Genomic DNA, 55,159 nt, shown 5'->3' with positions numbered 1-55,159 from the left:
GCGCCGATCGCCGGGAGGGCTACGCCGGGCAGCTTGGTGCCCGCGTCGGCCCTGGCCATCAGGGCGTTGGTGTCGGGCAGCTTCGGCAGCGAGTGGTCCGGGGCGGCGAAGTCGAAGCAGCTGGTGAGGTCGCCGCAGACGGACCGGCGCCAGGCCGAGATGTTGGGCTCGGCCACGCCGGTGACCAGCTCCATGAAGCGCAGCACCGAGGTGTGGTCGAACACCTGGGAGTTGACCCAGCCGCCGCGCGACCAGGGCGAGACCACCCAGAGCGGGACGCGGTTGCCGAGGCCGATGGCGCGCCCCTGGGTGAACTCCTCGGGGGTGCCGGGCTCGGGGGTGGGCGGGACCATGTGGTCGAAGTAGCCGTCGTTCTCGTCGTACATGACCAGGAAGACGGTGTGCCGCCAGACCTCCGGGTTGGACATCAGCGACTGCAGCGCCTGGTCGACCCAGTGCGCGCCGTAGGCCGGGCCGGCCTCCGGGTGCTCGGAGAACAGGTAGGGCGCGACCAGCCAGGAGACGGTCGGCAGGGTGCCGTCCTTGCAGTGTCGGTCGAAGTCGGTGGGGTCGAACTTGGTCATCGCGTTGATGTAACGCGGGTCGTCGTGCGGGAAGTTGTGGAACTGCTTGAAGTAGGAGAGGGCGTTGTCGTCGTAGTCGCCGGTGCGGTCGTCCTTGCTGGGGTTGTGGTAGACCCGCCAGCTGACGCCGGCCGCCTCCAGTCGCTCGGCGTAGGTGGTCCAGTCGGCGACGGGGTTGTCGGTGACCGGGGTGTTGTCGATCCAGGGGCCGGTGGTGCCGTCGCGGCCGGGGCCGGCGGTGCCGGTCCACAGGTAGAGCCGGTTGGGGTCGGTGGGGCCGGCCAGCGAGGTGAAGTAGGCATCGCAGATGGTGAACGCGTCGGCCAGGGCGTACTGGTAGGGGATGTCGTCCCGGGTGAAGTAGCCCATGGTGCGCTCGCCCTTGGCGGCGATCCACTTGTTCATCGCGCCGTTGTTGATGGCCTGGTGGCCCGTCGCCCAGTCGTGGGCGAGGCCGCCGGCGTTCTGCGCGTTGTACTTGGCGGTGTCCATCCGGTACGGCAGCATCGCCCCGCCGTCGCTGCGGCGACTGTCGGGCTGGCGGAACACGTCGGTGCCGTCCGGGAATTGGAGCGCCTGCTTGTCGCCGAAGCCGCGCACGCCGCCCAGCGTGCCGAAGTAGTGGTCAAAGCTGCGGTTCTCCTGCATCAGGACGACGACGTGCTTGACGTCCTTGATGGTGCCGGTGAGAGCGGCGCTGGTCCGCGCGTCGGCGGCGGGGGCGGCCTCGGCCTGGGCGGCGGACAGGCCGGTCAGGGCGGTGGCGCCGACGGCCGCGGTGGCGCCGACGAAGGTGCGGCGGGAGAGCTCGGGCATCACGAACTGGCCTCTCAGAGCTGGAAGGTGGCGACGGCGGCGGCGGTGTCGGAGGGCCACTCGTTGGCGGCGGCGTTCGGCTCGGGCTGCGGCCAGTCGGCGACGAGAGTGTGCGCCTCGACCAGCTTCAGCGGGCCGGCGTACTGGACGTAGTCGATGCGGTCCTGCGGCTCGGACCGGTCACCGCGCCGCTTGCGGGTGGGCGACCAGGTGGTGCCCGGGTTCTTGACCGGGTCGCGGCTCTCCTCGCGGAAGCTGTCGGTCAGCCCCGCGGCCTGCAGGGCGGCGGTGACCGGCCAGTCGAGCTCGCCGACGCCGTTGTGGGCGGCGGCGGTGGCGGCCGTCCAGTCCAGGTGGGAGGGCGAGGAGAGCGCGCCGGCCAGCACCACCGGAAGGTGCCGGGCGAGGTCCGCGCGCACGGCCTCGGCCAGCGCCTTGGCCTGCCTGAGGCGCGGCGAGGCGTTCTCGGCGGCCGTCACCTGGGCGGCGGTTCCGCCGTCCTGCACGGCGTACGGGCCGTAGCCCGCCTCGTCGAGGTGCGCGGCCCAGAAGCGGACGCTGCGGCCGCCGGGCAGCTGGACGGTGGCGGCGACGGCGGGCAACTCGGCGGTGGCCGGGGTGAGGTCGGTGAGCGGGTGGCGGCTGAGGATGCCGACGCTGCCCGGGCTCTGATGGGCGTACCAGCCGAGCGCGTCGGCCAGGGTCTTGGCCCGCTCGCCGGCCGTCTCCTGCAGGGCGAGCACGTCCAGACCCTGGGCGAGGACGACACGCAGCTGCTTCTCCAGCGCGTCGGTGTAGCCGGCACCGGCGTCGTGCAGGTTCCAGCTGGCGGCCTTGAGCCGGGGCGGGGCGGCCGGGTCCGCGACCGGGACCAGCACGGTGAGGGTGTCGGTGGCGCCGGTGCTGTCCTTGACGCCGACCACGACCAGCTCGGGGTTCCGGCCGGGGCTGGCGGGTGCGGTGCCGGTGAGCGTGCCGTCGGCACCGACCGAGGCCCAGGCCGCGCCGCCGAGCTTGCGGTAGGCGGCGGAGCCGGGGGCGTTGCCGGCCGGACGGGACCAGAGGCCGCCGAGCTTGATCCGCACGGCCGCGCCCGGGGCGACGGGGGTGGCCGTGAACGAGTCGACGGCGGCGTGCGGGCGGACCACGGCGGGCTTGGGGCGGAAGCTGAACGGGGCGGTCTGGGCGAGGATGCCGTAGCCGTCCTTGGCGAGCAGGTAGGCGGTGTACGGGCCGCCGGTCAGCGCGGAGGTGTCGAGCTGGACGTCGCCCGAGGTCCCGGGGGTGTACTTCCACAGCAGCGAGGAGCCGGTGCCGGGCTGGCGGCTGCCGTCGTAGATGCCGATCCAGTTCTTGGCGTCGGGGGCGTCGGTGGTCCAGTGGAAGCCGAGCCGGTCGCCTTCGGCGGGGCTGCTGGATGAGGTCAGGGTCAGGGCGCTGCCTGCGGCCATGGTTGTCCTGTCCGCCGCCAGCGGGCCCGGTCCGCCGGGGGACGGTGCCGGGGCCGCACGCGGCTGGTCACGGAGGCTGGGAGGGAGAACGCTCACAGTTGGCTGTACAACTGCGGGCGGGCTCATTCACCCGAAGACCGGCGACCAGGGCGTGAACGCCGCGTGACGCAGCGTCGGGCGGTTCGGGAACTCCGTGGCGAAACCATCGTCAGGACATCACCAGGACATGCGGAGGGGCCGCGACGGACGATCCGTCGCGGCCCCTCCGGGCTGTCGGCTGTCCCGCCGGCCGGAACTCGGACCGGCTCAGGCCAGGGCGAGGAACAGCTTCTCCAGCTCGGCCTCGCTCATCGGCGGGGCGCCCCCGTCGGCGGCGGCCATGCACTGGCGCATCCCGCTCGCGACGATCTTGAAACCCGCCCGGTCGAGGGCGCGCGAGACGGCGGCGAGCTGGGTGACCACGTCCTTGCAGTCCCGACCCGCCTCGATCATCGCGATCACCCCGGCCAACTGACCCTGGGCGCGACGCAGTCGGTTCAGGACCGCGCCGACCGCCTCCTCGTCCACCTGCATGTCCGGGCCGCCTTTCATCGACTGTCGATTGACAAGTGTACCCGGTGGGGTATTCATTCCCAGGCGACCGAGGAGGCCGCTGCCCAGCTCGGCGACGGGCGCGGCGAAGGACTCTGCGGCAGGCGCCTGCGACGGGCCAGGCGCCGGGCTCAGCGACGGGCCAGGCGCCGGGCTCAGCGACGGGCCAGGCGGCGTTCGCCTCCGGCGCCGGTAGCGTACGGCAGCTCGTAGTAGGCGAACACCTCGGGTTCGTCGGTGGCCGGCAGGATGTCGTCGGTGCCGATCGCGGGAGCCTGTCTGACCTTGTTCCTCGGGAACGGCACCCGCAGGTAGCCCGGCCCCGCCACCGCGCCCTCCAGCGGGACGAAGGCCAGACGGCGCCGGCCCATCATGCCGACCGTGACGGTGGCGAAGAACGGCTCGTCGGTGGACGTCTCGACGTAGACCGACTCCAGCGTGCCGATCCGGTGGCCCTTCTCGTCGACCACGGCATGGCCGCGCCACTCCCGGATGTCTGCCATCGCGATCCCCACGGCCTCGGACCTCCCGTGTCGCGGCTGCCACCGGCTGCACAGCCCGGAGCTTCCATCCTGCGCCGCAACGGGCCCGGCGGCGCGACGAATGGGACATACGGGGGTGACCCGACCACCCGGCGGCAAGGCGCTGACCTGGGCTTCAGTCTGTCCACCAGCCGGCCCGGCGGCGGGGTCTCGACCAGGCGGAGCCGGGCTGACTCCAGGAGGCGGACGGCGATGGGCGGGCGCTCGGTCACGGCGCCATGGTGGCAGCGCCGGGCGATGGGTGGTGGTCGATCGGGATTGGCATGATCGGACGACAAGCCCACGAATCATCAACCGGAAAAGGCCAGTTGGCGTCCGAATTCGCAGTGCCTCGCGGGGCGGATCGGAAACCCGGGTGGGAATCGCCGCTCCGGGCACGCACCTCGGCGGGCGCACCAGGAGCGGCGTACCCGAAGCTCAGAGGCCGGTCTGGACCTCGACGCGGTGGCGGATGTACTCGTCCGGGTGCGACCGGGCGATCGCCACGGCCGCCTCGACCAGGGCGTGCAGTTCCACCGGGTAGGCGCGCGGCACCAGCGGGAGGCCGGGGAGGATGCAGCGGCGGACGTCGATGTCCTCGTTGGCGACGAACTCCCGCAGCGCGGCCTCGTTCCAGCTGTCCCGGACGGTCGCGCCCTCGTCGGCGGTCGCGTTGCGGCCGCCGCCGACCGACAGGGCCGTCCAGTACCAGGCCCGGGCGGCACCGGCGCGCTCCGGGTCGGTGCCGGTCTGCAGGTAGCCGAGCAGGGCCAGGCGGACCCGGCGCTGGCCGAAGGCGATCAGGGCGGGCTCGACGAAACGGCGGTTGAAGCTCGGGTTGGGGTCGTGGACCGCGGCCTCCATCAGCGCCTCGAAGTACTCCTCGGGCAGCTCGGACCGCCCGGCGAGCGCCTTGTGGACCTCCCAACGGGCCGCGCCCGGATAGTCCGCTCCCGGCGCGACCTCGGCCCCGAGCAGGAGGAGTAGTCGCGCGAGCCGCAGCTCGAACGCCTGCGATCCGTCGTCCGCGCGCCCGGGCAACGACTGGAGAATCCGCACCTCACCGGCCGTGTCCTTGGTTTCCACCAACGTCCTCCTCATTCTGAGTCATCGGCAGACTACTCGCTGATACACCCGTTCGGAGGTCGTTTCAGGACAGGTGGAATCTTGAACTGCTTCCCGGGTGTGCGTTTTGACGAATGTTCAGGGTGTGACGTCGGCGAATGGCCGGAGTCATAACCCATGGTGATCGTCCGTCAGGACGGGTGTCCGGGCGGGACCAGCCCGGACTGGTAGGCGATCGCGACGAGTTGAGCACGGTCGCGGGCGTCGAGCTTGGACATCGCCCGGTGAACATGAGTACGGACGGTGAACGGACTAACGAACATCCGCTCGGCGATCTCCTCGTTGGTGAGCCCGGTGGCGGCCATGGACATCACCTCGCGCTCGCGGGCGGTCAGCACGGCGAGCCGTTCGGCGGGGGCGACGGCGGCCGGGCCGGGCTGGGCGAGGAGCTGGTCGATCACGGCCCGGGTGGCGGCGGGCGAGAGCAGGGCGTCACCGGCCGCGACGGTCCGGACGGCGGCGAGCAGTTCCTTCGGGTCGGCGCCCTTGCCGAGGAAGCCCCCGGCGCCCGCGCGCAGCGCCTGGGCCACGTACTCGTCGATCTCGAAGGTGGTGAGGATGAGCACCCTGGTGCCGGACAGCTCCTCGTCGCCGCAGATCTCAGCGGTGGCGCCGAGGCCGTCGGCGCCGGGCATCCGGATGTCCATCAGGACGATGTCGGGCTTGGTGGCCCGGGCGAGTTCCACCGCCTCCCGGCCGTCGGCGGCCTCGCCGACCACCTCCATGTCCTCCTCGGCGTCGATCAGCACCCGGAAGGCCCCGCGCAGCAGGGCCTGGTCATCGGCGAGCAGCACACGGATGGTCATGCGCGGTCCTTGTCCTTTCGGGTGGCGCGATCCTGTCGTGGGGCGCGGTCGGGTCGGGCGGAGCCGTCGGGTCGGTCGGCGCGGTCCGGACGGCCTGCGCGGTCGGCTCGTACGGAGCAGTCCCAGCGGGCGGCGGGGGCGGGTCGGGCCGGGTCTCCGGGTCGGGCGCCGTCTCCGGGTCGGGCCGGGCCATCGGGCCGGACGCCGTCGCCGGGCCGGACGGCGTCCTCCGCCCGTGCGGCGCCGTCGTCGCGGGCGCCGGTGCGCAGCGGCAGCTCGGCGAGGACGAGGAAGCCGCCGTCGGGCCGCCGGTCGGCGGTGAGCCGGCCGCCGACCGCGCCGGCCCGTTCGCGCATGCCGATCAGGCCGAAGCCGCTCTCGCCCGGCGCGGGCTGGGGTAGTAGGACGGTGCGGCGGCGGCCGGTGGCCGGCGGGCGGCCGTTGGCGACGCTGACGGCGACCCGGCTGCCGCTGTAGGAGAGGGTGACCTCGGCGTCGGCGCCGTGGGCGTGCTTGGCGACGTTGGTCAGCGACTCCTGGACGATCCGGAAGGCGGTGAGGTCGACGCCGGGCGACAGCGGCCGGGCTTCGCCCTCGACGGCGAGCCGGACCGGCAGGCCGGCCCGCTCGAAGGTGTTGATCAGCTCGGGCAGCCGGTCCAGCCCGGGAGTGGGTTCCAGCGGGGCCGGTTCCTCGGCGCGGCGCAGCAGACCGACGGTGGCGCGCAGCTCCTGAAGGGCGGAGCCGGTGGCGTCGGTGATGTGGCTGAGCACCTCGCGGGCCTGGACGGGGTGGGTGTCCATGAGGTGGACGGCGATGCCGGCCTGGGCGTTGGCGAGGGCGATGTGGTGGGCGACGACGTCGTGCAGGTCGCGGGCGATCCGGATCCGCTCGTCGGCGACCCGGCGGCGGGCCTCCTCCTCGCGGGTGCGCTCGGCGCGTTCGGCGCGCTGCTCGATCTCGGCGAGCTGGGCGCGGCGGTTGCGGATGGAGTCGCCGAGGGCGCCGGGCAGCAGGGCCCAGGCGAGGACGCTGATCCTCTCGCCGATCGGGCCGCCGGGGCCGAATGTCAGCGATATCCCGGTGAGCAGGACGGCGGTGGCGATCGAGGCGCGCAGGGCGGTGGCCCGGTCGGTGCGGACGGCGAGGAAGTAGAGCGCGAGCAGGAGGGGGGTGGCCAGCATCGGGGTGAGCCGGGGGCTGGTCCAGGTGAGCAGCATGGTGCAGAGCAGCGTGACGACAACCACCGCGCGCGGGTGGCGGCGCTGGAAGAACACGGCGGCGGCGGCGATTGAGGCGAGGACGCCGGTCGCCGGGTCGAGCCGGGTGAAGTGGCCGGTGGTCTGGTCGACGGTGGCGCCGAGGGCAGTGACCGTGATCAGGGCCACTCCCCCGGCGGCGTCGAGCAGCCGGGGGTGGTCGCGGCGCAGCCGCTGCCAGGTGTCGCTCATGGTCGTGCTCTCCGGGTCGGGGTGCCCTGGCCGAACCCTCGCCGGGTTCCGCCAGGTCGTACCGCGCCGCGCCCCGGGTGGGGCGCGGCGCGCCGGTGGGGGCCGCCGCGCCGGCGGCGGCCTCAGACAGCAACGGTAACGGTTGGGGCTCGAACCGGCGGGCGAGCCGACCTCTGCCGGACCAAGCCCCACCGTGGGGCGGGGCCTGGTCCGGACCGTGCCGGACGGCGCCGGGTTCCGGGCGCCGCCCGAACCGGCCGGACCTAGACGGTGGCCGACTCGCGGACCGGAGCTGGTTCGGGGGCGACGGTGTGCAGCTTGCTGCCCTCGACGTCGACGTCCGGTATCAGGCGGTCGAGCCGGCGCGGCAGCCACCAGGCGCGGCGGCCGAGCAGGGCGAGGACGGCCGGGACGATGGTCATCCGGACCACGAAGGCGTCGAAGGCGACGGCCGCGGCGAGCCCCAGGCCCATCATCTTGATCATCGGCTCGCTCATCCCGATGAAGCCCGCGAAGACGGAGATCATGATGAAGGCGGCGGCGGTGACCACCCGGGCGTTGTGCCGGAAGCCGGTGACGATGGCCTCACCGGGCTGCTCCCCGTGCACGAAGGCCTCGCGGATCCGGGTGACCAGGAACACCTCGTAGTCCATGGCCAGGCCGAAGACCACACCGATCATGAAGATCGGCATCATGCTCATCACCGGGCCGGTCTGCTCCACGCCGATCAGGTCGGCCAGCCAGCCCCACTGGAAGACCGCGACCACGGCGCCGAGCGCGGCGGCCACCGAGAGCAGGAAGCCGAGCGCGGCCTTGAGCGGGACGAGGACGGAGCGGAAGACCACCAGCAGCAGCAGGACGGCCAGGCCGACGACCACGGCGAGGTAGGGCAGCAGCGCGTCGGTGAGCTTCTGCGAGACGTCGATGTTCATCGCCGTCGTACCGCTGACCAGGACCGTCGCTCCGGTGGAGGCCTTCAGGCCGGCCGCGTGGCCGCGGATGGTGTGGACCAGGTCCTTGGTGGCCGCCTCGGCCGGGCCGGTGGCCGGGATGGCGTTCAGCAGGGCGGTGTCCCCCGCCTTGTTGAACATCGGCGGCGTCACCGTGACCACGCCGGGCAGGCCGGAGACGGTCTTGGCGACCTCACCCGCGGCGGCCTTCGGGTCCGCGGCGCCCTTGACGTCCACCAGGACCGTCAGCGGGCCGTTGAAGCCGGGACCGAAGCCCTCGGACAGCAGGTCGTAGGCGCGGCGCTGGGTGGTGGAGGTGGGCTTGGCCTCGTCGCCGGGCAGGCCGAGCCGCAGGTCGAGCGCGGGGGCCGCGAGCGCGCCGAGGCCGATCACGCCGAGCACCAGCACCGCGAGCGGGCGGCGCAGCACGAAGCGGGCCCAGCGGGCGCCGCCGTTCTCCCTCGCCCCGGCCGGCTGGGCACCGTCCCCGGCCTTCTCGGCCTTCTCGGCTTTGCGGACCTTGCGGGGCAGCACCTTGCGGCCGAGGAAGCCGAGCAGCGCGGGCACCAGGGTGAGCGCGACCAGCACGGCGATGACGACGGTGCCGGCGGCGGCCAGGCCCATCTTGGCGAGGATCGGGATGCCGACCACGGAGAGCCCGGCGAGGGCGATCACCACGGTGAGGCCGGCGAAGACCACCGCGGAGCCGGCGGTGCCGACGGCCCGGCCGGCCGCCTCCTGCGGCGTCCGGCCCTCGGAGAGCTCGGCCCGGTAGCGGGAGACGATGAAGACCGCGTAGTCGATGCCGACCGCGAGGCCGAGCATCATCGCCAGCGTGCCGGTGGTCGAGGAGAGGCCCAGCGTGCTGCCGAGCGCGGCGATCAGGGACATCCCGAGGCCGACGCCGATCACGGCGGTGAGCAGCGGCAGGCCGGCAGCGACCAGCGAGCCGAAGGTGATCACCAGGACGACGGCGGACAGCGCCATGCCGATCGCCTCGCTGCTGCCGCCCGCCTCGGGCTTGGCCATCAGCGCGTTGCCGCCGATCTCGACCTTGAGCCCGGCGTCCCGGCCGTGCTGGGCGGCCTGCTGGAGGGCGTCGGTGGCGCCCTTGGACAGCTCGCCCGCCTTGGCGGAGTAACTGACCGTCGCGTACGCCGTGGTGCCGTCCTTGGAGACGGCGCCCTGCATCTTGAACGGGTCGACCGCGCCGGTGACCTGCTCGGCGTGGGCGAGCTCGGCGACCGTCTTCTCCACGGTCTGCTGGTTGGGCTGCGCGGTGATCTTCTGGCCGGAGGGCGCGACGAACACCAGGCGGGCCGAGGCTCCGTCGGCGTGGCCGCCGGGGAAGCGCTGGTTCATCAGGTCGAAGGCCTTCTGCGCTTCCGTGCCGGGCATCGCGAAGCCGTCGTCGGGTGCGGCGGGCGCCTTGGCCGCCAGGACTCCGCAGACCGCCAGCACGGCGACCCACAGGAGGGTCACCAGCCGGCGGCGGACGAAGGCCCATCGGCCCAGGCGGTAGAGGAACGTGGCCACGGGAGAGCGGACTCCTTCGGATTCGGGTTCGGGTTTCGGGGGACGGGTTCACGAGGGCGGACCTGGTCCGCCCGCAGCATGACCAATCCTTGATCGCGACCCCCCGCTCCGTCGTCGTCTCTGCGCAGGCAGTTTGCGTACTGCGGACGCAGTACGGCCCTCCCCCGTACGGAGGAGCGCACGCCCCGCGCCGGGAGTATCCGGAAGCGCGCCCGGAGGCAGCCGGGGAGCAGGGCGGTGGCCTGCGGCGGGAGCAGGCGGGAGCAGGCGGGAGCAGGCGGGGGTCACCCGGGCGGGCGGCGGCGACGGGCCGGGGCCGCCCGGGCGAAGTAGCGTGATGTGCCTGGCCCGACCGTTTCCGTATGGTTCGGGCCGATCCATCCCGATCGGTGCTGACCCCAGCCCGCCGCCGGAGGTGCCCCATGGGCGTTCCAGCCGCCCGCATCGTGTTCGACGAGAAGGACCGCGCGGCCGTCGCCGACGCCGTGACCGAGATGCTCACCACCGGTGCGCTCACCCTCGGCCCGTGGACCGAGCGCTTCGAGCAGGCCTTCGCCGCCGAGCACGGCGCCTCGCACGCCGTCGCGGTGAGCAGCGGAACCGCGGCGCTGGAGGTGATCCTGCGCACGGTCGACGTCCGGGGCCGCGACGTGGTCGTCCCCGCCGTCACCTTCTACGCCACGGCCGGAGCGGTGGTCCACGCGGGCGGTCGCCCGGTCTTCGCGGACGTCGACCCGGCCACCCTCGCGCTCTCCCCCGAGACCCTGGCCGCCGCCATCACCCCGGATACCGCGGCCGTCGTACTCGTCCACATCGGCGGGCTGGTCACCCCGCAGGTCGACGCCCTGCGCGCGCTCTGCGACCAGCACGGAATCCCGCTGATCGAGGACGCCGCGCACGCCCACGGCAGCAGCCTGGGCGGCCGCGCCGCCGGGACCTTCGGCCTGGCCGGGGCCTTCTCCTTCTACCCGACCAAGGTCACCACCAGCGGCGAGGGCGGCATGATCCTCACCGAGTCGCCGGAGCTGCGCGACGAGGCCAGGATCTACCGCGACCAGGGCAAGGGCTCCTTCGCCACCAACCACCACGTGCTGCTCGGCTACTCCTGGCGGATGAGCGAGCTGCACGCCGCCGTCGGCGCGGTGCACCTGCGCCGCCTCAAGGAGTTCATCGAGAACCGCCGCGCCGTCGCCCGCCGCTACGACGCGGCGCTGACCGGCGTGGACGGGCTGGAGCCGGTGCTCGAACCGCCCGACTGCCGCGGCAACTACTACAAGTACGTGGCGCTGCTGGCGCCCGGCGTCGACCGCGCCGCGTTCAAGCGGGCGGTGGCCGAGGAGTACGGCGTGCGGCTGTCCGGCGAGGTGTACGACCTCCCGCTGCACCTGCAGCCGGTGCTCGCCCCCTACCGGGGCGGGCCGCTTCCGGTGGCCGAGGACGTCTGCGCGCGGCAGATCTGCCTGCCGGTGCACTCCGACATGAGCGAGGACGAGGCGCAGCTGGTGATCGAGGCCGTCTCGGCGGTGCACCGGCGGATGGCCGGGTAGCCGGAGCGAAGGGAGCAAGACCGTGCGGATAGCCGTCACCGGTGGCTGCGGGTTCATCGGCTCACACGTCGTGGACCATCTCATCGCGGCCGGCCACGAGGTCCTCGCCGTGGACACCACCGACAAGTACCTCAACCCCGACGCCGAGCACGCCCGGATCGACGTCCTCGACCTGCCGGCCCTGACCTCCGTGCTGGCCGGCAGCGAGGTGGTCTACCACCTCGCCGCGATGGCCGACGTCGAGCAGGTCTACGCCGACCCGGTCCGGGCCGTGCGCACCAACATCGACGGCACCGAGGCCGTCCTGGAGGCCGCCCGGCGCAGCGGCCTGAGCCGCACCGTCCTGGCGAGCACCGTGTGGGTCTACGGCGCCGCCCTCACCGACGGGCAACTCGGCGGCGAGGAAGAGGAGTTGGACGAGCACGTGCCGATCGAGCTGGAGCACAGCGGGCACCTGTACGTGGCCACCAAGCTCGCCGCCGAGATGCTGGTGCACAGCTACCGCGAGCTGTACGGGCAGCACTTCACCATCCTGCGTTTCGGCATCCCGTACGGCCCGAGGATGCGTGACGAGCTGGTCGTCGCCCGGTTCGTCCAGGCGGCGCTGACCGGGCGGCCGATCACCATCGCCGGGGACGGCCGGCAGAGCCGCAACTTCGTCTACGTCGAGGACCTCGCCGACGCCCACGTCCGGGCGCTCTCCCCCGCCGCCGAGGACCAGACCTTCGCCCTGGAGGGCTCGACCGCCGTCTCGGTGCGCGACATCGCCGACACCGTCGACCGGTTGCTGGGACCGGTCACCATCGAGCACATCGAGGGCCGCAAGGCCGACTACACGGGGCGGCGGATCTCCTCCGCGCAGGCCAAGCGGCTGCTCGGCTGGTCGCCGCGGACCAACTTCGCCGACGGCGTTCGCCGGTACGCCGACTGGTACCGCACCTCCGCCGCCGCGTCCGCCGCCGGCTGACCGGGGCCGCCCGATGCCGCACGCCCTGCTGGTCTCCGGCTCGCTCGGCCAGGGCCACGACGTGATGGCCCAGGCCTGCGCGGACACCCTGCGGGAACGCGGCTGGACCACCCGCACGGTGGACGCGATGGCCCTGCTCGGGCAACGCTCCGGCGCGGCCGGGGAGGCCGTCTTCCGGCGCCTGCTCGACCTGCCCGGGGCCTACGACGCCTTCCACTTCTCGGCGCTGCGCCCGGGTGCGCGGCTCGCCCTGCTCGCCGACGCGGCGGCCCGCGCCCGGTTGGTCCCGGCGCTGCGGGAGCTGATCGCGGCTCAACGGCCGCAGCTGGTGGTCTCGGTGTTCGCCACCGCCACCTCGGCCGTCAACCGGCTGCCGCACCGGGACTTCCGGCACCTCGTGTTCTGCACGGACGTCACGCCGCACCGGCTCTGGGTGCAGAAGGGCACCGATCTCTTCCTGGTCACCTCCGAGGTCGCCGCCTGCGCGGTGCGCCGCTACCGGCCGGACGCCGACATCGCCGTGCTGCCCGCACCGCTGCGGCAGTCGTTCTACCGGCCGCCGGACCGGGCCGGGGCGCGGGCCGAGCTGGGCGTGCCGCCGCGGGCCCAGTGCGTGCTGCTGATGTCCGGTTCCTGGGGGCTCGGGCCGATCGCCCGCACCGCCGCCTCGCTCGCCGCCGCCGGGCCGCACGTGCTCGCGGTGGCCGGGCGCAACCAGGAGCTGGAGCGGCGGCTGCGAGTAGCCGCCCGCAGCCGGCCCCGGCTGCACGCCTTCGGCTACACCGACCGGATCCCCGCGCTGATGGCGGCCGCGGACCTGGTGGTCACCAGCTCCGGTGACACCTGCAGCGAGGCCCGGGCGCTCGGGCGGCGGCTGCTGCTGCTCGACGTGGTGCAGGGCCACGGGCGGGACAACCTCCAGCACGAACTGGAGCTCGGCCACGCCGATGTCGCCACCGCCCGCCCGGCCGAGGTGGTCCGCAACGCGCTCGCGGCGCTGGGCAGGCCGGAGCCCCAGCCGTCGGCCGGGGCCTCGCCGGACGGGTGGCGCAAGGGGTTCGGGGCGGCGCTGGACCGGGTGGGCTTGGGGTAGCCGGAGATCGGGGACGATCGCGCCGGGTCAGGGCGCCCGCCCCGGTGGTGGGCGCGGCTCGCCGATCGTCCCGACTAGCCCTGGCGGGAGGCAAGAGGCGGGACGGCGTGGTCGCGCAGCGGGCCGAGGGTGAGGGCGCGGTCACGGCAGTGGGCGGCGATCAGCGGGAGGGCGGCGAGGGTGGCGCGCCAGGAATCGGGGGCGGAGGTGCAGTCGGAATCGTGCAGCAGGAGGGTCGCTCCGCCGCTGAGACCGGCGCGGGCGGTGGCGTAGACGGAGGTGCCGGTGGCCCCGGCCGTCCAGTCGCGGCCCCAGGCCGTCCACAGCACGCTGCGCAGGCCGAGGCGGCGGGCCGCCAGGGCCGGGCCGGCGGTCAGCACGCCGTACGGCGGGCGGTACCAGGTCGGCCGGGCGCCGCACAGGTCGGTCACCGCTTCGGTGGCGCGGCGCAGTTCGCGCAGGTCGCGGGCCGGGGCCGGGTACCACTGCGGCCGGTGGTGCCAGCCGTGCACGGCGACCTCGTGGCCGCGCAGCACCAGTTCGCGGCCGAGCCCGGGGGCGCGGTCCAGCATCGCGCCGAGCAGGAAGAAGGTGGCGCGGGCGCCGAGTTCGTCCAACGCGTCGAGGACGTGCGGGGTGCTCCGCGGGTCGGGTCCGTCGTCAAAGGTCAGGGCCAGGTGGCCCGGGTCGGTGCCGTATCCGGCGGTGCGCCGGGCCAGGGTGCGGCGCACCACCGGGAGGCGGACCGCCGCCGGTGCGAGGTGCAGGAACTCCAGGCCCACCGCGGTGGCGAGGGCCGCGGTCACCCGGGGGCTCATCCGAAGCGGGAGGCCATCCGCCGGAACACGCCGGGTGCGACGCCGTGGATCCAGGCCGGGAAGCCGAGCCAGTGCGGGACGTAGAGGCGGTCGCGCTCGGTGGTGATGGTGGCGACCACGGTGTCCGCGACCCGCTCCGCCGAGACGGGGCGCGGCCGCTCGCGCTGGTACGGAGTGCCGCGCCGGTCGAAGAACGGGGTGTCCACCGCCCCCGGCAGCACCAGACGCACTCCGACCCCGGTGCCGCGCAGTTCGTACCAGAGGCTCTCGGCGAACATCGCCAGCCCGCCCTTGGTCGCGGCGTAGCCCGATTCGTCACGCACACCGACCTGGCCGGCCATCGAGCCGAGCAGCACGATCCGGCCGCGGCGGCGCTCCAGCATGCCGGGCAGCAGCAGGCGGACCAGTCGCAGCGGGGCGGCGAGGTTGACCTCGATCATCCGGTCCAGGGTGTCGGAGGGGGTCTCGGCGAAGGGCCCGCGCCAGCCGAGGCCGGCGCTGGCGACCAGCGCGTCCACCCGGCCGGTCTCGGCGAGCGCGGCCTCGGCGAGGCGGGCCGGGCCGTCCGGTTTGCCGAGGTCCTCGGGCAGGGCGCGCCCGCCGGTGCGCTCGGCGAGCGCGTCGAGGCGGGTGCGGTCGGTGCCGGAGAGCAGGGTCTGCCATCCGGCGTCGGCCAGATGGGTGGCGGTGGCGAGTCCGATGCCGGAGGAGGCCCCGGTGATCAGCGCGACGGGCCGCTCGGTCGGGGTCGACCGTCGGGCTCGGGACTGGGCTTCCTCCGCCATCGCGCACCTGCCGCTCCGTGGATGTTTTCGCCGTCCGATTTGTCCGGCAAGTCACCTTCGCATGACAGAGCCGTCCGGGCTACCGGGGCGGGACGGCGGGCTCCGCCTCGGCGCCCGTCCGCTGGGTGGACACTTCGGCCGACTCGCCCTCCAGCTCGCCGAACCGAGAGAGCAGGAACGTTCCGCCGACCGCCACCGCGAAGCCCGTCAGCGCGCACCAGGCGAAGCCCGGACGCGCGGCATCCCCCAGCGAGAGCACCCCGACCAGGGCCGGGCCGAAGGTCTCGGCCACCGTCCCGGCGGCGGTCGCGGCCGTCACGGTGCCGCGCTGCAGGGCGAGCGCGTACGCGAGGTAGCCGCCGAGGCCGCCGACGACCAGGGCGTAGGCGGCCGGGTCGGTCAGCACGCCGACCAGGCCGGAGGTGTCCAGGACGCGCACGGCCAGACTGGTGACCCCGAAGCCCACGCCCGCCAGCAGGCCGAGCCCGGCCGCCGCCGCGGTGCCCACCCGACGGACCAGAACCAGGGTGGCCAGCAGCATGACGGCGGTGGTGGCCAGCAGCGCCCAGTGGAAGGCCGCCGGGGCGTACTCGCGGCCCTCCTTGCCGGAACCGAGGGCCAGCAGGGTGAGGCCGATGACCACCGCGAGGATGCCCGCGACGTCGCCGCGGCACAGTCGGGCGCCCAGCAGCCAGACGGCGGCCAGGGCGGTGACGGCCAGGCTGGCGTTGGTGACCGCCTGGACGAGGAAGAGCGGGAGGCTGCGCAGGGCGACGATGCTCAGCGCGAAGCCGAGGATGTCGAGCAGGGTGCCGACGACGAACTGCCAGGACCGCAGCAGCGCGGCCAGCAGCCCCGCCCACACCCGGTCCGCCCGTGGCGCCGAGCGCGCCCCGCGCGCCTGGAACACCGCCCCGAAGCCGAAGCAGACGGTGGCGACCAACGCGGTGGTGAGTCCCAGCAGCATGCCTCTCCCAGCCTCGCGGGCAGCATCGGTTCACCACCAGTCTGGGCCTGGGGTGGCGGGGGTGCACGGGTGAGGCGAGCGTGCGCCGCCGCGGGATCAGCCGAGCACGGCGGCGAGCAGTGCGGCCGTCCTGGCGACCGTCGGTTCGTCCATTCGGGCGGCCTGGCCGGAGGGCTTGGTGGTCAGGACGGCGAGCACGACCGGCTGGCCGGCCGGGGCCAGGCGATGCCGACGTCGTTGGTGGTGCCGTAGCCGCCGGTCTTGTCCCCGACGGTCCAGTCCTGCGGCAGGCCCTCGCGGAGGCGACGGGTGCCCGTCGTGTTGCCGCGCAGCCAGGTGACCAGGCGCTCGCGCTGCCGGGGCGGGCGGGTTCAGGGCCGCAGCGCCACGCCCGCGTACCCGGACGCGTCCGAGGCCGAGACGGCCGGGTCGTCGGCCGTGGGCCGCCAGTGCGGAGCGGGAACGATGCCCGGGGGCAGTAGGGTCCAGCCGTCGAAGAAGCGGGCGAACTCGACGCGGGTGCGGGCCTGGAGGGCGGTGCCGGCGGCCTGGTAGATGCCGACGACCCGCCCCATCTCCTCGGGGGCGAACTCCAGGGTGAGGTGGGTCATCACCAGCGCGCTACCCGGGGCGAGGGCGGACTTGAGGTGTTCGACCAGCTCGTATGCGCCGTGGGCGTCGGGGACGAAGTGGAGCAGGGCGTTGAGGGAGAGCGCGACCGGGCGACTGAAGTCGATGGTGTCGCGCAGGCCCGGGGCGGCGAGCAGGCCGGCCGGATCGGTGACGTCCGCCTCGATGTAGGCGGTGCGGCCCTCGGGGGTGCCGGCCAGCAGGGCCTGGGCGTGGGTGAGCACGATCGGGTCGTTGTCGGCGTAGACGACCCGGGCGCGCGGTTCGACGCCCTGGGCGACCTCGTGCAGATTGGGTGAAGTGGGGATGCCGGTGCCGATGTCGAGGAACTGGTCGATGCCGGCCAGGGCGAGGGCACGGGTCGAGCGGTGCACGAAGGAGCGGTTGGCCCGGGCGGCGTCGCGCACCCAGGGCGCGATCGCCAGGACGTGACCGGCGGCCTCGCGGTCGGCGGCGAAGTTGGTGAAGCCACCGAGGTAGTAGTCGTACATCCGGGCCGAATGCGGCACGTTCAACCGCAGGTCGACCCCGTCGTAGAGACTCATCGCGCTCCCCCTCGGCATCGCGGACAACATCCGAATTGCTGCCCACCGTATCCGGGGGCCAATCGTCTTCTGCCATGGCTCAACCTCTCGGCAGATCCCATGAGATGACAATCTGTATTCGGTTTGCATCCTGGAGTGACAGGCCTGATGGAATGAGGATGGGCGCAGACAGCCCGACCTTCGGGTGGCACGGCGAGCAGCCGACGGCCACGGAAAGCAGGCGCGATGACGATCGACAGGGGCGCCCCCGTGCGCGGGCACCGAGGCGGGACGGCGGTGGACCGCACCGACGGGACCGAAGCGGAACTCGGCCTGCGCCTGGACCTCACCTATGCCGCCTTCTGCGAGACCCATCAACCCGCTTGGCACGCCCTCGCGTTGACCCGGATAGGCAGCCAGGCCGACGCCGCACTGGTGATCGAGGCGGTCAAGGCCGACCTGGCCCGCTGCTGGCCGCAGGTGCTGCGGTTCGAGGAACCGGCGGCGTACGCCTGGAGGTTGGCCACCCGGCACGTCGCGGACTGGGTGGCCGCCGAGGAGCCGGTGGAGGTGGAGGCGGTCACCTTCGCGGCCGTGATCGGGGCGTTCAAGCGGGTCGCCGACGGGCTGCTGCACAGCGAGGCGGACGAGGTCCGGTTGTACGCGGCGATCCTCGAACTGCCCGACCGGCAACGGGATGTGGTGATCCTTCGCTATCTGCTGGGCCTGCACACCAAGGTGATCGCCGCATACCTGGGACGGCCGGTGGCGACGGTGCACTCCAACCTCCGGCACGCCCGGGAGCGGCTGGCACGCCGGCTCGGGGTGCGTGAACTGCCCGACCGAGGAGCCGAACTGTGACCACCGACCGCGAGGAACGGACGACGGGTGGGGCGTGCACCGCCGGCGGAGGGCGCGCGGTCTTCCACGTGCCCCGAGCCGAACGCGCCAACGCCGAGCGGATCGCCGCTCTCCGGCAGGCCCGACTGACAGCCGCCCCGGTCCACCTGCCCTCGGAGCACGAGCAGGCCGCCTTCGAACTCGGCCTGGTGGTCGCCCTGGTGCTGGGCGCGCCGTGCGCCTCCCAGGGGTTGGACCTGCTGGTCAACGCGCGCCGCATCCAGCCGGAGGGGGCGGAGGTGTTCGGCGCGCTGCTGTACGCCACCGGCAAGGAGGAGGGCGCCGAGTTCTGGTGGCGGTTCGCGGCCGGTTCGGGCAGCGGAACGGCCGCGTACTGCCTGCATCTGCACCACCTCAAGCTCGGCGAGACCGACGACGCGGACTACTGGCGGGCCTGGTCGGACCAGCTGTCGACGGCCGAACGCCAGCCCGCGACACGACCGTTGCGAATGAGAAGGCCGCTGCTACCGGAGCACGTGCGACGCGACATCCTCTCCCGGGTGCACCGGGGGCTGGCGCCGCAGCTGCCGCCCGCGCTGGTCGCGGTGATCGACCGGCTGCCGTTGCAGGGCGGGGAGGGCGAGGGCGAGGAGGAGGTGCCGAACCCGTGGGGGCTCACCTCGGGGGCGACCTCGGCGTGTTCGTGGGAGCTGCCGTGGGGGCTCGACGAGAAGACCGAGGGCCCGTTGGGGTGAGTCCACTCGCGGCCACCCGCGCTCCCTCGTTCAGGTGAGCACGGCCGGCCGGGCGACGACCCGCGGGCCCCGACCGGCGGCGGGCTCAGCGGGGGTGTTGCGGGGACGCTGTCAGCGGTCGGCGGGATTGGTCCAGCCCGACCGAGCCGGTCCTCGCCGGGCGGGCGCTCGAAGCAGAGGACGACCGGGACCGCGGGGTCGGCGAGCATGGTGTCCATCAGGCCCAGGCGCAGCACCCGGCCGTCGGCGCGGTCCGCTCGGACGGTCCGGGACCGGCGCAGCTGCGGCCAGATGCTCATGGGTTCCCCAGGCTCGATGTGCGGGCACGCCGAACGGTGGTGCTACGCCACGACAGCGCTGTGCCGCGGCAGTGGTCCAGTCCAATGCCGCCCTCCGGAAAGGCAGTTCACGGGCACCGACGATAGAATGCACACCATGGGAGAGCGCCCTGGCGCGCCCACCGCGCCGCCCCTCATGCTGGTCACCGACCGCGGCTCCCAGCTGATCGACCCGGCTCGGGCCTACCACCTTGGCCGCGATCCGACCAGCGAGATCGTGCTGGACGACCCCCGGGTCTCCTGGCACCACGCGGTGCTGCGCACCGCCGAGGGCCACTGGCTGCTGGAGGACGTCGGCAGCACCAACGGCACCTACGACCAGGGCCAGCGGATCAGCCGCGAGGACGTCGGCCCGGGCACCCGGCTGCGCTTCGGCGATCCGGCCACCGGCCCGTCCGCGACCTTCGCCGGCCTGCCCGGCCCCGCCCCGGGCGATCACACCGTCCTGCTCACCCCGCGGTCCTCCGGCGTCTTCCGCAGCCCGAGCGCCGTCCTCCAACTGCCCGGCCACACCGTACGGATCGGGCGCTCGGACGACAACGGCCTGGTGCTGGACGACCTGGTGGTCTCCCGGCACCACGCCGAGCTGCGCGAACTGCCGGACGGCGGCCACGAGATCGTCGACCTGGACAGCCACAACGGCACCTACCTCAACGGCCGTCCGGTCAGGCGCGCCCCGGTCGGCCCGGCCGACATCGTCGGCATCGGCCACTCCGCGCTCTGCCTGGTCGACGGCCGGCTGGTCGAGTACACCGACACCGGCGAGATCTCGCTCGACGTCCAGCACCTGGTCGTACGGGTCGGCCCGGACCACAAAGTGCTGCTGGACGACGTCGGCTTCCCGCTCGCGGAGAAGGCGCTGCTCGCGGTGGCCGGCCCGAGCGGCGCGGGCAAGTCCACCCTGCTCAACGCGCTCACCGGGCTGCGCCCCGCCGACCAGGGCACCGTGCTGTACGACGGGCGCGACCTGTACCACGACTACGCCGAGCTGCGCCGAAGGATCGGTCTCGTCCCGCAGGACGACATCCTGCACACCCAGCTGACCGTCCGTCGCGCCCTGTCCTACGCCGCCGAGCTGCGCTTCCCCGACGACACCGCGAAGGACGAGCGGGAGGCCCGGGTTTCCGAGGTGATCCACGAACTGGGCCTGGACGACCGGGTCGAGCAGGTGATCGCCAGCCTCTCCGGCGGCCAGCGCAAGCGGGTCAGCATCGCGCTGGAGCTGCTCACCAAGCCCTCGCTGCTCTTCCTCGACGAGCCGACCTCCGGCCTGGACCCGGGCATGGAGCGCTCGGTGATGCACATGCTGCGCGGACTGGCCGATGACGGCCGTACGGTCGTCGTGGTGACGCACAGCGTGCTGAGCCTCAACGTGTGCGACCGCCTGCTGGTGCTCGCCCCCGGCGGCCGGACCGCCTACTACGGGCCGCCGGCCGAGGCGCTGGCGTACTTCGGCTACGAGGAGTGGCCGGAGGCCTTCGAGGCGTTCGAGAGCGACTCCGGGGGTGTCTGCCAGCAGCGTTTCCGCGCCTCGCCGCAGTACCGGCGGTACGTGACGGCCGAAGCGGCGCACCTGCCGCACCCACCCATGGCATCCGCTCCGACCATCGGCCGCGAGAAACCGCAGAGCTGGCTCTCCCAGCTGAACACCCTGGTGCGCCGGTACGCCGCGGTGCTCGCCGCCGACCAGCTGTTCCTCACCGTGATGATCGCGCTGCCGTTCATCATCGGCCTGATGTGCCGGGTGATGGCCGGTTCACGGCTCACCGATGAGAACGCCATCAACTGCCTGCTCACGCTCTGCCTCGGCGGCGTGCTCACCGGCTCGGCCAACTCGGTGCGCGAGGTGGTCAAGGAGCGCGCGATCTACCGGCGGGAACGCGTGGTCGGGCTGTCCAGGTCGGCGTACCTGGCCTCGAAGGTGGTGGTGCTCGGCGCGATCACGGTCGCTCAGGCCGCGGTACTGACCGTGGTCGGCCTGGCCGGGGTCACGCTCTCCGCGCAGGCGCGGCCGAACGCCCCGCCGCCGGTGACCACCGGCGTGCTGATGCCCCAGCTGCCCGAGCTGATCATCGCGGTCGCGCTGCTCGCGTTCACGGCGATGACGCTCGGGCTGGTGGTCTCCGCACTCGTCGGCAAGGAGGAGACCACGATGCCGCTGCTGGTGCTCCTCGCCATCATCCAGATCGTCTTCAGCGGCCTGATGCTCAAGCTGCACGGCGTGCCCGGTCTGGAGCAGTTCGCCTGGTTGTGGCCGTCCCGGTGGGGCCTGTCGGCCATGGCCCGCACGGTCGACCTGAGCCGGCTCACCGTCGCGACCCCGATCACCGCGGACCCGATGTTCCGCCACGAGCGCGCCGGGTGGGTGGTCAGCATGGTCGCGTTGCCCGTCCTCGCGGCGGCGTACGGGCTGGTGGTGCTCGCCCTGCTGCGGCGACACGAGCCGGCGATCATGCGCAAGTAGCCGCCCCGGCCTCCGCCGGTAGAGTGGAAACGACCTGTGGTGCGAAGTGCCGCGCGCAGCCCCTGCCCCGGCTCCGGCTCGCGCGGCGGAGGAAATGCAGCCGTCCATGGACGAGTACGCGTTCAGCCCCACCCACGTCGCCCCTCCGAGCGGGATGGCGACCTGGGCAGCCCCGGACCCGGCGCGGCCCTCCGCCCGGCTGGACCCGCTGCTCCCGCTGCGGCTGATCGCGAACCAGGGTGACTGGGCGCAGGTGCTCTGCTCCAACGGCTGGACCACCTGGGTGGACGCCCGTCTGCTGGTCGCCCTCCCGCAACCGCCGCCCGCCGTCGGCGGCCCGCCCTCGCGGACCGCCGACCCGCGCCCGGCGCTCGCCGAGGCCGAGACGGCGCTGGCCCGCTACCGGGCCCTGCTGGAGGACCTCGCGGCGGGCGCTCTGGACCTGGAGTCCTTCCGGGAGCATACCCGCGGGCTGCGGCTTGGCCTGGTGGCGGACGGCGAGGCGCTCTGGGTGTTCGACCCGGTGCACGACCGCTGGTGCTACTGCGACGGGCTGCAGCTGCAGACGTACGCGGCCACCGACCGGCCCGCGCCGCAGCCCGCGCCTGCGCCCGCGCCGACGCCCGCGCCGACGCCCGGGCAGACGCCCGCGCCGGTGCGCAGCCCGTACGCGCCCACCCGGACCGGTGAGCCGTGATCCCCGCCGACCGGACCTCCGCGCCCAGCCTGCCCGCGGGCCTGGTCGGGCGGAAGGTCGCGGGCTACCGGCTGGAGGGCGAGATCGGGCGCGGCGGGATGGCCGTGGTCTACCGGGCCAAGGACCTGCGGCTGGGCCGGACCGTCGCGGTCAAGCTGCTGGCCCCGGAGCTGGCCCGCAACGAGGTGTTCCGGCAGCGGTTCATGCACGAGTCGGAGGCGGCCGCGGCGATCGACCACCCCCACATCGTGCCGATCTTCGAGGCCGGAGAGCACGACGGCATCCTCTTCATCGCCATGCGCTACGTCGACGGCGGTGACCTGCGTGCCCTGATCGACCGGGGCAGCCCCTTCCCGATCGAGCGCGCCGCGCGGCTGGCGCTGCAGATCGCCTCCGCCCTGGACGCCGCCCACGACCACGACCTGGTGCACCGGGACGTCAAGCCGGGCAATGTGCTGGTCGCCGCCGGGACGGACAGCGAGCACCCCGAGCACCTGTACCTGGCGGACTTCGGGCTCACCAAGAAGTCGCTCTCGCTCAGCGGGCTGACCAGCGTCGGCCAGATCGTCGGGACGCTGGACTACGCTGCGCCCGAACAGATCTCCGGCAAGCCGCTGGACGGGCGCTGCGACCAGTACGCCCTCGCCTGCGTGGTCTTCGAGATGCTCGCCGGCACCCCGCCGTTCCGCCGGGAGAGCGACCTCGCGCTGCTCTGGGCCCACCTCAACGACCCGCCGCCGCTCCTGCGCGAGCACCGGCCGGACCTGCCGGCGGCGGTCGAGGCCGCGGTGGCCCGGGCGCTCGCCAAGGCCCCCGGGGAGCGGTACGCCAGCTGCCTGCAGTTCGTCGCCGACCTGCGCGCGGCCACCGTCCCCGCCCCGTGGGCCGGGGGCGGGCCGCCGACCAAGGTGGTCCCGGCGGTCGATCCGGGCATCGTCCAGGTGCCGGAGCCGCCCGCCTGGGCCGCGCCGGTGGTCCACCCGCCGCCCCGGGACCGAACCTGACGCCGTACCGCGACCGAGAGGAAGCCGCCGACCATGAACGCCGTGAGCCAGGTCTTCGCCATGCTCGCCGCCGCGATCCACCTGGTGGTGTGGCCGCTGGAGAGCTACCTGTACGGGCACCCTCGGGTGCGCTACCTGCTCACCGGCAGCACCGCGGACGCCCCGGAGGTCCGGCTGTGGCGCTTCAACGTCGGCTTCTACAACCTGTTCCTGGCCCTCGGGCTGGTCGCCGGCCTGGTCCTGCTGCACACCGGCCACTCCGGGTCCGGGCGGCCGGTGATCCTCTACATCGGCGCGTTCATGGTGGCGGGCGGGATCGCCCTGTTCGTCTCGGAGCCGAAGCTGTGGCGCGGCGCCCTCGGCCAGGCCGTCCCGGCCGCGGTCATCCTGATCGCCCAGGCGCTCTGAACCTCTCGGCGGGTGGGTCACCACCTCTCGGCGCGTGGCTCAGCACCTCTCGGCGCGTGGCTCAGCACCTCCCGGCGGAGCGGCTCAGCCGCCGCTCTCCGTCAGCTCACCGCGGTGTCGGACCCGGGCCGCGAGCAGCGCGCCGAGCGCGCCGGTGAGCAGCCCCCAGCCCGCCGCCAGCGGGACGGCCGTCCACAGCGCCGGGCGCAGCGTCAGGCTGCCGCTGCCGAATCCGGCCAGCGGGTTGTTGCCGCCGAGCACGGTGCCGAGCAGATCGGCGAGGCCGCCCTGACCGAGGCCGACGCCCAGGACGGAGAGCCCGTAGTCGGCGTCGATCCTGGTCCACAGCCCGACCAGCAGCACGGTGACGGCTGTGGCCAGGGCGAAGCGGACGGCGTGCTGCCAGAGCCGGACGGTGCGCGGGGAGCGGTGGGCGGCGAGGAAGGCGGCGGCGAGCAGCAGGACGGCGGCCACCGGCAGCAGCCACCAGCTGCGGGCATCGTGATCGGCCAGGGTGCCGAGGTCGATGGTCGCCTCCCTCCCGTTCGGGGCGCGCAGCACCGAGCTGAGCGCCTTGGGGACGGGCAGGCCGACCGCGCCCTCCAGCCGTCCGTGCCACTGGGCGCCCAGCCCGAGGCCGAAGGCCAGCCAGACCAGGTCGGGCAGGGCAAGCAGCACCACGGCCAGGGTCTGCCGGGCGTTGCCGTGCACGATCGCGGTGAGCACCCCGGCCACCGCGCCGATCACCACATACCCCAGCAGCACCAACCAGAGCGCGAACGCGGGTGGGCGGACGGCGAGTTGGTAGCGCAGCAGGGCACCCGGCAGCGGCGCCCGCCGGGACACCGCGAAGGCGGCCGCGAGCACCACCAGCAGCCAGGCCAGCCCGATGCCGATGGTGGTCGGGCCGTCCGCGTGGAAGCCGACCTCCGGGGTGAGTCCGAGCGCGCCGCCGATGGTCTGCGCCAGACTGCCGCCGAGTGGGACCACGAACGTGTGCTTGGCCACGACGGTGATCAGCACCAGGGCGAGCACCCAGAGCAGCATCGTCCGGACGATCCGGCCGAGCAGTTCGCCGCCCCCGGCCACCGCGCGGAAGCGCAGTTGACGCAGGAACACCTCGGCCATCACGAGCGCGCCGATCAGCGAGACGGTGAGCGGCATCGCGGTGACCCCGGCGTCCACGGCGGCGAAGCCGCCCGCGCCGCCGTCGAGTTGGACGGATCCGCCGACGGCGAGCGCCATCGTCGCGGCGAGGACGGGCGGGAAGCCGCCCTCGGGGAGGTCCCCGGCACCGGCCAGCCAGAGGCCGAGCGCGGCCACCGCCGCCATCGTGACCAGCCCGGCCAGCACGACGGCGAACGCGTCCAGCCAGCCGCGTACGGCGCCGGGCGGGCCCGCGGCCCGGGTGGTGGGCTGCTGCATGCCGCCTCCTCTGGCTGAGCGGGCCGGTTCGGTCCCGGGGACTCGACTCCCACGGATGCCGGTCTCCCCGGGGTGTCGGGTTCCAGCCTGACCGACCGCCGGTGGGCACGCTCGGCGACGGCCGCGAAACCTGCTGTTGCGGCGAACGGGGCACCGGGGGAGAAATGGAACCCCAGTGGCAGGAGCCTCCCGTGCCGGCCGTTCTCGCCGGCCACCTGCGAAACGGAGCCTCGATGAGTTCCCAACCGCCTCCCTCCGGCCCGCCGAGCGAGCCCCCGTTCGGCCCGCCGTCCGGTCCCCCGTCCGGCCCGCTGGCCGGACCGCCGTCCGTACCCCCGCCGCCCTCGGGCCCGCCCGGACCGTCCGGGCCGCCTTCGGGTGGGGGCAGCAGCGGCAGTGCCGGTGGCGGTCGCGGGCCGCACACGCCGTGGTGGCGCTCCGGCAGGGGCCTGGCGGTGGCGGCCACCGCGGTGGCGGCGGCCGTGGTGGCCACCGTGCTGATCGTCAACAACCAGGGCGGCGGCGGCAAGACCGAGACGCTGCCGACCGCCAACGAGGTCGCGCTGCAGGCGCCGGCCGATCCGGGCCCTGACCCGTTCACCCCATCGGTGGAAACCAACCCGGTGACTCCGCCGGCACCCACCCCGGCGACCTCGCAGGCGCAGCAGCCCGGGCAGACCGGGCAGACCGGGCAGACCGGGCAGACCGGGCAGACCGGCCACAGCACGTCCCCGGCCGCCCTGCACAGCGTCCAGGGGGCCTCGAACGGGCTCTACGCCGGGACGATGTCCAAGCCGAGCTGCGACACCGAGCGGCTGATCGGCATGGTCTCCACCGGCGACGCCGGCCGGGCCTGGGCCTCCGCCGCGGGCATCGACCAGTCCGCGATCCCGTCCTACCTGCGCTCGCTGACCTCGGCGTACCTGCGGGTGGACACCCGGGTGACCAACCACACCTACAAGAGCGGCGCGGTGACCGAGTACCAGTCGGCGCTCCAGGCCGGCACCGCCGTACTGGTGGACGCCCAGGGCGTGCCCCGGGTGCGCTGCTCGTGCGGCAACCCGCTGAAGCCGCCGGTGCTGGTCTCCGACGCCAAGTACGTCGGGCACCCGTGGCCGGGCTTCCAGCCGACCACCCTGATCATCGTGGTTCCGGCGCCGCAGCCGGTGACCGAGATCATCCTCGTCAACGTCGAGACGGGCGGCTGGTTCGCCCGCCTGACCGGGCGGATCGAGGTGGTGGACAAGCACGTCGAGGCACCGAAGGGGCCGCTGGCACCAGGGGTTCCGCCGCCAGGGCCGATGAAGCCGGGCACACCGACGGCGACCTCCTCGACCTCCGGCGCCACGTCAGGCTCGGGCTCGGCGACCACCTCGAAGGCGAGTCCCTCGGGGCCGACCTCGTCCGGAGCGACATCCTCGGGCGCCACGTCGTCGGGGGCCACGTCCTCCGGCGCCACGTCCTCGGGCGCGACCTCGTCCGGCGCGACCTCCTCCGGCGCCAAGTCCTCGGGCGCGACCCCGTCCGGCGCGACCTCCTCGGGCGCGACCTCGTCCGGCGCGACATCCTCCGGAGCCAAGTCCTCCGGAGCCTCCACGGGGACGGGCTCGGCTTCGGCTTCGACCAGTTCGGCCAAGCCGTCGGAGACGACCGCGACGACGAACACCTCCGCCGCATCGACGGCGGCGTCCACCGCCCCTTCGGCGCTCACCCAGTCGCCGAGCAACAGGACCACGACGACGAGTTCCGGCACGACCTCGGCGGGTACCTCCACGAGTTCCGGCACGACGTCGACCGCCACCGCGCCGAAGCCCCCCACCACGACCGGCGCCACTCCCTGACCCCGCCCGACCCCGCTGCCGCCGTCCGAACCCGGCCGGTGGCAGCGGCACGTCTCAGGGCAGTAGCACCTTCGCGTCCTCCGGCCCGAGCATCCGGCCGTCCGCCGCCCGGACCTCCACCGGGGCGACCGGCTCGCCGAACGCGCGGTCGACCAGCCGGGCCCGGGGCTCGCCCTCGGCGAAGAACCACTGGTCGCCCCACTGCCGCAGCGCGGTGATCACCGGGAACAGCGCGCGGCCCTTCTCGGTCAGCACGTACTCCTGGTACGGGCTGCCGTCGGCGGCCGGAGCGAGTTCGAAAACGCCGTTCGCGACGAGGTTGGCCAGGCGCGCCGACAGGATGTTCTTGGCCAGCCCCAGATTCCTCTGGAACTGCCCGAAGCGGCGCCCCGCCCATGCCTTCTCCCGCCCGCGCCTCCACACCCTCCTCCGCCGACACCGCCGACACCACCCACCCCGACGCCCCGCCGTACGGCCGTCTGTCACCCGCCGTCGCCTGGCTGCTCTCGATCGCCTGCGGCCTCGCCGTCGCCAACGTCTACTACTCACAACCACTGCTGGACCTGATCGCCCGGGACTACGGGATCGACCCGGCCACCATCGGCCTGGTCGGCACCCTCACCCAGACGGGCTACGCTCTCGGTCTGCTGCTGCTCGTGCCGCTCGGCGACCGCGTCAACCGCCGCACCCTGATCATCGCCCAGCTCGGGCTCTCCGTCCTCGCGCTCGCCGCCGTGGCCCTCGCTCCCTCCGCTCCACTGCTGCTCGCCGCGATGGCCGCCGTCGGCGTCCTCGCGGTCGTCGCCCAGGTCGTCGTCGCCTACTCCGCCTCACTCGCCGCGCCCGGCGACCAGGGCCGGGTGGTCGGCACCGTCACCAGCGGCATCGTGGTCGGCATCCTGCTCGCCCGCACCGTCGCCGGGACCATCGGCGACCTGGCCGGCTGGCGCGCCGTCTACATCGCCTCCGCCGTCGCGACCGGCGCGATGGCCCTCGCCGTCGCGGCCGCCGTCCCGCCCGAGCGCCACCGCCGCACGACCGAACGCATCGGCTATCTGCGGCTGGTCGGCACGGTGTTCACGCTCTTCGCCGAGGAGCGGGTACTCCGTGTCCGGGCCGTCCTCGCCCTGCTCACCTTCGCCGCCGTCACCGTCCTCCTCACCCCGATGGTGTTACCGCTGGCCGCACCTCCCTTCAACCTCAGCCACACCCAGATCGGCCTGTTCGGGCTGGCCGGTGCCGCCGGCGCCCTCGGCGCCGGGTACGCGGGCCGCCAGGCCGACCGCGGCCGCGCCGAACGCACCGCCGGCCTCGGCCTGTCGGCCATGCTGGTCGCCTGGCTCCCGGCCGCGTTGCTACCGCACTCGGTGTGGTGGCTGGTGCCCGCCATGGTCGTGATCGACTACGGCCTGCAGTCCGTGCACGTGATCAACCAACACCTCCTCTACCAGGTCCGCCCCGAGGCCCGGAGCCGCCTGACCGCGGGCTACATGCTGCTCTACTCCGCCGGCTGCGGGGCCGGCGCGATCGCCTCCACCGTCGTCTACGACCACGGCGGCTGGACAGCCGTCTGCCTGCTCGGCGCCGCGACCAGCCTCGCCGCGCTCGGCTACTGGTGGGCGGCGGCCAGGCGCTGAGCGCCGGTCAGAGCTCGCACAGCGGAACGTCCAGCGCCGGCGGAATCGGCTCCAGGACATCGCGCAGCGCCCGTATCCCGCGCCGCCACGCCGGAGCGCTCCCCGCCTCGCCCCACAGCACTGACCATTCGACCCGGCCTCGACTTCGGGGATATTCGCTGGCCAACCGCGCTTCGGGTGGGCAGAGTGCCACCATGATCAGCAGGGGACTGGACGGGGACGGGTACATCGCGCGGGAGGGCTCTCTGGAGCGGGTGCCCGCGGCGTTCGCGGCGGTGGTCGACACCGCCCGGGAGCGGATCGCCGCCGCCTTCGACCCGGCCCGGCTGCACGGCGCCTACCTCTACGGCAGCATCCCGCGCGGCACCGCGATCCCCGGTGTCTCCGACCTCGACCTGCTGCTCGCCCTGCGCCACGAGCCCACCCCCGCCGACCGCGCCGAGGCCGGCGCGCTCGAAGCCGGACTGGACGCCACCTTCCCCCAGGTCGACGGCGTCGGCGTGCTCCTGTTCTCCACCGGCACACTGCTGAGCGAGCTGGAGCGCCACGACCTGGGCTGGTTCGTCGCCTGCCTGTGCACCCCGCTGCTCGGCGCGGACCTCGCCGGGCAACTCCCCCGCTACCGCCCGACCTCCCTGCTCGCCCGCGAGACCAACGGCGACCTCGCGCTCGCCCTCCCCGGCTGGCGCGAACGGCTGGCCGCCGCCGACTCGGTCGCCGAGCTCAGGGCGCTCAGCCGCGCGGTCTCCCGCCGAATCGTCCGTACCGGCTTCACCCTGGTCATGCCCCGCTGGGGCGGCTGGACCAGCGACCTGGCCGCCTCCGCCGAGGCCTTCGCCGGCTACTACCCCGACCGCGCCGCCCAGTTGCGCCTCGCCGCCGTGATCGCCCGCACCCCCACGACCGACCGCGCCGCCCTCGGCATGCTGATCGACGACCTCGGCCCCTGGCTGGCGGCCGAGTACACCACCGTCCACGGCAAGAAGGCCCCGCGCCCCTGACCGGCCGACTCAACACTCAGTCAACGCAGGGAATCCCGCCCGCCTTCACCGCCGGCCCCTGCATCGGCAGGCCCGCGGCCGGGTCGGTGGAGCCGTCCGCCGAGCCCGAGGCTCCCACGGTGGGGGCCGCCGGGGTGGGCGTCGGCGTCCGGCCGGCGGCGAGCGTGACCACGACGTGCCCCGCCGCCGCGGCGGAGGACGGGACGGCGGTGACCCCGTAGCGGGCCGCGATCTGCTGGGCGTCGGCCTTGGCACCGCTGCCGTACGTCACCGTCGTCGCCCGGGTCCTCGCCGGTGCGTCCCCGATCCGGCCCGCCTGGTAGCCGAGTTCGACCAGCGCCTTGGACTCGGTGGAGGCCGCGCCCGCGCCCGCCGCCGCGTTGACGTCCACCACGGACTTGGGCGCGGCGCTGGGCGAGGGCGTTGCGGTGGCCGTCTCGCCGGAGGCCTCGCTCGGGGCTCCGGCCGGGGCCACGGGCGCCGGTTCGCGGTTGAACAGCTGCCGGACGATCTTCTTGATCAGGTCCGGGTTGACGGTGTTGACCTCCTGCCCGCCGATGGTCTTGAACCCGGCGATCGGCAGGGTGTTGAACTCGACGTTGCCGCCGGTGAGGTTGGGCGCCTGCTGGGCGAAGTCGAGGATGTTCCACTCGTTGTCGATGACGACGTCCTTCTTCACCACCCCGAACAGCTTCTGCATCTGCCCGAGGTCGTTGAGGACGCCCTGCTGCTTGAGCCGGTACTCGACGGAGGAGATGAACGCCTGCTGCCGGTGGGTGCGGTCGAGGTCGCCGTTGGTGAGGTGGTGGCGCTGACGGACGAAGGACAGCGCCTGGGCGGCGTTGAGCGAGCTGATCCCGGCGGGCAGCTTGAGGCCGGTGCCGCCGCCCTCGTGGGTGGCGGTGCGGGCGATGATCGGATCGTCGACCGGGTGGTTGAGGCAGACCTGGATCGGTTCGACGGCCTTGGCGATGTCGTAGAAGCCGATCAGGTTGACTTCCGCGAAGTGGTCGATCGGGACGTCCAGGAAGCTCTGCACGGTCTGGATGGTGGCCGAGCGCCCGGCTTCGCGGCTCTGCCGCTCCAGATCCGCCTTGGACAGGCCCTTTCCGGCGAGCTTCGCCTCGGCGGCCTCCTTGGCGATGCCGTAGGCCTCCTTGATCTTGTGCATCTTGCCGTCGGCGCCGGTGGTCTGCACGTAGTCGTCGCGCGGGACGGACAGCGCGGTGACCTTGCCGCCGTTGGCCGGGATGTGCAGCACGATCAGGGCGTTGGTGTTGTAGCCGCCGATCTCGCTGGAGCCCGCGTGCAGTTCGTCCTCGACGAACTGCTTGGGCAGGTCGTTGCCGTCCATGTCCTTGCGGCTGTCCAGGCCGATCAGCAGCAGGTTGACGGACTTGTCCAGGTGCGGCGGCGCGTTCTTCTTGGCCTCGCTCAGCGCGGTGGACTTGATCATGCCGTCGTCCAGGCTGCGGTACTCGTACCAGGTGAAGCCACTGGCGCCGAGCACGGCGGCCGACACGGTGCAGGCCAGGGTGCGACCGGCCACGGCCAGCGAGGGGGCGCCGCGGCGCGGGGTCCGGCCGCGGGGGCGGGGGCGGTTGCCGCGCTCAGCCACGGCGGCTCCTTCCGCTCGGGGCTGCGGCCCCGCCGGGTCGGCGGCGGTCGAGCACGGTCCGGATCACGATGACCAGCAGCGCGGCGGCCACCGCCTCCGCCATCACCGGGAACGCCTCGACCACCCAGCGCACCGCGCCGGTGCCGAGGCCCTTGCCCTGGTACTTGTCGGGGTTCGCCAGGTACTCGACGCCCGAGGCCGTGAGGAGCACCACGATCGGGGCGGCGGAGACCACCCACCACCGGCCGGTCCGGCTGCACAGCGCGGCCGCGGCGGCCGTGCCGAGCACCGCGCCGACCGCGAAGAGGATGCCGACGCCGGGGCCGCCCAGCTCGTCCGCGATCCCGCCGAGCAGCGGCAGCCCGACCGCCGCCAGGGCCGCGAGCAGTCCTCCGCGCCGACGGGCCTGCTGCCTGCGGCGCGAGGCCCTGGCGCGCTGGACGCGGGCGTCCCGGGCCCGGTCGGCCTCCCCGCCGCCGACGGCACGGGAGCGCTGGGCGGGCACGGCGCGGTCCTCGGTGCGCGGTCCCGCGTCCTGGTACGGCGTTCTCGCCCGCTGGCCGGCCATGCGCACTTCCCTCGATCGTTTCGGCTGCGGCGGCGCGACCACGCCACCGCACGTGCCGGGACGACTTCCGTCCTGCGGCGGTCCCAACTTCTACAGATCTGTAGAGGTTGGGCTGGAGCATACAAACCCATTTCAGCAAAGTCACCCGCCGCCGTTCGGCAGGGACGGGCCGCCCGGTGGGCCGTCGTTAGGATGACCATGATCCCCGCCACGTCGGCACACCAACAGGAACGCGTCAGAGGAGCAGAGCGTCACCATGTTTGAGAGTCTGAAGAACCTCGCGGGCAGGGCCACCGACCTCGCCCGCGAGCACAGCGACGTGCTCGGGCAGGGCCTGGAGAAGGTCGGCGACGTGATCGACGACCGCACGGACGGCAAGTACAGCGGGCAGATCGACACCGGTGTCGAGAAGGCGAAGGACTTCCTGCGCAACCTCGACGGGGACCAGAAGCCCGCCGAATAGACCTGCCGCGGGGCACGATCGACTGTACAGCGATCGAACGAGGGTGCGGGCGGACGGGGAGGGGCCGGAAGCGGTGAGCGAGGAGCAGAAGAGGTCGCGCTGGGGGCGCTGGCTCGTGATCGGCGTCCTGGTCGCGGCCGGGTGGGGCATCGTCCGCGGGGGCGGGCACGACACCTCGGCGTCCTCTTCGCCGTCCCCCTCCGCCACCGCGGGCGGGGCGGCCGCGGCCCCGTCCGGTGCGCCGTCCGCCGGGGCGCCCTCCGCCGCGCCGTCCAAGCCCTCCGGCCGCTACGACCCGGCCGACTACGCGGCCCCGGTGCGCCTGTACGCCGCCGAGGCCGGGGTCGATCCGCAGCTACTGATGGCGATCCTCTACAACGAGTCGTACAAGCCGCACGACCCGGACCTCGAACGGGCCTGGCAGCGCAACAAGCCCGACGCCTCCTTCGGCATCGCCAACATGCACCGGGCCGCCTTCGACGACACCAAGCCCGGTCGCCCGTTCGCCTCCCGCCAGTGGGAGGAGCTGCCGGACGACCGCAACCTGGCGATCCAGGCCGCCGCCTGGCACCTGCACGACCTCTCCGGGCAGCTGCCCGTCCGGCCGAGCGCGCCGTTGAACAAGAACGAGCTGCTCGCCCTCGGCTACAACGCCGGCGCGGGCAACATGCTGGCCTTCGCCCGGGGCGTCAAGATCGGCCCGCAGGCGCAGTCCTACCTGGACCGCCTGCACGACAACTGGGCGAAGTCCGGCGAGGCCGTGAAGTAGCCCCTCGGCGGTCAGCCGCGCGCGCGGCGGCGGAGCCAGAACCCGGTGGCGACCAGCAGGACGGCCGCGGTGGCGGTGCCGATGGCGGCCCAGGTGGTGGCGTCGTCGGTGGTCTCGCGGGCGGGGGTGCCGGTGGCGGCCGCCGCCGTCACGGGGGTCGGCGCGGCCTCGGGGCTCAGGCCCAGCGGCGCCGGGTCGCTGATCGCGGCCGCCTCGACGTCGAGTTCGCGCTCACCGTGGCCGAGGGAGGGGAACGCGCAGTCGACGGTCACTCGCCAGTGCCCGGCCGGGAGCAGCTCGCGGGTGGTGTACGTCCCCGGCCGGCCCGGGGCGGCGACCAGGCGCCAGGGGCCGACGGCGCGGCCGTCGTCGGCGGTCGCCGAGAGCGTGCCGGCGAAGTCCGCGGTGACCGGGTCGTGGTCGTTCTCCCAGGTCGCGACGGTGCTGACGTGACCGTTCTGCTGGCCGGTGACGTCCAGGTGGACGGAGTCGCCGTGGGCGGCGGCGGGTGCGGCGGCGGGCAGGACGGCCGTGACGGAGAGGACGAGGGCGGCGAGGAGCGGGCGGGTTCGCATGGCGGGCATTCCTCGGGCGGTATGGGGTGAGGGCGCTTTGAGCAGTGGTGCTTGGAGCAGTGGTGCTTGGAGCAGTGGTGCTTGGAACAGTGAGTGCCGGGTGCGGCCGCCGTCGCGTGGTGACTGCGGCCGCACCCGTGTCGCGCGGGTTCGAGCGTGCTTACGAGGTCTTCAGCAGCGACCAGCTCTGGTACGGCCGGCCGTTCGGCTGCTGGAGCTCCAGCAGCCAACCACCGTAGTACCAACGGTCGCTCAGCCCGAGCACCAGGGTCGAACCAGCCGCGGTGACGGTGAAACCGCCCTCGGAAGCGTTGAGTTGCCACTTCTGCGCGGCGTTGTCGGCGCACGGCTGCTGCGCCACGTACTGCCCGGCGACGGCCGTGCCGCCGAGCTGCAGGCACTTGCCGGAGCGGGCGGACTTGATCCGCACGGCGCCGTCACCTGCGTCCTCGAAGGACCACTTCTGGTTGGCGTAGCCGGTGCGCTGGTAGGCGATGGCCACGGTGCCGTCGTTCATCGAGCTGCCCCACAGGTCGGCGGCCTGGCCGGTGAGGCCGTTGACCAGGGTGTAGTGGGTACCGGGCTGCGGGTGGCCCGCGTCGGCGAGGGTGCGGAAGGTGGCGGCGCGACCGGGCTTGGAGACCGCCCCGGCCGCATCGCGGACGGCGACGGCCACGGTGTAGGAGGTGCCGGGCGCCAGTCGGACCACGCCGACCACGGTCGAGCGGACGGTGCCGATGGTCTGGCCGTTCAGCTGGACGTCGTAGCCGGCCGCGGCCGGGACGGCGTTCCAGCTCAGCATCACCGAGTTCTGGGTGATCTGACTGGTCGTCACCTCAGGGGCGCTGCCGCCGGTGGTCGGGGTCGCGGTCGGCGACGGCGATCCGGTCGGTGTGGCGGTGGGGCTGCCGGTGGGCGTCGGGGACGGCGAGGGCGTGCGGGTGGGCGATCCCGTAGCCGTCGGGGTGGGCGTCGGCGTGGGCGTCGGCGTGGGCGTGGGGTTCGGACCGGTGCCGCTGCCCGCGATGAGGAAGCGGTTGTTGGCGACGTTCCAGTGCGTGGCCAGGTAACTGCCGGGCGCCGGGTCGGTGTTGTAGTAGTCGTCGTGGTTGCAGTCCAGCCGGTCGTCATGGGCGCGGTCCGGGCAGACGGTCCGCATCGTCGGGTAGTAGGGGGCGTCCGAGTAGCACATGATGTCCCACTCGTCCGTGCAGTGACCGGCCTTGCTGGAGTTGGGCGCGCTGTTGTTCACCGCGCCCAGGTTGTGGCCGAGTTCGTGCGCGGCGGTGGAGCCGCTCCAGCAGCCGGAGTCGGTCCGCCCGTACGAGGGGCCGAAGTTGCTGAGGTTGTCCTGGCCGGGGCGCTCGTCGCCGGCGAAGGTGCCGATGCCGCAGTACACCTTGGCGTCGGTGAACATCATGTACTTGCGGTCCTTGCGGTTGAACCCCTGTGCAGCGAGGGCCCGGTTGCTCGCGTTGAAGTCCTGGATCTCGGATTCGGAGATCTGCACGTTCAACACCGAGGCGGTGCAGTCGGGTTCGGTGACGAAGCGGACGTGCCGGACGCCGCCGGTCTCCTGGGCGCTGGCGTTGTAGATGACGTCGACGTCCGAGGCCCACTTCTTGAACGAGGACAGGTACTGGGCGAAGCGGTCGTTGCCCGGGGTGTGCACGTACACCACCTGGACGCGGTTGCCGCTGCTGCCGTCACCCTCGCAGACCAGGCCCGAGCCGGCGGCCGGGGCCTGGGACGGGGCGCCCTGCGGAGCGCCCGCGGTGCCGGAGTCGCTCAGCAGTGCCTTCTGGGTCGCGTCGAGGACGGGCGCGCCGCCCTTCAACAGGTCGGCGGCGGCAGGCGGTTGGGCGTTCGCCGGCGGGGTGAGCGCGGGCACCTGGGCGACCGCGGCGGCCACCGGCTGGACGTCCTTGTGGATGTCCACGTCCTTGGGCGGCACGTCCGGGCCGTGGCTGCACTGGGCGCTGCCGGTGACCTCCAGCATGTTGCCGCAGCGGTCGCTGGTCGGCAGGCTCAACCCCGTGTAGACCAGGCCGCGTTCGGGCTGGTCCTTGGGTATCGCCTTGGGCGGGGCGACTTTCTCGTCCCGCTTCGGGGCGGGCGCCTTGGTCGCACCCTCGGCCGTGCCGGTCTGCCCTGGGGCGCCGTCGTCGCCACCGTCCGTGACCGCGTCGGCCCGGTCCGCCGGGACGTCCGCCGCCGCGACCGCGCTGTGCACGGCCGCCGGCTCCAGCGCGGTGCGCAGACCCAGTGTGCCCGCGACCAGTCCGGCCGCCACCGCCAGGGCGACCAGGGTGCTCCTGCGGGTGAGCCGGCGGCGCCTTCGCCGACGGAGTTCGCTGCTCCGGTGTCCCATCGCGTTCCTTTCCTCGTGCGACGGCCCGCGCGCCCCGTGGTGAGGGACGCCCGGACCTTCCGACACTCCGGAGAGCGGCTGGGGCGGCCGGGAATAACAGAAACCTCTTGCGGAATTCTTTGCGGCGTTCGAAACCGTGAGGCGGCGAGCGCGGTGCGGTCTCCGGTGAGCCAGACCCGCAGGGCCGCGGAGCGCGCCGCGCCGGCCGGTCCGACCTCCGGCCCGCCAGCGAGATCCGGACCTCGGGCCGATGGACCATTGGAGTGATCCACCCGCGCTCACCGCAACGCCTATGAGACCGGCGCGTTTCCCATGACGTACGCCCTCCCACAGTGGCGCACGCGGGCTCGCGCTCACCGGTCCCCCGGTTCCCGGCCGGCCCGCCGGTACCCTCCCCCGGTACCGCCGCACCGTCCCCGACGATGAGAGGTAGTGTCATGGCCCTGCTGACAGACGCCCTGCTGACAGAGACCCGGAAACGGATCGCCCCGCCGAGAACCGCGCCACCCCCCACCCCCACGACCCGCTTGGCCGTCCCCCCGCTCGCCCCCAGCGCGCTCCCCGGACTCGGCCACGCCGCCGCCCTGCTGCGCGACCCGCTCGGCTTCCTCGGCTCCCTGTCCCGCTACGGCGGCGTGGTCCGCATCCGGCTCGGGCCGCGCACCGTCTGTGTGGTCACCGACGCCCGGCTGGTCCACACCCTGCTGGTCGCGCTCGCCCACGACTGTCCGCGCGGCGCCGTCCAGGACACCCTGAAGACGGCCTTCGGCGACGGCCTGCTGATGTCCGAGGGCCAGGCCCACCGCGACCGCCGCCGGATCATCCAGCCCGCCTTCGGCCCGGACCGGATGGCCGAGTACCTGACCGTCATGCACCAGGTCACCGAGGAGCGCTCCGGAAGCTGGCGGCCCGGCCAAGTCCTGGACGTGGCCAAGGAGATGAACCACCTGGCGCTGGAGATCGTCACCCGCTCACTGTTCGACGCCCGGCTCAGCGAGGACGCCACCCTCGCCTTCCACGGGGCGCTGCCGGACCTGGTGAAGGGCCAGATCGTCCAGTCCCTGTACCCGCACCCGGCGCTCGCCCGGGTGCCGCTGCCCGTCAACCGGCGCTTCGACGCCGCCGTCCGGGTGCTCAACCGGGTCGTCGACCAGGCCGTCAACGGTCGCTCGGGCCCTGCCGGTTCGCAGGCTCGGCCGGAGCTCCGGGGCACCCTGCCCGCCCTGCTGCGGGCCGCCACCGACCCGGCCACCGGCCGTCCGCTCACCGAGGCCGACGTCCGCTCCGAGGCGATCACCATGTTCGGCGCCGGGACGGAGACCGTCTCCACCACCCTGACCTGGCTGCTGGACGAACTCCTGCGTCACCCCGAGGTCGAGGCCCGCCTCCTCGCCGAACTCGACGAGCACCTGCCTGCCGGCACCGCCCCCACCCCGGAGGCGCTCGCCCGGCTCAGCTACACCCGCAGCGTCACCCAGGAGGTGGTGCGGCTGCACGCGCCCAACGCCTTCCTGATGCGCACCGCCCAGGTGCCGGTCGAGCTCGGCCCGTACCGCATCCCGGCGGGCACCGAACTGCTCTACAGCCTCACCGCCCTGCACCGCGACCCGGTCCGCCACCCCGAGCCGCTCGCCTTCCGACCCGAGCGCTGGCAGGACGGCGGCGGGGCCGGGCGGCCGTCCTTCCTGCCGTTCGGGGCGGGCAAGCACAAGTGCATCGGGGAGGCCTTCGCCTGGGCCGAGCTGACCGTCGCGGCGGCGGCGATCCTGCGCCGCTGGCGGCCGGTCGCGGTGCCGGGGGCGCGGGCCCGGGAGGTGGTGTGGACGACGGTCCAGGCACAGGGGCTGCGGGTGCGGCTGGCGCCGCGCTCGGCGGCCGTGGCGGGCTCTACAGCGGCCTCGGCGGGTGTTACGGCGGCTCCGGCAGGTGCCACGGCGGCCTCGGTGGCCTCGCCGGGCGACGCGGCTGGTGCTGAGCGGACGGCGGCCGGCGGTTGCCCCTTCACGGGCGCCGCAGCCGCGCCGGCCGCTCCCGCCCGGCACCGCCCGCCTGCCGAACTGCGCGCCTCCGCCGACCGGCACGCCGACTGGGCGGTCCGCCACGGCCTGCTCACCCCGGCCGAACTGCCCGGCTACCGGGCCTACGCGCTGCACGAGCTGATCGGCCACGCGTTCCCGACGACCCGGGGCGGCGAGCTGGACCTGCTGGTCGACATTCTCGGCTGGTTCACCATCCTGGACGACCGGTTCGACGGCCCGCCCGGACGCCGCCCCACCGAGGCCCGCGCCCTGGTCGACCCGCTGATCACCGCCCTCGACAGCGGCACCCCCGCCGGCACCCCCGCCGGCACCGCCGACGACCGGCTCCTCACCGCCTGGCGGGAACTCTGGGACCGCCAGACCGCGACGATGTCCCCCGCCTGGCGCGCCCGGGCCGCCCGCGAGTGGCGGGCCTGCCTGGCCACCTTCCCCGCCGAGGCCGAACACCGCTGCCGCGGCACCGTGCCCGCGCTCGGCCTGAGCCTCACGGACACCATGCGGCTGCGCCGCCACGGCAGCTGTGCCTACCCGTTCATGAACATACTGGAACGGGTCCACGGCGCCGACGCCCCCGCCGCCCTGCACGCGGAGCCCGCACTGCACCGCCTACGCGCCAACACCGCCGACGCGGCCACGCTGATCAACGACCTCTACTCGCTGGAGCGGGAGGAACGCCAGAGCGCCGCCGCCTTCAACACCGTCCTCACCCTGCAACGGGTCCGCGGCTGCACGCGCAGCCGCGCCGTCCGCGCGGTGCGCACCCGGGTGTCCCGGCTGCGGCAGGAGAACGAGGAGCTGCGCCGCGAGCTGAGCCGCCGCCACCCGGCCGGGCGCTGGTACCTGGACGGCACCCGGGTGCTGGTCTCCGGCGTGCACGCCTGGACCAGCACCAGCGACCGCTACCTGGTGCCGGACGCACAGCCGCGCTGAGCCCCGCCGCGGTCCTTGTGACGGCCGCCGCCCGCGACCGCCCCTACTTGCGGTTGCCGAGCGCGAACAGCAGCAGGACGAAGCCCGCGAACAGGTGGGTGGCGAAGACGTAGATGCCCGCGCGGATCAACATCGCCTTGCGGCGGCGCTTCTCCTCACTCGTGCTGTCACTGGCACTGTCGGTCACGGTGCGGGTCTCCTCGGGTCGGCCGGTCGGGCGTGGGTGCGGGTGCGGGCTGCGGACTCAGCGGGGTGACCGGCCGGTCGCACGCAGCTCGGTGAGCAGCGCGCCCTGGTCGGTGATCAGCTCGGTCAGGATCCGACGTGCCGCGCGCAGCAGCTCGGCGACGTCCGGGGTGCTGAGCGCGTACACCACCGTGTTGCCCTCGCGGGTGGCCGTGACCAGCTGGGTGCGGCGCAGCACCGCGAGCTGCTGGGAGAGGTTGGACGGCTCGACCTCGATCTCCGCCAACAGCTCGCGCACCGGCCGGGGGCCGTCCTGGAGCAGCTCCAGCACCCGGATCCGGACCGGGTGGCCGAGGGTGCGGAAGAACTCCGCCTTGGCCTGGTACAGCGGGACCGGCATCGTCCGCTCCCTCTCTCGGATCCGGCTCGGTGGTCGTCCGACCGGGCGGGGTCCGTGCCGCGGCCGGTAGGCATCATCGCGACAGATGAAGATTTCTTCAAGTCGTCACAGCAGGAGGTGACCTCCCTCACGCCACGGCCGGATTCCCGGCAGTCCAGGGCCGAGCCCGGGACGCTGCCAACTCCCGGGCTCGACAGTTAGAATGATGATCCGTCAGCAGACTGCAGGCAGATCCAGGGCGACCGGGGGCGGACCTCGGAGGCTCCCGCCACGGCCAAGGAGCCGTGCACGACCGACCCGCACGGCACGACGGCGCCGATGCGGCACGGGCGACATCTCACCTTCCCGGCCGTCCCGGACCTCCGGGCCCGCCCGGGCATCCGGGCCCGCCCGGACGAACGAACCCTCGCACCGCTCCGGGCGTCGCCGCGTTGAACCCGGGGTGAACCGCCTCCGCACCGCCCTCGCGGCCCTGGCCGCCCTCGCCACGCTCCTCGGCTTCGCCCCGGCGCCCGCGCCGCTGCTCGGCTCCGAGATCCGCCGGATCCCCACCGAGGAACGCGTCCTCGCCCTCACCTTCAACGCCGCCTGGAACGAAACCGGGCTGGAGACCGTCCTCGCCGTCCTGCGCGATCGCGCCGCCCCGGCCGTCTTCTTCCCCACCGGCGACTTCGCCGACCGGCACCCCGGCGCCGTCCGCGCCATCGCGGCCGCAGGACACGGCCTCGGCAACCACTCCTACAGCCACCCTGACTTCACCGCCCTCACGCCCGACCAGGCCCGTGCCGAGGTGCGTCGAGCCGACACCGCCATCCGCCGCGCCGCCGGCGCCGACCCGCTGCCGTTCTTCCGCTTCCCGTACAGCGCGACCAGCCCGCAGGCCGTCGCGACCGTCAACGGGCTCGGCTACGCGGACCTGGAATTCACGGCCGACACCAACGGCTACCTCGGCCCCGGACACGGCATGACCACCGCCCGCGCCGTCGACCGAGCCCTCGCCGCCCTCACCCCGGGCGCCATCCTCCAACTCCACGTCGGCGCCACCGACTACGGCGGCCCGGACACCTGCCTCGACGCCGAGGCCCTCCCCCGCATCATCGACGCCGCCCGCGCCCGCGGCTACCACCTCATCGACCTGCGCACACTGCTCAACCCGTGACCGACCCCAGGAACAGCGCCCCGAGGCGCGGCAGACGGCGGTGCATCTCCGCCGGGTCCTCGAAGTGAAGTGGAGGAGGACGACCGGGAAGAAGGCCGACTGACTCAGCGCAGCGCGTCCCTCAGGGCGTCCACGCGGGTGACGGCCTCCGCGAACGCCGCGCGGTCGAGGCGGCCGAAATCGAGGGCGGCAGCGAGGGCGGCGGTGGCGTCCTCGGCCTGTTGCGGGTCGCGGGCGGAGCAGAGCAGCAGGTCCATGCCGGCCGAGGCGGCGGTGACGGCGCGGGTGCCGGTGTCGCCGTAAGGGGTGAGGGCGTCGGCTTCGAGGGCGTCGGTGATGGTGACGCCGTCGAAGCCGAGGCGGTCGCGGAGTTCGCCCTGGATGACGGTGGGTGAGAAGCCGGCCGGGTGGTCGGGGTCGAGGGCCGGGTAGATCGCCCAGGAGGCCATCACCAGGCGCACGCCCGCCGCGATGGCGGCTTGGTACGGGGCTTCGCCTCGGGTGCGGAGCTGGGACAGCGGGACGGGGAGCGTGACCGGGCGGACATCGGTGTTCTCGTCGCGGGCGGCGGAGCCGAGACCGGGGAAGTGCTTGGCGGTCGCGGCGACCCCGAGGCCCTGTTGGGCGGCGAGGAAGGCGCTTCCCAACTCGCCCACCCGGGACGGGTCCTGGCCGTAGGAGCGCTCGAAGTGGTCGATGAAGTCGTCCGGGGTGTCGTAGACGTCGAGCACCGGCGCGAGGTTGACGTTCAGCCCGGCGCCGGTGAGCGTCGCGGCGGCGCCGGTGCCGGAGTCCACGGCGGCGGCGAGCGGGTCGGGGGCCGCTCCGGTGCGGCGGGCGGAGAGTTCGGGCGCGCCGGGCAGGCGGCGGACCTTGCCGCCCTCTTGGTCGGTCATCAGCAGCAGCGGGCGCGGGTGCGGAGCCTCGGCCGCCGCCTGCTTCAACTGAGCGACTGCCTGCGCGAGTTGCGACGGGCTGGTGACGTTTTCGCCGAACAGGATCACCCCGGCGGCCCGGCCCTCCCGGATGGCCTGAAGCACTCCGGGCGGCGGCGTCGGGCCCGGGTAGGAGAGCACGATCCGGCGCCCGGCGAGCTGACGGGAGTCCTGGTCCTGGCTGATCACCGTTGCGGTCCTCTCCGCGGGAAGCCCGCCGCTGCGCGTCGTCGACCCGGCCGGGACCGGCCCGAGCGCTGCCCCCAGCACCAGCAGCACCGACCCGAGCTGGGCAACACGCCGGAACGGGGCCATCATGCCTCCAGGGTGAGCAGCGGCCTACGGTCCGCCAGCGTACCCAGGGATCGACTGTCCGGCAGCCCGAGAAGCGCCGTGACCGCCCGCACCGACAGCACCGACAGCACCGACTGCACACAGGGTGATCACCTGGTCGATCGGCCGGACATCCGGGTACTGACGCCGGGCCGCCCCTGGCTCCGGGTACGGCTTCGGGTCAACGGCGAGGACCCCCCCACGGAAGCCCGGCTACCCCGCGCGCCGGACCAGTTGCCCCAGTACCGCCACTCCTTCCTCGATCTCACCCGGCGAGACCGCCGCGTAGCCGAGGACCAGGCCCGGCGGGTAGGGGAGCCGGGCATGCCAGGACAGCGGCTGCACCTTCACGCCCGCCGCCAGCGCCGCCGCGGCCAACTCGGTGTCGCTGCAGCCGAGTCCCTCCGGCAGGGTCAGCATGAGGTGCAGGCCCGCGGCGGCGCCGTGCACCGTGGCGCCGGGCAGGTGGGTGCGGACGGCGTCGATCACGGCGTCCCGCCGGCGGCGGTGGCGGCGGCGCAACAGCCGGAGGTGGCGGTCGAGTTCACCGGATTCCATCAGTCGCGCCAGCACCAGCTGGGGCAGCACCGGGTTTCCGAGGTCGGCGAAGCGTTTGGCATCCAGGACGGCGTCGCGCAGGCGCGGGGGCACCAGCAGCCAGCCGGTGCGAAGGGCGGGAGCGAGCAGTTTGGAGATGCTGCCCGCGTAGCAGACTTGGTCCGGCAGGGTGGCCTGAAGGGCGGGGACGGGCGGGCGGTCGTAGCGGTGTTCGGCATCGTAGTCGTCCTCGATGACGAGCCCGCCTTCGCTCGCCCAGCCGAGGAGTTCGCGGCGCCGGTCGCCGCCGAGGACGACGCCGGTCGGGTACTGGTGGGCGGGGGTGAGCAGGACGGCCGGGGCGCCAGTGGCGCGCAGGGCGTCGACCCGGATGCCCTGCGCGTCGACGGGCACGGGCGGGGTGGCGTCGAGCCAGTGGGCGAGGTGCTGGCGGGCGCCGAGCGAGCCCGGGTCCTCGACCGCGACCTCGGTGATGCCCAGTTGCCCGAGGGCGCGGCCGAGCAGGGCCAGGGCCTGGGCCGTCCCGGCGACGACGAGCACCTCCTCGGGGTCGGCCCGGATGCCCCGGTTGCGGGCGAGCCAGTGGGCGACGGCCTCGCGCAGGGCGGGCGCGCCCCGGACGTCGCCGTAGCCGAGGTGGTGGGCGGCGAGGCCGTCGAGGACGGCCCGCTCGGCGCGCAGCCAGGCGGCGCGCGGGAAGGCGGCCAGGTCCGGGACGCCAGGGGTGAGGTCGATCCGGGCGGGGGCACCGCGCAGGTGGTCGAAGACCTCGGGGCCGGGGTCCGCTCGGAAGATGACGGGCGCGGGGCGGGGTCCGGGCGGTGCGGCGGCGGGTAGCGGGCCCGCGACCACCACCGTGCCGCCCCTCCCCCGCCCCGCGACCTGCCCGGCCTCGGCGAGCCGACGGTAGGCGTCGGTCACCACCCCTCGGGAGACGCCGAGTTCGGCCGCGAGCACCCGGCTGGCGGGGAGCCGGGTGCCCGCCGGGAGGCGCCCGTCGGCGACGGCCTCGCGCAGTCGGCGGGCGAGCCATTGGGTGAGACCGCCGGGCGGGGCGTCGGCGGCGTCGAGCTGGAGGAAGTCGGCGCCGAGCTCTTTGGACCTGTCAACTGCCTCACCTTTGGACCTGTTCACCGGTCCATACTGGCGCGAGGGTGGAGCCGTGACCACCCAAACGAGCACACAGCACAACCACTACGTCCACGGCTACTCCGACACCGAGGCTCAGCGCCTCGGCGACCAGGCCGACACCCTCGCCGAACTGCTCCACGCGGACACGGCCTACCCGGCGGGCAGCCGGGTGCTGGAGGCGGGCTGCGGGGTGGGGGCGCAGACGGTGCACCTGCTGGCCGGGAGCCCCGGGGTGCTGCTGACGGCGGCGGACCTCTCGGCGGACTCGCTGTCCCAGGCCCGGGCCCGGGTGGCGGCCGAGGCCCCCGCCGCCCAGGTCGCCTGGCACCACGGCGACCTGCGTCGGCTGCCCTTCGCCGACGGCGCGTTCGACCACGTCTTCCTGTGCTTCGTGCTGGAGCACCTGCCGGACCCGGCCGCCGCTCTGACGGCGCTTCGCCGGGTGCTGCGGCCGGGCGGAACGATCACCGTGATCGAGGGCGACCACGGCTCGGCCTTCTTCCACCCGGAGAGCGCCCCGGCCCGCCGCACCGTCGACCACTTGGTCCGGCTCCAGGCCGAGGCGGGCGGCGACGCGCTGATCGGGCGTCGGCTGTACCCGCTGCTCACCGCCGCCGGCTTCGCGGACGTCACGGTCCGCCCCCGTACGCTCTACGCGGACGGCGGCCGCCCGGCGCTGGTGGAGGGCTTCACCCTGCGGACCTTCGTCGCGATGGTCGAGGCCGTCCGGGCGAAGGCGCTGGCCTCCGGGCTGACCACCCCGGAGGCCTTCGACCACGGCATCGCGGACCTGCGCCGCGCGGCAGAGCCCGGCGGGACGTTCCACTACACCTTCTTCAAGGCGGTGGCGGTCAACCCGTAGCCGGAGCCCCGGGCCCGCCCTCCCGGGCGAAGCTGTCGCCGTCCCACTCGGCGCGGATCGACTCGACGCGCTCCGGCAGTGCCTCGGCCTTGGCGACCAGGCCAGCCGGGTCTGCCGGGTCCGCCGGGTCCGCCGGGTCCGCCGGCGGGGTCGGTCCGTGACCGTCCAGGCCGAGCTCCACCCGCCGGACCGTGATCACGTCCATGCAGGCGGGCAGGCCGGGCACCGGATCCGGTGACGCGTCGCGGATCGCCTTGATCGCGTACACATTGCGCGAGGCGGCGAGGTGCTCGTCCACCGTGCGCCGGGCATCGGTGGACAGGGCCTGCCAGACCGGGTCGTCCATGGCCGCCATCGAAGGGGGGGCGGCCGGGCCGGCAAACGGTTGATCTGACGGTCAGCCGGAACTGTCGCCGAGGTCCGCGAGCAGGGCGCGCATCGCGTCGATGAGCGCGGCCTTCTGTGCCTCGTCGAGGCCGGCCAGCATGTGGTGCTCGTTGGCGATGTGGTCGGGCAGGGCGCGGTCGATCAGGGCGTGGCCCTCGGGGGTGAGTTCGACGTCGCGGCTGCGGCCGTCCTGGTCGCTGCGGGTGCGGGTGACCAGTCCTCGGGCCTCCAGGCGGTCCAGGCGCTGGGTGATGGCGCCGGAGGTGACCATGGCGGACTGCATCAGGCCGGTGGGGGTGAGGCGGTAGGGCGGGCCGCTGCGTTTGAGGGTGGCGAGGACGTCGAAGGAGGCCGCGTCCAGGCCGTGTTCGGCGAAGGTGCGGTTGAGCTCCGCGTCCACCAGGCGGTAGAGGCGCTTGAGCCGGCCGAACACCTCCATCGGGGAGGTGTCCAGCTCAGGCCGCTCGGCGGCCCATTGCGCTACTACGCGGTCCACATGATCTGCCACAGGTTCAGGGTAGGGGATGCCCCGAAAATTCCTTAGCGGTGAGGTAACTGTGAGCCACGTCACCGGCCGATTCCGATGGAAGATACCTTAGTGCTGAGATACATTGGCTTAGTGCTAAGAAATCGCATCGCCATGGTGCTGGTGACGGCCCTGGCCCCCGCCATCTGGGGGACGACCTACCTCGTCACCACCGAAATGCTCCCGCCCCACCGGCCGCTGCTGGCCGCCGTCATCCGCTGCCTGCCCGCCGGACTGCTGCTGATCGCCCTCACCCGCACCCTGCCCAAGGGCGACTGGTGGTGGCGCGCACTGGTCCTCGGCGCGCTCAACATCGGCGGCTTCCAGGCCCTGCTGTTCATCGCCGCCTACCGCCTGCCCGGCGGCATCGCGGCCACCGTCGGCGCCGTCCAACCGCTGATCACCGCCGCACTCTCGGCCGCGCTGCTCGGCGACCGGCTCACGCTGCGTACGGTGCTGTCCGGCATCGCCGGCGTGGCGGGGGTCAGCCTGCTGGTGCTGCGCGCCAACGCCCGGCTGGACGCAATGGGCGTGTTCGCCGCACTCGGTGGCGCGGTGGTGATGGCCTTCGGCGTCGTCCTCTCCAAGCGCTGGGTCTCCCCCGCCCCACTGCTGGCCACCACCGGCTGGCAGCTCACCGCCGGCGGCCTGCTGCTGGTGCCGGTCACCCTGCTGACCGAGGGCGCCCCGCCCACCCACTACACCACCGACAACGTGCTCGGCTACGCCTACCTCTGCCTGATCGGCGCGGCCCTCACCTACGCGATGTGGTTCCGCGGACTGCGCGCCCTGCCACCGACCTCGCTGTCCTTCCTCTCCCTGCTCAGCCCGGTGGTCGCCACCGTGACCGGCTGGCTGGCGCTCGACCAGGACCTCAGCCCGCTCCAGGCGATCGGCGCGGTGGTCGTGCTCGGCTCGCTGATCGTCGCCCAGACCCAGCGGCCCCGCACCGCCGCACCCGCACCCACTGCGCAGCAGGCGGCCGGCGCGCAGCCCGTACGGGAAACCGCCTGATCCCGCACCGCCTCGGATCTAACAGTTCCTCAGTTCCAGAGTTCCAACGTTCAGTCCAAGGAGAAACCTTCATGCGTATCACCGTGTTCGGCGCCACCGGCAATGTCGGCAGCCGCGTCGTGGCCGAGGCACTCGCCCGCGGCCACGAGGTCACCGCCGTCGTACGGGACCCGGCCAAGCCGCACGGCCTGCCGTCCACCGCCGCCCTCGCCGTCGGCGACGCCCGCGACCCGGGGGACGTCTCCCGGATCGCCGCCGGGCAGGACCTGGTGATCACCGCCACCCGCCCCGCGCCCGGCAGCGAGCACGAGCTGATAGCCGCCACCCGGGGCCTGCTGGACGGCCTGGCCGGTACCGGCGTGCGCCTGATCGCGGTCGGCGGCGCGGGCAGCCTGACCGTGCCGGGCAGTGACGGCACCATCCTCGTGGAGTCCCCCGGCTTCCCCGACGAGATCCGGCCGATCGCGCTGGCCTGCGGCGAGCAGCTGGACCTCTACCGCGCGGACGGGAAGGTCGACTGGACGTACCTGAGCCCGGCCGCCCTCCTCGAACCCGGTGTGCGCACCGGCCGTTTCCGGCTCGGCCTGGACGAGCTGCTGGTCGACGCCGAGGGCAACTCGGCCATCTCCATGGAGGACCTCGCCATCGCGCTGCTCGACGAGGCGGAGAACCCGGCCCACCGGCGCGCCCGCTTCACCGTCGGCTACTGAGAAGCCGGGTACCGGGACGCCGACCGTTCAGGAACCGGCCGCCGAGGCGTCGACCGCTGGGTACATCCCTCCAGGAAGACGGGTGTACCCAGCACCACCCCAAAGATGGTGTCCAGCATCATCGCGCGTCAGAAGCGCTGTCGGACAGGATCGTTCCCGTGAACACCACCGCATTCCGCACCCGTCGCGCGGCCGCCGTCGTCGCCACCGCGGTCCTGGCCTCGCTCGCCCTGCCCGCCACCGCCAACGCCGACTCCGGCCGCAACCCGGGCGACGCCGAGCCCGCGCCCTCCCGCTACACCCACCAGACCCTCAACTGGCAGCCCTGCGAGGGGCAGCCGGCGCTCGACTGCGCCACCATGGCCGTCCCGCGCGACTGGCACCACCCCGGCGTCGGAGCCGACCTGACCATCGCCGTCTCCCGGCACCGCGTCGCCGACCCGGCGAAGCGGAAGGGAACGCTGATGGAGGCCGCGGGCGGCCCCGGCGGGCAGGGCCTGCTGCGGCCGATGGACCTCGCCCAGGGCGCCCCCGCGGTCGCCGCCGCCTACGACATCGTCAGCTTCGACCAGCGCGGTGTCGGCCGGAGCACCCATGCCCAGTGCCAGAGTCCGGAGGAGTTCCAGGAGTTCCTGGCCGGGGACTACCGGGACCAGTCCCCCGAGGCGATCGACCGGGTCATCGCCAACTCACAGAAGCTGGTCGCCGGTTGCGAGGAGCACAGCGGCGACCTGCTGCCCTACCTGACCACCGAGCAGACCGTCCACGACATGGACCTGTTCCGCTCCCTGCTCGGCGAGAAGAAGATCAGCTACTACGGCGCTTCCTACGCCACCATGATCGGCGCCTACTACGGCACGCTCTTCCCGCACCGGGTCGAGCGGATGGTGCTGGACAGCAACATCGGCTTCGAGGGCACCTGGGAGCAGTTCGAGCTGGGCCAGCCGATGAGCTTCCAGCGGCGCTTCGAGGAGGACTTCCTGCCCTGGATGGCGGCCCGCGACGCCACGTACCACTGGGGCTCCACCCCGGAGGAGGTCAAGGCACACTGGGAGCAGCGCCGCGCCGCCCTGCACGACCAGCCCATCACCGACGGGTCGTTGACGCTCGGCCCCAACCAGCTGGACAACGGCACGATCAGCGCGATCTACAACGACAAGGCCTTCGCCCTCCTCGCCCGGGCCCTGACCGCCCTGGACGACTGGCCGGGCGCCGATCCGGCCGCCAAGCAGTCGGCCCGCCAGCTGTTCGGCCAGTACCTCAGCCCGGAGTTCCTCGCCGAGTACTTCTCGGTGACGTGCGGCGACACCCCGTGGACCAAGGACATGGATACCTGGATCGAGCGCGGTGCGCAGAACACCGCCCGCTACCCGCTGGTCGGCGCCCGTACGCTCGCCTTCAGCTCGGTCTGCGCGGCCTGGCCGACGGACCCGGCGCCCAAGGTCAAGGTCACCGGCGCCCATCTGCCCCCGGTGCTGATGCTCAACTCGCTGCACGACCCTGCGACGTACTACGAGGCGGCGCTCGGCGCGCACCGCGCGCTGCGCGGCTCGAAGCTGGTCACCGTCACCGGGAACGGCAACCACGGCCAGTACCCGGGTTCCGATCCCTGCGTCACCGACACGGTCGAGCGCTACCTGCTGGACGGCAAGGCGCCCGAGCACGACCTCACCTGCCCGTCGCCGCAGGCGGGTTGAGCCGCCGAGCGGTCAACTCCCGGAAATCCCGGAACTCCCGGATCGGGAACGCAGCTTGGTCCGGATCCAGGCGGCGGCCACCGCCAGCCCGGTGAAGCCGCCGACGGCCAGCTTGATCCCGGCCTTGGCGACGATCCAGCCCACAGCGGGCACGCTCCAGCCCAGCCAGTGGAACATGGCCAGCAGCACCGCGCAGCCGCACAGGACGGCCAGCACCGTGGCCCCGACGGCGGCGACCCGCGACAGCTCGCGCGGGCCGCCGTCGGCCGCGGCGGTCGAAGTGACGCCCCCCGCGGTGCCATTGGCCGATTCTGCAGCTGCACCACCGTCGGCCATGTCGTTCGTACCCCCATCACCCATGGGCCGATGATACGACCTCAAGGCTCGGGCCTCAGCCGTCCGGCCGCAGAACACCGCAGAGCGCCGCGGGACTCAGCGGGACTCAGCGGCAGGCGTGATGGGTGTCGCCGGGGTACTCGCCGGTCTCGTCGTCGGGGAAACTGACCGCCATGGTGACCCGGTACTCGTGGACGCCCTCCCGGTGCCCCGGCACCCGGGCCCAGGCCAGCGAGTGGACCTCGGCGTCCGGGGCCTGGCGGCACCAGGCGGCCGCCTCCTCCAGGGCGCGGGCGGCCGAACGGCCGGTGCACACCACCGCGGTGTAGGCGGCGACCGCGACGTCCCCGCCGGTGGAACGACCGGACCGCGACACCGCCCGGACGGCGGCGGCGGCCTGGGTCAGGTCACGGGCCAGGTCGTCCACCACCCTAGGGGGTGCCGGCAGGACAACCGTTCCTTCGGCGACGGTCTCCGGCAGGTTCGCGCTCACGGTTTCGGCCTCCATCCACATGGTCACGCGGCACAGCATGCCGGACGGGATTTCCTGGCATGCCCACTTTCATCCGAACGTCATCCTTCCAGGGCCGAGTTGGGGACGCCCCCTGGTGCCGACCGGCCCGCCCTGCTAGGGGTCACTGGGGTCGGCGTTGGACATCCTGGCAGGTCAGAACGGTCGACCACGGGCGCCGCCGGGGAGCCCGACGCGACGCCCACGTACCACCCCCGCACTTCGAACCGCCGCCCCGGGCGCCGGGGCGCCCGGGCCCCAGCTGTTGGGCTCACGGCCAACTCCCCTTAGCAGTAGAGAAGATCAGGTGTGCAGCGGTTTCCGATCGAGTGCGCGGCCGTTTCCGGAACGGCGGTTCGCGCCCGCCGGACCCCCACTGAAGTGCCGCGTTCGCCCCTTGGAGGGCGCCGGGTCGCCTCCCGGCCATCCTGTCCCTGTCAGATCGTCGTGATACTAATCGTCGCGGCGGCGGCTGCCGCCGAGCGGCGGGCGGGCACGATGACGAGGGCTCAACCGTTCCGGGATGGTCCGGACGGCGACGGGGAGGGCAACAGATGGCGACGGGGTTCGGTAGCGCTCAGGGCGGGCAGAAGGTACGGCTCGGCAAGCGGGTCACGGGGACGGCGGCGACGCTCGCCGCACTGGCCGCGCTGACCGGCTCTCAGGTGTCGGGCCTCGGGCTCGCCCCGGTCGCAGCCGCCGACACCAACCCGGCGCAGGGCAGCGCCACCGCGCAGGGCGCCGACGCTTCCGGCACCCCGGCCTCGCCGTTCGCCGGCCCCACGGTCGGCGCCCCCGGCACCGGCCGCCCGGCCGACGGCGGCGGCACCGTCCAACTGCCCCAGCCGCCCGGCACGCTGCCCGGCCTGCCCTCGGCCGGTCCGTTCGCGGCCACCGGGGCCTCGCTGCCCGCCACCGTCTTCGCCGCCTACAAGCAGGCGGAGGCCTCCCTCGCCCAGCGCACGCCCGGCTGCCACCTGCCCTGGCAGCTGCTGGCCGGGATCGGCCAGGTCGAGTCCGGCCAGGCCAACGGCGGCCAGGTGGACGCCTCGGGCACCACCCTGACCCCGATCCTCGGCCCGGTGCTGGACGGCAACGGCTTCGCCGCGATACCCGACACCGACGGCGGCCGCTACGACGGCGACCCGCGCTGGGACCGCGCCGTCGGCCCGATGCAGTTCATCCCGTCCACCTGGGCCTCCTGGGGCGTGGACACCACCGGCAAGGGCAAGGCCGACCCGAACAACATCTTCGACGCCGCCGAGACCGCGGCCCGCTACCTGTGCGCGGGCGGCCGCGACCTCTCCGACCCGGCCCAGCTCGACCGGGCGATCCTCAGCTACAACGACTCCACGGAGTACCTGCGGACGGTCCGCAACTGGATGGCCCACTACGGCAGCGGCCTGGTGACCAGCGTCCCGGACCTCCACGGCACCTCGACCGTGCCGGGCACGCTGCCCACGCCGTACCTCCCGCCGTACCTCCCGCCGTCCGGCACGGGCGGCAGCACCACCGGGACCACCGGCTCCGGCACCACGAGCCCGACCCCGAGCGCCCTGCCGACCACGCCCGCCCCCGAGCCGCAGCCGACCACGTCGGCAGTGACGCCGACGCCGACTCAGACGACGGCCCCGCAGTCGACCACCACCCCGACCCCCAGCGGCTCGCCGTCGTCCTCCGCGAGCCCCTCGGCCACGCCGACGACCGGCGCCCCGTCCCCGACGGCCACCCCCACGGGTACGCCGACTACGCCGACCGGCACCCCGACGGGTACGCCCACCTCCTGCCCGAGCCCGACGGCGACCGCGACGCCCACCGGCACCGCCACGCCGACCGGCACCCCCTCCCCGACGGCGACCCCCACCAGTACCCCGACCGGCACCCCGACGGGCACCCCGTCCGGCTCCCCCACCGCCCCCGGCTGCCCGACGCCCACGCCGAGCGGCGCCCCCGGCACCACCCCGTCCGCCGGGCCGAGCAGCACACCGAGCGCCTCGCTCTCGCCCTCCGCGACCCCGACCAAGTAGTAGCCACAGCCACGCGGAGCCCCCGGCGGCAGGACGGCCCAACAGCCGTCGTGCCGCCGCGCCGTTTCCCGCCGAGCCGCTTCCCAGCCCGCCGGGCCGCCTGCTACTCCCCCGCCGCCCCTACTCCCCCGTCGCCGGCCCCGCCCGGTGCTCGCGCCAGCGGCCGAGCATGCCGTGCAGCTCGTCGATCATGAACTCGAAGGTCGCCACCTCGGCGGCCGGGTTCCTGCTGAGCACCCACCGCGACCTCGGCGCCGGGCTGCGCGCCACCCGCCCCGGCCCGGCCACCGGCAGCCCGTTCCTCGGCACCTCCCTCGGCCTGGCGCTGCGGCTGCACCGCGGCCTGATCGGCGGCTTCGCCGTCGCCCTGCTGCTGCTCGGCGCGATGTACGGCTCGCTGCTCGGCAACGCCGACTCGATGTTCAAGGACGTCGACCAGCTCCGGGAGGCGCTGGCCCGGCTCGGCGGCCACACCCTCGCCGACTCCTTCGCCGCGCTCACGATGCTGGTCGTCGCGGTGGTCGGCGGCGTCTACGCGGTCCTCGCGACGCTGCGCCCGCGCGCCGAGGAGAGCGCCGGTCGGGCCGTGCCGGTGCTGGCCACCGGGGTGTCGCGGTCCGGCTGGCTGGGCGGGCACCTGGCGGCGGCCCTGCTGGGCTCCACCGCCGTGATGCTCGCCGCGGGCGTCGGATTCGGCCTGGCCGGTGCGCTGTCCACCGGCGACGCGGGCGTGTTCCTGCGGCTGACCGGCGCGGCGCTGGCCTTCACGCCCGCCCTGTGGGTGACGGTGGGTTTCGCCGCCGCCGTCTACGGCTGGCTGCCCCGGGCGACGCCGCTGGCCTGGATCGTCCCCGCCTACGCGTTCGTGATCGGCTACCTGGGCCCGCTGCTGAAGCTGCCCTCGGGCCTGGACGGGCTCTCCCCGTTCGGCCGGGTGCCCCGGCTGCCGGCCGCCGCGATGGACTGGACGCCGCTCGCCGCGCTCACCCTGGTCGCGGCCGCGCTGATCGCCCTGGCCCTGGCCGGATTCCGGCGCCGGGACGTCGAGTGACGCCCCCGGGGCGTGTCCTGCGGATCCTTGCCGGGTCCGACCAGACCCGCAGGGCGCGCCCGGGCGCCGGAGCCCGACCTGCTCACAGGTGCTTGGCCAGCTCCGGCATGAGGTCCTGGAAGGTCCGCCCGTTGGCCGGCTGCCCGATCGCGGCCATCTGCCAACCGCCCGGCGTGCGCTGCACCTTGGCCATGATCTGCGCGGTGTACGGGCCGCCGCCGGTGAGCGTGTAGCGGGCCAGCTCGACGCCGGTGGTCTCGTCCACCAGGCGGCAGAAGGCCGCCTCGACCTCCTGGAAGGTTTGCCCGGTGAAGGAGTTGACGGTGAAGACGATCTGGTCGACCTCGGCCGCGATCCTGGTGAGGTCGACCGTGATCGACTCGTCGTCGGTCGCGTCACCGGCGCCGCCGACCAGGTTGTCCCCGCTGTGCCGGACCGAGCCGTCGTCGCTGGTGAGGTGCTGGAAGAAGACCACGTCCAGCACCCGCCCCCGGGAGAACAGCACCGCCGAGGCGTCCAGGTCGATCTCCCGCCCCGCGGAGAGCAGCTTGGCCAGGAAGCCCTTGCGTTGCACGGCCTTCCAGCCGAGGCCCATCCGGACCAGGCTCAACTGCCCACCGCCCGGCTTCTCCAGGCTGATCTTCTGCCCCTTGGCCAGCGAAACGGTCATCGTGCCCTCCTCGTTCCTGCCGCCGTCCGTTCCGCGAATCTGTCGCACCGTGGGAAAACCCGTGATCATCGGACGGCGTGCTTCGAGTCCCCTACCCAGCAGTCCCCCGGGCCTCACTTCCGGCGGCGCTCCGTGCACTGAGGGATCCGCCGCTGGACCTCCGGCTCTCCTACGCCCTCCCGCCCGCGGCGAGCGTCACCACCGTCGCCAGCCCGGACGGCACCGGCCCGACGCCCCAGTCCGCCCCGTACACCGTGACCGCAGGCTAGATGCACTGATTCGCAGCCCAGTTGATGTCACCTCAGCTTCCCGCGTGCGACCTCAAGCGGATCAGGCGTCGCCCTCCAGCAGGTGCTCGCGCACCTCCTGGAAGGTCCAGGCCCCGCCGGCCTGCCGGGAGAACACCCAGACCAGGTCGAACCGGTCCGGCCAGGTGCCCGGCACGCCGCTGCCGGACGCGCCGAGCGCCTCGGCGATCCGCGGGATCCGGGAGTGCTCCCAGCAGATCAGCACCGGCTGGCTCCCGGCGAGCGCGGCGCCGGCCAGCTCGGACTCCTGGGACTCGGCGTACGTGGTGTCCACGGTCAGCCCGAGCTTGGTGGCCAGGGGTGTGACGGTCTGGCGCATCCGGTGCGCCCCGGCCATCGGGCCCTGGTCGGTGGCGGCGTAGATCCGGGCCGGGGTGCGCAGGCCGGTCGCGGGCGGGGCGAACAGGGTGGGCAGCGCGTTGGCGCGGTCCCAGCCGCGCTGGGTGAGCGACTTGCCGTCCTGCTCGCCGTTCTCGTCCAGGCCCGGCTGGTTGCCGTCCGGCTTCTCGCCGTGCCGGATGATCATCACGAAGGCCGCGCCGCCCGGGTCGCTGGCCCTGGCCGCCGGGCCGGTCTTGTCGGCCTTGTCCTTCTTGCCGGAGGAGCAGCCCGCCAGGACCAGCGGGGCGGCCACGACCAGGCCGGTGAGCAACGTGCGACGGGAGGTTGTGATCGTCACTCGGCACCCCGCTCCAGCCGCACCAGTGCGTCGACCGCCACACCCGTACCGCCGCCCGAACCGCCGCCCTTGTGGCCGGGCTCGGCGCCGACCGTCCGGTGGACGCGCTCGGCACGCACGGTGCGCAGGCCGTACCCGGCGAGGTCGGCGAGGACGTCGTCCGGGGTGAAGAGCACCGCCGGGTCCTGCGGGCCGCCGACGCCCTCGGTGAGGTTGCTCAGGTCGTGCCCGACCACCAGCAGGGTGCCGCCGGGGGCGAGCGCGTCGGCGGCGCGGCGCAGCGCGGTCCGGCGGTCCTCGACGGGCAGTTGGAGGTAGGCGACCAGGACGAGGTCGTAGCCGGCCGCGGGTGAGTCGAACGTGCGGGCGTCGCCGTGGCGCCAGGTGAGGCGGTCGGCGACTTCGTCGGGCAGGTCGGCGGTGAGCCGTTCGGCGCGCTCCAGGGCGACGGCGGAGAAGTCGAGGCCGGTGACCTCCCAGCCCTGGACGGCCAGCCAGATGGCGTTGCGGCCCTCGCCGGCGGCCAGGTCCAGGGCGTGACCGGGGGCGTGACCGGTCAGTTCGCGGACCACCCACTGGTTGGGCGCCGTGCCCCACACGAGTTCGCTCGCGGCGTAGCGGGCGTCCCAGCCTTGGCTGTCCATGGCGCTCCTCCGTTCGACGGCCTGCTCGGTACCGGTCAACCTACCGGTCCGCCGCCCTGCGCGACCCGGGGCGGTCCAGCGGGTGGACACCCTTGACGAGGTCACCAGCCGACCGGCGTCACGATCACCA

At 73.8% G+C, this 55,159-nt stretch carries 53 protein-coding genes (2 of these 53 running past the window's edge); 22 read left to right on the top strand and 31 right to left on the bottom strand.

Translation table 11 applies throughout. The features are described from left to right. The 8 genes from ACZ3UD_RS10485 to ACZ3UD_RS10450 form a co-directional block, all read right to left on the bottom strand. Positions 1-1,400 carry the 5' portion of a phosphocholine-specific phospholipase C gene (locus tag ACZ3UD_RS10485; RefSeq protein ID WP_465584916.1) on the bottom strand. 592 nt of this gene lie to the left of the window's left edge, so only the first 1,400 of its 1,992 coding nucleotides appear in the window; the start codon lies at positions 1,398-1,400; its stop codon lies off the left edge, out of view. A 14-nt stretch (positions 1,401-1,414) separates the two neighbouring features. Continuing rightward, the gene (locus tag ACZ3UD_RS10480) at positions 1,415-2,851 is read right to left on the bottom strand and encodes an endonuclease/exonuclease/phosphatase family protein (protein ID WP_465584913.1); all 1,437 of its coding nucleotides are present in this window, start codon (positions 2,849-2,851) and stop codon (positions 1,415-1,417) included. Between the two features lie 306 nt (positions 2,852-3,157). Beyond that, entirely contained in the window at positions 3,158-3,424 is a 267-nt protein-coding gene (locus tag ACZ3UD_RS10475) for a metal-sensitive transcriptional regulator (protein WP_465584911.1), read from the bottom strand. A gap of 173 nt (positions 3,425-3,597) precedes the next feature. After that, positions 3,598-3,945, bottom strand: a complete 348-nt coding sequence (locus ACZ3UD_RS10470; protein WP_465584908.1) for a PRC-barrel domain-containing protein — start codon at positions 3,943-3,945, stop codon at positions 3,598-3,600. 456 nt (positions 3,946-4,401) lie between these two features. Further along, positions 4,402-5,049: a hypothetical protein gene (locus ACZ3UD_RS10465; protein ID WP_465584906.1), complete on the bottom strand. Its 648-nt coding sequence runs from the start codon at positions 5,047-5,049 to the stop codon at positions 4,402-4,404. 170 nt (positions 5,050-5,219) lie between these two features. Beyond that, positions 5,220-5,894, bottom strand: coding sequence for a response regulator transcription factor (locus tag ACZ3UD_RS10460; protein WP_465584903.1), 675 nt, complete (start codon positions 5,892-5,894; stop codon positions 5,220-5,222). Then, a complete protein-coding gene (locus tag ACZ3UD_RS10455) occupies positions 5,891-7,345 on the bottom strand; it encodes a sensor histidine kinase (protein WP_465584900.1) in 1,455 nt (484 codons plus the stop codon). The genes ACZ3UD_RS10460 and ACZ3UD_RS10455 overlap by 4 nt, the downstream gene beginning before the upstream one ends. Positions 7,346-7,608: 263 nt before the next feature. Next, positions 7,609-9,831 (bottom strand): MMPL family transporter, encoded by a 2,223-nt coding sequence (locus tag ACZ3UD_RS10450; RefSeq protein ID WP_465584897.1) that lies wholly within the window; start codon positions 9,829-9,831, stop codon positions 7,609-7,611. Between the two features lie 422 nt (positions 9,832-10,253). Here ACZ3UD_RS10450 and ACZ3UD_RS10445 point away from each other — a divergent pair, with 422 nt between their 5' ends. The 3 genes from ACZ3UD_RS10445 to ACZ3UD_RS10435 are packed head-to-tail and all read left to right on the top strand — an operon-like array spanning position 10,254 to position 13,438. Then, complete coding sequence (locus ACZ3UD_RS10445) at positions 10,254-11,378, top strand: DegT/DnrJ/EryC1/StrS family aminotransferase (RefSeq protein ID WP_465584895.1); 1,125 nt, start codon at positions 10,254-10,256, stop codon at positions 11,376-11,378. A 22-nt stretch (positions 11,379-11,400) separates the two neighbouring features. Next, on the top strand, positions 11,401-12,345 hold the full coding sequence (locus ACZ3UD_RS10440; protein ID WP_465584892.1) for an NAD-dependent epimerase/dehydratase family protein: 945 nt from the start codon (positions 11,401-11,403) through the stop codon (positions 12,343-12,345). Positions 12,346-12,358: 13 nt separating this feature from the next. Further along, positions 12,359-13,438, top strand: coding sequence for an MGDG synthase family glycosyltransferase (locus ACZ3UD_RS10435; protein WP_465584890.1), 1,080 nt, complete (start codon positions 12,359-12,361; stop codon positions 13,436-13,438). A 74-nt stretch (positions 13,439-13,512) separates the two neighbouring features. Here ACZ3UD_RS10435 and ACZ3UD_RS10430 read toward each other — a convergent pair whose 3' ends face one another. From ACZ3UD_RS10430 to ACZ3UD_RS10410, 5 genes are all read right to left on the bottom strand, one after another. Continuing rightward, the gene (locus ACZ3UD_RS10430) at positions 13,513-14,244 is read right to left on the bottom strand and encodes a polysaccharide deacetylase family protein (protein ID WP_465584887.1); all 732 of its coding nucleotides are present in this window, start codon (positions 14,242-14,244) and stop codon (positions 13,513-13,515) included. Positions 14,245-14,252: 8 nt separating this feature from the next. Beyond that, complete coding sequence (locus ACZ3UD_RS10425) at positions 14,253-15,041, bottom strand: SDR family NAD(P)-dependent oxidoreductase (protein WP_465584883.1); 789 nt, start codon at positions 15,039-15,041, stop codon at positions 14,253-14,255. 79 nt (positions 15,042-15,120) lie between these two features. Further along, the gene (locus ACZ3UD_RS10420; RefSeq protein ID WP_465584881.1) at positions 15,121-16,008 is read right to left on the bottom strand and encodes a hypothetical protein; all 888 of its coding nucleotides are present in this window, start codon (positions 16,006-16,008) and stop codon (positions 15,121-15,123) included. A gap of 182 nt (positions 16,009-16,190) precedes the next feature. Then, positions 16,191-16,340, bottom strand: coding sequence for a serine hydrolase (locus ACZ3UD_RS10415; protein ID WP_465585097.1), 150 nt, complete (start codon positions 16,338-16,340; stop codon positions 16,191-16,193). Positions 16,341-16,379: 39 nt separating this feature from the next. Further along, on the bottom strand, positions 16,380-17,183 hold the full coding sequence (locus ACZ3UD_RS10410; protein WP_465584879.1) for an SAM-dependent methyltransferase: 804 nt from the start codon (positions 17,181-17,183) through the stop codon (positions 16,380-16,382). 225 nt (positions 17,184-17,408) lie between these two features. Here ACZ3UD_RS10410 and ACZ3UD_RS10405 point away from each other — a divergent pair, with 225 nt between their 5' ends. The 6 genes from ACZ3UD_RS10405 to ACZ3UD_RS10380 all read left to right on the top strand — a co-directional run bounded on the left by ACZ3UD_RS10405 (position 17,409) and on the right by ACZ3UD_RS10380 (position 23,668). Beyond that, positions 17,409-18,023, top strand: coding sequence for an RNA polymerase sigma factor (locus tag ACZ3UD_RS10405; protein WP_465584877.1), 615 nt, complete (start codon positions 17,409-17,411; stop codon positions 18,021-18,023). Next, positions 18,020-18,757 (top strand): hypothetical protein, encoded by a 738-nt coding sequence (locus ACZ3UD_RS10400; protein ID WP_465584875.1) that lies wholly within the window; start codon positions 18,020-18,022, stop codon positions 18,755-18,757. Before ACZ3UD_RS10405 ends, ACZ3UD_RS10400 begins: the two co-directional genes overlap by 4 nt. Positions 18,758-19,192: 435 nt before the next feature. Then, on the top strand, positions 19,193-21,559 hold the full coding sequence (locus ACZ3UD_RS10395) for an ABC transporter ATP-binding protein/permease (protein WP_465584872.1): 2,367 nt from the start codon (positions 19,193-19,195) through the stop codon (positions 21,557-21,559). A gap of 106 nt (positions 21,560-21,665) precedes the next feature. Further along, positions 21,666-22,256 carry a hypothetical protein gene (locus tag ACZ3UD_RS10390; protein WP_465584870.1) on the top strand — a complete coding sequence of 197 codons (591 nt, stop codon included), beginning with the start codon at positions 21,666-21,668 and terminating at the stop codon, positions 22,254-22,256. Continuing rightward, positions 22,253-23,260 carry a serine/threonine-protein kinase gene (locus ACZ3UD_RS10385; protein WP_465584867.1) on the top strand — a complete coding sequence of 336 codons (1,008 nt, stop codon included), beginning with the start codon at positions 22,253-22,255 and terminating at the stop codon, positions 23,258-23,260. The genes ACZ3UD_RS10390 and ACZ3UD_RS10385 overlap by 4 nt, the downstream gene beginning before the upstream one ends. A 33-nt stretch (positions 23,261-23,293) precedes the next feature. Continuing rightward, entirely contained in the window at positions 23,294-23,668 is a 375-nt protein-coding gene (locus ACZ3UD_RS10380; RefSeq protein WP_465584864.1) for a DUF1304 domain-containing protein, read from the top strand. 84 nt (positions 23,669-23,752) lie between these two features. Here ACZ3UD_RS10380 and ACZ3UD_RS10375 read toward each other — a convergent pair whose 3' ends face one another. After that, positions 23,753-25,093 carry a streptophobe family protein gene (locus tag ACZ3UD_RS10375; RefSeq protein ID WP_465584862.1) on the bottom strand — a complete coding sequence of 447 codons (1,341 nt, stop codon included), beginning with the start codon at positions 25,091-25,093 and terminating at the stop codon, positions 23,753-23,755. 455 nt (positions 25,094-25,548) lie between these two features. Here ACZ3UD_RS10375 and ACZ3UD_RS10370 point away from each other — a divergent pair, with 455 nt between their 5' ends. Then, complete coding sequence (locus ACZ3UD_RS10370) at positions 25,549-26,934, top strand: DUF6777 domain-containing protein (protein WP_465584859.1); 1,386 nt, start codon at positions 25,549-25,551, stop codon at positions 26,932-26,934. Positions 26,935-26,988: 54 nt separating this feature from the next. Here ACZ3UD_RS10370 and ACZ3UD_RS10365 read toward each other — a convergent pair whose 3' ends face one another. Beyond that, complete coding sequence (locus ACZ3UD_RS10365) at positions 26,989-27,357, bottom strand: winged helix-turn-helix transcriptional regulator (RefSeq protein WP_465584857.1); 369 nt, start codon at positions 27,355-27,357, stop codon at positions 26,989-26,991. Between ACZ3UD_RS10365 and ACZ3UD_RS10360 the strand changes: the two genes are divergently transcribed. Continuing rightward, positions 27,330-28,571 carry an MFS transporter gene (locus tag ACZ3UD_RS10360; protein ID WP_465584854.1) on the top strand — a complete coding sequence of 414 codons (1,242 nt, stop codon included), beginning with the start codon at positions 27,330-27,332 and terminating at the stop codon, positions 28,569-28,571. The two genes, ACZ3UD_RS10365 and ACZ3UD_RS10360, sit on opposite strands and share 28 nt — an antisense overlap. Positions 28,572-28,765: 194 nt before the next feature. Further along, a complete protein-coding gene (locus ACZ3UD_RS10355) occupies positions 28,766-29,572 on the top strand; it encodes a nucleotidyltransferase domain-containing protein (protein WP_465584852.1) in 807 nt (268 codons plus the stop codon). Positions 29,573-29,588: 16 nt separating this feature from the next. Here ACZ3UD_RS10355 and ACZ3UD_RS10350 read toward each other — a convergent pair whose 3' ends face one another. Further along, on the bottom strand, positions 29,589-31,190 hold the full coding sequence (locus tag ACZ3UD_RS10350) for an LCP family protein (RefSeq protein ID WP_465584849.1): 1,602 nt from the start codon (positions 31,188-31,190) through the stop codon (positions 29,589-29,591). Then, the gene (locus ACZ3UD_RS10345) at positions 31,183-31,758 is read right to left on the bottom strand and encodes a DUF6542 domain-containing protein (RefSeq protein ID WP_465584846.1); all 576 of its coding nucleotides are present in this window, start codon (positions 31,756-31,758) and stop codon (positions 31,183-31,185) included. The genes ACZ3UD_RS10350 and ACZ3UD_RS10345 overlap by 8 nt, the downstream gene beginning before the upstream one ends. Positions 31,759-32,014: 256 nt before the next feature. Here ACZ3UD_RS10345 and ACZ3UD_RS10340 point away from each other — a divergent pair, with 256 nt between their 5' ends. Together ACZ3UD_RS10340 and ACZ3UD_RS10335 are read left to right on the top strand one after the other, a co-directional pair. Next, positions 32,015-32,221 (top strand): antitoxin, encoded by a 207-nt coding sequence (locus tag ACZ3UD_RS10340; RefSeq protein ID WP_380609909.1) that lies wholly within the window; start codon positions 32,015-32,017, stop codon positions 32,219-32,221. A 73-nt stretch (positions 32,222-32,294) separates the two neighbouring features. Beyond that, positions 32,295-32,990: a lysozyme family protein gene (locus tag ACZ3UD_RS10335; protein ID WP_465584843.1), complete on the top strand. Its 696-nt coding sequence runs from the start codon at positions 32,295-32,297 to the stop codon at positions 32,988-32,990. 11 nt (positions 32,991-33,001) lie between these two features. Here ACZ3UD_RS10335 and ACZ3UD_RS10330 read toward each other — a convergent pair whose 3' ends face one another. Then, complete coding sequence (locus ACZ3UD_RS10330; protein ID WP_465584840.1) at positions 33,002-33,565, bottom strand: hypothetical protein; 564 nt, start codon at positions 33,563-33,565, stop codon at positions 33,002-33,004. A 160-nt stretch (positions 33,566-33,725) separates the two neighbouring features. Further along, positions 33,726-35,936, bottom strand: a complete 2,211-nt coding sequence (locus ACZ3UD_RS10325; RefSeq protein WP_465584838.1) for an RICIN domain-containing protein — start codon at positions 35,934-35,936, stop codon at positions 33,726-33,728. Positions 35,937-36,373: 437 nt separating this feature from the next. Here ACZ3UD_RS10325 and ACZ3UD_RS10320 point away from each other — a divergent pair, with 437 nt between their 5' ends. Then, positions 36,374-38,905 carry a cytochrome P450 gene (locus tag ACZ3UD_RS10320; RefSeq protein WP_465584835.1) on the top strand — a complete coding sequence of 844 codons (2,532 nt, stop codon included), beginning with the start codon at positions 36,374-36,376 and terminating at the stop codon, positions 38,903-38,905. 43 nt (positions 38,906-38,948) lie between these two features. Here the strand turns inward: ACZ3UD_RS10320 and ACZ3UD_RS10315 are convergent, their stop codons facing one another. Together ACZ3UD_RS10315 and ACZ3UD_RS10310 are read right to left on the bottom strand one after the other, a co-directional pair. Then, positions 38,949-39,092 (bottom strand): DUF6126 family protein, encoded by a 144-nt coding sequence (locus ACZ3UD_RS10315; protein WP_465584833.1) that lies wholly within the window; start codon positions 39,090-39,092, stop codon positions 38,949-38,951. 57 nt (positions 39,093-39,149) lie between these two features. Continuing rightward, complete coding sequence (locus ACZ3UD_RS10310; protein ID WP_465584830.1) at positions 39,150-39,491, bottom strand: ArsR/SmtB family transcription factor; 342 nt, start codon at positions 39,489-39,491, stop codon at positions 39,150-39,152. Positions 39,492-39,933: 442 nt separating this feature from the next. Between ACZ3UD_RS10310 and ACZ3UD_RS10305 the strand changes: the two genes are divergently transcribed. After that, a complete protein-coding gene (locus ACZ3UD_RS10305; RefSeq protein WP_465584828.1) occupies positions 39,934-40,650 on the top strand; it encodes a polysaccharide deacetylase family protein in 717 nt (238 codons plus the stop codon). Between the two features lie 104 nt (positions 40,651-40,754). On the opposite strand, the gene ACZ3UD_RS10300 is transcribed toward ACZ3UD_RS10305, so the two are convergent. Then, a complete protein-coding gene (locus ACZ3UD_RS10300; RefSeq protein WP_465584826.1) occupies positions 40,755-41,903 on the bottom strand; it encodes a glycoside hydrolase family 3 N-terminal domain-containing protein in 1,149 nt (382 codons plus the stop codon). Positions 41,904-42,131: 228 nt separating this feature from the next. After that, positions 42,132-43,610 (bottom strand): MocR-like pyridoxine biosynthesis transcription factor PdxR, encoded by a 1,479-nt coding sequence (pdxR, locus tag ACZ3UD_RS10295; RefSeq protein ID WP_465584823.1) that lies wholly within the window; start codon positions 43,608-43,610, stop codon positions 42,132-42,134. A gap of 28 nt (positions 43,611-43,638) precedes the next feature. Between pdxR and ACZ3UD_RS10290 the strand changes: the two genes are divergently transcribed. Beyond that, complete coding sequence (locus tag ACZ3UD_RS10290) at positions 43,639-44,469, top strand: methyltransferase domain-containing protein (RefSeq protein ID WP_465584821.1); 831 nt, start codon at positions 43,639-43,641, stop codon at positions 44,467-44,469. Here the strand turns inward: ACZ3UD_RS10290 and ACZ3UD_RS10285 are convergent. Together ACZ3UD_RS10285 and ACZ3UD_RS10280 are read right to left on the bottom strand one after the other, a co-directional pair. Then, entirely contained in the window at positions 44,459-44,815 is a 357-nt protein-coding gene (locus tag ACZ3UD_RS10285; protein ID WP_465584818.1) for a hypothetical protein, read from the bottom strand. The two genes, ACZ3UD_RS10290 and ACZ3UD_RS10285, sit on opposite strands and share 11 nt — an antisense overlap. Positions 44,816-44,866: 51 nt before the next feature. Then, positions 44,867-45,364: a MarR family winged helix-turn-helix transcriptional regulator gene (locus ACZ3UD_RS10280; protein WP_465584815.1), complete on the bottom strand. Its 498-nt coding sequence runs from the start codon at positions 45,362-45,364 to the stop codon at positions 44,867-44,869. Positions 45,365-45,496: 132 nt separating this feature from the next. On the opposite strand from ACZ3UD_RS10280, the gene ACZ3UD_RS10275 reads away from it, so the two are divergent. The 3 genes from ACZ3UD_RS10275 to ACZ3UD_RS10265 all read left to right on the top strand — a co-directional run bounded on the left by ACZ3UD_RS10275 (position 45,497) and on the right by ACZ3UD_RS10265 (position 48,803). Continuing rightward, on the top strand, positions 45,497-46,396 hold the full coding sequence (locus tag ACZ3UD_RS10275) for an EamA family transporter (protein ID WP_465584812.1): 900 nt from the start codon (positions 45,497-45,499) through the stop codon (positions 46,394-46,396). A gap of 71 nt (positions 46,397-46,467) precedes the next feature. Beyond that, complete coding sequence (locus ACZ3UD_RS10270) at positions 46,468-47,106, top strand: NAD(P)-dependent oxidoreductase (RefSeq protein WP_465584809.1); 639 nt, start codon at positions 46,468-46,470, stop codon at positions 47,104-47,106. Positions 47,107-47,264: 158 nt separating this feature from the next. Next, positions 47,265-48,803, top strand: coding sequence for an alpha/beta hydrolase (locus ACZ3UD_RS10265; protein WP_465584807.1), 1,539 nt, complete (start codon positions 47,265-47,267; stop codon positions 48,801-48,803). A 12-nt stretch (positions 48,804-48,815) separates the two neighbouring features. Here the strand turns inward: ACZ3UD_RS10265 and ACZ3UD_RS10260 are convergent, their stop codons facing one another. Both ACZ3UD_RS10260 and ACZ3UD_RS10255 read right to left on the bottom strand, forming a co-directional pair. Continuing rightward, on the bottom strand, positions 48,816-49,163 hold the full coding sequence (locus ACZ3UD_RS10260; RefSeq protein WP_465584805.1) for a hypothetical protein: 348 nt from the start codon (positions 49,161-49,163) through the stop codon (positions 48,816-48,818). Between the two features lie 82 nt (positions 49,164-49,245). Further along, positions 49,246-49,659, bottom strand: a complete 414-nt coding sequence (locus ACZ3UD_RS10255) for a hypothetical protein (RefSeq protein WP_465584803.1) — start codon at positions 49,657-49,659, stop codon at positions 49,246-49,248. Between the two features lie 545 nt (positions 49,660-50,204). Between ACZ3UD_RS10255 and ACZ3UD_RS10250 the strand changes: the two genes are divergently transcribed. Together ACZ3UD_RS10250 and ACZ3UD_RS10245 are read left to right on the top strand one after the other, a co-directional pair. Next, on the top strand, positions 50,205-51,677 hold the full coding sequence (locus ACZ3UD_RS10250; RefSeq protein ID WP_465584802.1) for a lytic transglycosylase domain-containing protein: 1,473 nt from the start codon (positions 50,205-50,207) through the stop codon (positions 51,675-51,677). 190 nt (positions 51,678-51,867) lie between these two features. Next, a complete protein-coding gene (locus ACZ3UD_RS10245) occupies positions 51,868-52,728 on the top strand; it encodes a hypothetical protein (protein ID WP_465584800.1) in 861 nt (286 codons plus the stop codon). An 82-nt stretch (positions 52,729-52,810) separates the two neighbouring features. On the opposite strand, the gene ACZ3UD_RS10240 is transcribed toward ACZ3UD_RS10245, so the two are convergent. The 4 genes from ACZ3UD_RS10240 to ACZ3UD_RS10225 all read right to left on the bottom strand — a co-directional run. After that, a complete protein-coding gene (locus ACZ3UD_RS10240; protein ID WP_465584797.1) occupies positions 52,811-53,398 on the bottom strand; it encodes a TerD family protein in 588 nt (195 codons plus the stop codon). 330 nt (positions 53,399-53,728) lie between these two features. After that, entirely contained in the window at positions 53,729-54,385 is a 657-nt protein-coding gene (locus ACZ3UD_RS10235; protein WP_465584795.1) for a hypothetical protein, read from the bottom strand. Further along, on the bottom strand, positions 54,382-55,029 hold the full coding sequence (locus ACZ3UD_RS10230) for a class I SAM-dependent methyltransferase (protein ID WP_465584793.1): 648 nt from the start codon (positions 55,027-55,029) through the stop codon (positions 54,382-54,384). The genes ACZ3UD_RS10235 and ACZ3UD_RS10230 overlap by 4 nt, the downstream gene beginning before the upstream one ends. 101 nt (positions 55,030-55,130) lie before the next feature. Further along, positions 55,131-55,159, bottom strand: the 3' portion of a protein-coding gene (locus ACZ3UD_RS10225; RefSeq protein WP_465584791.1) for a hypothetical protein. It continues 190 nt past the right edge of the window; the window shows 29 of its 219 coding nt (coding positions 191-219); its start codon lies off the right edge, out of view; the stop codon is at positions 55,131-55,133.

The sequence above is a fragment of the Kitasatospora sp. NPDC023118 genome, from assembly GCF_055560875.1.
The sequence above is the reverse complement of the archived record's forward strand: the minus strand, read 5'-3'. Positions and strand labels throughout refer to the sequence as shown.

What these genes read in the sequence shown, in the direction of transcription:
- ACZ3UD_RS10480 (WP_465584913.1), bottom strand. Translation starts at nt 2,851, where the DNA reads ATGGCCGCAGGCAGCGCCCTGACCCTGACCTCATCCAGCAGCCCCGCC.
- ACZ3UD_RS10475 (WP_465584911.1), bottom strand. Translation starts at nt 3,424, where the DNA reads ATGCAGGTGGACGAGGAGGCGGTCGGCGCGGTCCTGAACCGACTGCGT.
- ACZ3UD_RS10470 (WP_465584908.1), bottom strand. Translation starts at nt 3,945, where the DNA reads ATGGCAGACATCCGGGAGTGGCGCGGCCATGCCGTGGTCGACGAGAAG.
- ACZ3UD_RS10460 (WP_465584903.1), bottom strand. Translation starts at nt 5,894, where the DNA reads ATGACCATCCGTGTGCTGCTCGCCGATGACCAGGCCCTGCTGCGCGGG.
- ACZ3UD_RS10455 (WP_465584900.1), bottom strand. Translation starts at nt 7,345, where the DNA reads ATGAGCGACACCTGGCAGCGGCTGCGCCGCGACCACCCCCGGCTGCTC.
- ACZ3UD_RS10445 (WP_465584895.1), top strand. Translation starts at nt 10,254, where the DNA reads ATGGGCGTTCCAGCCGCCCGCATCGTGTTCGACGAGAAGGACCGCGCG.
- ACZ3UD_RS10435 (WP_465584890.1), top strand. Translation starts at nt 12,359, where the DNA reads ATGCCGCACGCCCTGCTGGTCTCCGGCTCGCTCGGCCAGGGCCACGAC.
- ACZ3UD_RS10425 (WP_465584883.1), bottom strand. Translation starts at nt 15,041, where the DNA reads ATGGCGGAGGAAGCCCAGTCCCGAGCCCGACGGTCGACCCCGACCGAG.
- ACZ3UD_RS10420 (WP_465584881.1), bottom strand. Translation starts at nt 16,008, where the DNA reads ATGCTGCTGGGACTCACCACCGCGTTGGTCGCCACCGTCTGCTTCGGC.
- ACZ3UD_RS10410 (WP_465584879.1), bottom strand. Translation starts at nt 17,183, where the DNA reads ATGAGTCTCTACGACGGGGTCGACCTGCGGTTGAACGTGCCGCATTCG.
- ACZ3UD_RS10405 (WP_465584877.1), top strand. Translation starts at nt 17,409, where the DNA reads ATGACGATCGACAGGGGCGCCCCCGTGCGCGGGCACCGAGGCGGGACG.
- ACZ3UD_RS10395 (WP_465584872.1), top strand. Translation starts at nt 19,193, where the DNA reads ATGGGAGAGCGCCCTGGCGCGCCCACCGCGCCGCCCCTCATGCTGGTC.
- ACZ3UD_RS10390 (WP_465584870.1), top strand. Translation starts at nt 21,666, where the DNA reads ATGGACGAGTACGCGTTCAGCCCCACCCACGTCGCCCCTCCGAGCGGG.
- ACZ3UD_RS10380 (WP_465584864.1), top strand. Translation starts at nt 23,294, where the DNA reads ATGAACGCCGTGAGCCAGGTCTTCGCCATGCTCGCCGCCGCGATCCAC.
- ACZ3UD_RS10375 (WP_465584862.1), bottom strand. Translation starts at nt 25,093, where the DNA reads ATGCAGCAGCCCACCACCCGGGCCGCGGGCCCGCCCGGCGCCGTACGC.
- ACZ3UD_RS10360 (WP_465584854.1), top strand. Translation starts at nt 27,330, where the DNA reads ATGCCTTCTCCCGCCCGCGCCTCCACACCCTCCTCCGCCGACACCGCC.
- ACZ3UD_RS10355 (WP_465584852.1), top strand. Translation starts at nt 28,766, where the DNA reads ATGATCAGCAGGGGACTGGACGGGGACGGGTACATCGCGCGGGAGGGC.
- ACZ3UD_RS10345 (WP_465584846.1), bottom strand. Translation starts at nt 31,758, where the DNA reads ATGGCCGGCCAGCGGGCGAGAACGCCGTACCAGGACGCGGGACCGCGC.
- ACZ3UD_RS10340 (WP_380609909.1), top strand. Translation starts at nt 32,015, where the DNA reads ATGTTTGAGAGTCTGAAGAACCTCGCGGGCAGGGCCACCGACCTCGCC.
- ACZ3UD_RS10330 (WP_465584840.1), bottom strand. Translation starts at nt 33,565, where the DNA reads ATGCGAACCCGCCCGCTCCTCGCCGCCCTCGTCCTCTCCGTCACGGCC.
- ACZ3UD_RS10325 (WP_465584838.1), bottom strand. Translation starts at nt 35,936, where the DNA reads ATGGGACACCGGAGCAGCGAACTCCGTCGGCGAAGGCGCCGCCGGCTC.
- ACZ3UD_RS10320 (WP_465584835.1), top strand. Translation starts at nt 36,374, where the DNA reads ATGGCCCTGCTGACAGACGCCCTGCTGACAGAGACCCGGAAACGGATC.
- ACZ3UD_RS10310 (WP_465584830.1), bottom strand. Translation starts at nt 39,491, where the DNA reads ATGCCGGTCCCGCTGTACCAGGCCAAGGCGGAGTTCTTCCGCACCCTC.
- ACZ3UD_RS10300 (WP_465584826.1), bottom strand. Translation starts at nt 41,903, where the DNA reads ATGATGGCCCCGTTCCGGCGTGTTGCCCAGCTCGGGTCGGTGCTGCTG.
- ACZ3UD_RS10285 (WP_465584818.1), bottom strand. Translation starts at nt 44,815, where the DNA reads ATGGACGACCCGGTCTGGCAGGCCCTGTCCACCGATGCCCGGCGCACG.
- ACZ3UD_RS10275 (WP_465584812.1), top strand. Translation starts at nt 45,497, where the DNA reads ATGGTGCTGGTGACGGCCCTGGCCCCCGCCATCTGGGGGACGACCTAC.
- ACZ3UD_RS10270 (WP_465584809.1), top strand. Translation starts at nt 46,468, where the DNA reads ATGCGTATCACCGTGTTCGGCGCCACCGGCAATGTCGGCAGCCGCGTC.
- ACZ3UD_RS10260 (WP_465584805.1), bottom strand. Translation starts at nt 49,163, where the DNA reads ATGGGTGATGGGGGTACGAACGACATGGCCGACGGTGGTGCAGCTGCA.
- ACZ3UD_RS10250 (WP_465584802.1), top strand. Translation starts at nt 50,205, where the DNA reads ATGGCGACGGGGTTCGGTAGCGCTCAGGGCGGGCAGAAGGTACGGCTC.
- ACZ3UD_RS10245 (WP_465584800.1), top strand. Translation starts at nt 51,868, where the DNA reads ATGAACTCGAAGGTCGCCACCTCGGCGGCCGGGTTCCTGCTGAGCACC.
- ACZ3UD_RS10240 (WP_465584797.1), bottom strand. Translation starts at nt 53,398, where the DNA reads ATGACCGTTTCGCTGGCCAAGGGGCAGAAGATCAGCCTGGAGAAGCCG.
- ACZ3UD_RS10230 (WP_465584793.1), bottom strand. Translation starts at nt 55,029, where the DNA reads ATGGACAGCCAAGGCTGGGACGCCCGCTACGCCGCGAGCGAACTCGTG.